General features: G+C 58.3%; 44 protein-coding genes, 2 tRNA genes, 1 rRNA gene, 1 riboswitch and 1 other annotated feature (1 of these 49 running past the window's edge). Of the genes, 6 read left to right on the top strand and 41 right to left on the bottom strand.

Features of this window, described 5'->3' with window-relative positions:
• From AC0YNU_RS31085 to AC0YNU_RS31045, 9 genes are all read right to left on the bottom strand, one after another.
• Positions 1-518 carry the 5' portion of an ABC transporter permease gene (locus AC0YNU_RS31085; RefSeq protein WP_475763597.1) on the bottom strand. It extends 259 nt beyond the left edge of the window, so the window shows 518 of its 777 coding nt (coding positions 1-518); it begins with the start codon at positions 516-518; its stop codon lies beyond the left edge, outside the window.
• Complete coding sequence (locus AC0YNU_RS31080) at positions 515-1486, bottom strand: ABC transporter ATP-binding protein (protein ID WP_475763595.1); 972 nt, start codon at positions 1484-1486, stop codon at positions 515-517. The genes AC0YNU_RS31085 and AC0YNU_RS31080 overlap by 4 nt, the downstream gene beginning before the upstream one ends.
• Positions 1483-2154: a thiaminase II gene (tenA, locus tag AC0YNU_RS31075; protein ID WP_475763593.1), complete on the bottom strand. Its 672-nt coding sequence runs from the start codon at positions 2152-2154 to the stop codon at positions 1483-1485. Before tenA ends, AC0YNU_RS31080 begins: the two co-directional genes overlap by 4 nt.
• Positions 2151-3569 carry an acetylornithine deacetylase gene (locus tag AC0YNU_RS31070; RefSeq protein WP_475763591.1) on the bottom strand — a complete coding sequence of 473 codons (1419 nt, stop codon included), beginning with the start codon at positions 3567-3569 and terminating at the stop codon, positions 2151-2153. The genes tenA and AC0YNU_RS31070 overlap by 4 nt, the downstream gene beginning before the upstream one ends.
• Before the next feature lie 68 nt (positions 3570-3637).
• Positions 3638-3748: riboswitch (TPP riboswitch) on the bottom strand.
• Positions 3749-4238: 490 nt separating this feature from the next.
• Positions 4239-4484 (bottom strand): hypothetical protein, encoded by a 246-nt coding sequence (locus AC0YNU_RS31065; protein ID WP_475763589.1) that lies wholly within the window; start codon positions 4482-4484, stop codon positions 4239-4241.
• Positions 4484-5911 carry a dihydropyrimidinase gene (gene hydA / locus AC0YNU_RS31060; protein ID WP_475763587.1) on the bottom strand — a complete coding sequence of 476 codons (1428 nt, stop codon included), beginning with the start codon at positions 5909-5911 and terminating at the stop codon, positions 4484-4486. The genes AC0YNU_RS31065 and hydA overlap by 1 nt, the downstream gene beginning before the upstream one ends.
• Before the next feature lie 3 nt (positions 5912-5914).
• A complete protein-coding gene (gene preA / locus AC0YNU_RS31055; protein WP_475763585.1) occupies positions 5915-7219 on the bottom strand; it encodes an NAD-dependent dihydropyrimidine dehydrogenase subunit PreA in 1305 nt (434 codons plus the stop codon).
• A gap of 36 nt (positions 7220-7255) precedes the next feature.
• Positions 7256-8638, bottom strand: a complete 1383-nt coding sequence (locus AC0YNU_RS31050; RefSeq protein WP_475763583.1) for an NAD(P)-dependent oxidoreductase — start codon at positions 8636-8638, stop codon at positions 7256-7258.
• A complete protein-coding gene (locus tag AC0YNU_RS31045; protein WP_475763581.1) occupies positions 8628-9923 on the bottom strand; it encodes a hydantoinase/carbamoylase family amidase in 1296 nt (431 codons plus the stop codon). Before AC0YNU_RS31045 ends, AC0YNU_RS31050 begins: the two co-directional genes overlap by 11 nt.
• 152 nt (positions 9924-10075) lie before the next feature.
• On the opposite strand from AC0YNU_RS31045, the gene AC0YNU_RS31040 reads away from it, so the two are divergent.
• Complete coding sequence (locus AC0YNU_RS31040) at positions 10076-11749, top strand: PucR family transcriptional regulator (RefSeq protein WP_475763579.1); 1674 nt, start codon at positions 10076-10078, stop codon at positions 11747-11749.
• A 139-nt stretch (positions 11750-11888) separates the two neighbouring features.
• On the opposite strand, the gene AC0YNU_RS31035 is transcribed toward AC0YNU_RS31040, so the two are convergent.
• The 8 genes from AC0YNU_RS31035 to AC0YNU_RS31000 form a co-directional block, all read right to left on the bottom strand.
• Entirely contained in the window at positions 11889-13265 is a 1377-nt protein-coding gene (locus AC0YNU_RS31035) for an aminotransferase (RefSeq protein ID WP_475763577.1), read from the bottom strand.
• 67 nt (positions 13266-13332) lie between these two features.
• Positions 13333-14751: a CoA-acylating methylmalonate-semialdehyde dehydrogenase gene (locus tag AC0YNU_RS31030; RefSeq protein ID WP_475763630.1), complete on the bottom strand. Its 1419-nt coding sequence runs from the start codon at positions 14749-14751 to the stop codon at positions 13333-13335.
• Between the two features lie 69 nt (positions 14752-14820).
• Positions 14821-15702, bottom strand: coding sequence for a nitrilase-related carbon-nitrogen hydrolase (locus tag AC0YNU_RS31025; protein WP_475763575.1), 882 nt, complete (start codon positions 15700-15702; stop codon positions 14821-14823).
• 93 nt (positions 15703-15795) lie between these two features.
• Entirely contained in the window at positions 15796-16866 is a 1071-nt protein-coding gene (locus AC0YNU_RS31020; RefSeq protein WP_475763573.1) for an ABC transporter substrate-binding protein, read from the bottom strand.
• A gap of 125 nt (positions 16867-16991) precedes the next feature.
• Positions 16992-17933, bottom strand: coding sequence for an ABC transporter permease (locus AC0YNU_RS31015; protein ID WP_475763571.1), 942 nt, complete (start codon positions 17931-17933; stop codon positions 16992-16994).
• Positions 17930-18739 (bottom strand): ABC transporter permease, encoded by an 810-nt coding sequence (locus AC0YNU_RS31010; RefSeq protein ID WP_475763569.1) that lies wholly within the window; start codon positions 18737-18739, stop codon positions 17930-17932. Before AC0YNU_RS31010 ends, AC0YNU_RS31015 begins: the two co-directional genes overlap by 4 nt.
• Before the next feature lies 1 nt (position 18740).
• Positions 18741-19520 (bottom strand): ABC transporter ATP-binding protein, encoded by a 780-nt coding sequence (locus tag AC0YNU_RS31005; protein WP_475763567.1) that lies wholly within the window; start codon positions 19518-19520, stop codon positions 18741-18743.
• A 398-nt stretch (positions 19521-19918) separates the two neighbouring features.
• A complete protein-coding gene (locus AC0YNU_RS31000; RefSeq protein WP_161702151.1) occupies positions 19919-20998 on the bottom strand; it encodes a Gfo/Idh/MocA family protein in 1080 nt (359 codons plus the stop codon).
• Positions 20999-21210: 212 nt separating this feature from the next.
• On the opposite strand from AC0YNU_RS31000, the gene AC0YNU_RS30995 reads away from it, so the two are divergent.
• Positions 21211-22080, top strand: a complete 870-nt coding sequence (locus AC0YNU_RS30995) for an AraC family transcriptional regulator (protein WP_475763565.1) — start codon at positions 21211-21213, stop codon at positions 22078-22080.
• Between the two features lie 61 nt (positions 22081-22141).
• Here AC0YNU_RS30995 and AC0YNU_RS30990 read toward each other — a convergent pair whose 3' ends face one another.
• The 5 genes from AC0YNU_RS30990 to AC0YNU_RS30970 all read right to left on the bottom strand — a co-directional run bounded on the left by AC0YNU_RS30990 (position 22142) and on the right by AC0YNU_RS30970 (position 28256).
• Complete coding sequence (locus tag AC0YNU_RS30990; protein ID WP_475763563.1) at positions 22142-22906, bottom strand: sugar phosphate isomerase/epimerase family protein; 765 nt, start codon at positions 22904-22906, stop codon at positions 22142-22144.
• A gap of 81 nt (positions 22907-22987) precedes the next feature.
• The gene (locus AC0YNU_RS30985) at positions 22988-23710 is read right to left on the bottom strand and encodes a response regulator transcription factor (RefSeq protein ID WP_475763561.1); all 723 of its coding nucleotides are present in this window, start codon (positions 23708-23710) and stop codon (positions 22988-22990) included.
• 141 nt (positions 23711-23851) lie between these two features.
• Positions 23852-25663 carry a two-component system histidine kinase PnpS gene (gene pnpS, locus AC0YNU_RS30980; RefSeq protein WP_475763559.1) on the bottom strand — a complete coding sequence of 604 codons (1812 nt, stop codon included), beginning with the start codon at positions 25661-25663 and terminating at the stop codon, positions 23852-23854.
• 52 nt (positions 25664-25715) lie between these two features.
• Positions 25716-26678 carry a bile acid:sodium symporter family protein gene (locus AC0YNU_RS30975; protein ID WP_475763557.1) on the bottom strand — a complete coding sequence of 321 codons (963 nt, stop codon included), beginning with the start codon at positions 26676-26678 and terminating at the stop codon, positions 25716-25718.
• Between the two features lie 33 nt (positions 26679-26711).
• Positions 26712-28256 carry a fumarate hydratase gene (locus AC0YNU_RS30970; RefSeq protein ID WP_475763555.1) on the bottom strand — a complete coding sequence of 515 codons (1545 nt, stop codon included), beginning with the start codon at positions 28254-28256 and terminating at the stop codon, positions 26712-26714.
• A gap of 164 nt (positions 28257-28420) precedes the next feature.
• Here AC0YNU_RS30970 and yfbR point away from each other — a divergent pair, with 164 nt between their 5' ends.
• A complete protein-coding gene (yfbR, locus tag AC0YNU_RS30965; protein ID WP_475763553.1) occupies positions 28421-29014 on the top strand; it encodes a 5'-deoxynucleotidase in 594 nt (197 codons plus the stop codon).
• A gap of 294 nt (positions 29015-29308) precedes the next feature.
• Here the strand turns inward: yfbR and AC0YNU_RS30960 are convergent, their stop codons facing one another.
• Entirely contained in the window at positions 29309-29848 is a 540-nt protein-coding gene (locus AC0YNU_RS30960; protein ID WP_475763551.1) for a YfiT family bacillithiol transferase, read from the bottom strand.
• A gap of 170 nt (positions 29849-30018) precedes the next feature.
• On the opposite strand from AC0YNU_RS30960, the gene AC0YNU_RS30955 reads away from it, so the two are divergent.
• Positions 30019-30750: an alpha/beta hydrolase gene (locus tag AC0YNU_RS30955; RefSeq protein ID WP_475763549.1), complete on the top strand. Its 732-nt coding sequence runs from the start codon at positions 30019-30021 to the stop codon at positions 30748-30750.
• Here AC0YNU_RS30955 and AC0YNU_RS30950 read toward each other — a convergent pair.
• Positions 30747-32573: an ABC transporter substrate-binding protein gene (locus AC0YNU_RS30950; protein ID WP_475763547.1), complete on the bottom strand. Its 1827-nt coding sequence runs from the start codon at positions 32571-32573 to the stop codon at positions 30747-30749. The genes AC0YNU_RS30955 and AC0YNU_RS30950 overlap by 4 nt on opposite strands.
• Positions 32574-32699: 126 nt before the next feature.
• Between AC0YNU_RS30950 and AC0YNU_RS30945 the strand changes: the two genes are divergently transcribed.
• Positions 32700-32909 carry a hypothetical protein gene (locus tag AC0YNU_RS30945; protein ID WP_475763545.1) on the top strand — a complete coding sequence of 70 codons (210 nt, stop codon included), beginning with the start codon at positions 32700-32702 and terminating at the stop codon, positions 32907-32909.
• A 151-nt stretch (positions 32910-33060) separates the two neighbouring features.
• Here AC0YNU_RS30945 and AC0YNU_RS30940 read toward each other — a convergent pair whose 3' ends face one another.
• Together AC0YNU_RS30940 and AC0YNU_RS30935 are read right to left on the bottom strand one after the other, a co-directional pair.
• On the bottom strand, positions 33061-34107 hold the full coding sequence (locus AC0YNU_RS30940) for a Leu/Phe/Val dehydrogenase (RefSeq protein WP_475763543.1): 1047 nt from the start codon (positions 34105-34107) through the stop codon (positions 33061-33063).
• Positions 34108-34208: 101 nt separating this feature from the next.
• The gene (locus tag AC0YNU_RS30935) at positions 34209-35438 is read right to left on the bottom strand and encodes an MFS transporter (RefSeq protein WP_475763541.1); all 1230 of its coding nucleotides are present in this window, start codon (positions 35436-35438) and stop codon (positions 34209-34211) included.
• A 319-nt stretch (positions 35439-35757) separates the two neighbouring features.
• On the opposite strand from AC0YNU_RS30935, the gene AC0YNU_RS30930 reads away from it, so the two are divergent.
• Positions 35758-38673 carry a family 78 glycoside hydrolase catalytic domain gene (locus AC0YNU_RS30930; RefSeq protein WP_475763539.1) on the top strand — a complete coding sequence of 972 codons (2916 nt, stop codon included), beginning with the start codon at positions 35758-35760 and terminating at the stop codon, positions 38671-38673.
• Between the two features lie 107 nt (positions 38674-38780).
• Here the strand turns inward: AC0YNU_RS30930 and asd are convergent, their stop codons facing one another.
• The 15 genes from asd to AC0YNU_RS30855 all read right to left on the bottom strand — a co-directional run.
• Positions 38781-39866, bottom strand: coding sequence for an aspartate-semialdehyde dehydrogenase (gene asd, locus AC0YNU_RS30925; protein WP_475763537.1), 1086 nt, complete (start codon positions 39864-39866; stop codon positions 38781-38783).
• Between the two features lie 137 nt (positions 39867-40003).
• Positions 40004-40262: a binding site (T-box leader), on the bottom strand.
• A gap of 88 nt (positions 40263-40350) precedes the next feature.
• On the bottom strand, positions 40351-43338 hold the full coding sequence (locus AC0YNU_RS30920) for an alpha-mannosidase (RefSeq protein WP_475763535.1): 2988 nt from the start codon (positions 43336-43338) through the stop codon (positions 40351-40353).
• A gap of 311 nt (positions 43339-43649) precedes the next feature.
• Positions 43650-44486, bottom strand: coding sequence for a carbohydrate ABC transporter permease (locus tag AC0YNU_RS30915; protein ID WP_475763533.1), 837 nt, complete (start codon positions 44484-44486; stop codon positions 43650-43652).
• A gap of 12 nt (positions 44487-44498) precedes the next feature.
• Entirely contained in the window at positions 44499-45383 is an 885-nt protein-coding gene (locus AC0YNU_RS30910; protein WP_475763531.1) for a carbohydrate ABC transporter permease, read from the bottom strand.
• A gap of 59 nt (positions 45384-45442) precedes the next feature.
• Positions 45443-46789, bottom strand: a complete 1347-nt coding sequence (locus AC0YNU_RS30905) for an ABC transporter substrate-binding protein (protein WP_475763529.1) — start codon at positions 46787-46789, stop codon at positions 45443-45445.
• A 290-nt stretch (positions 46790-47079) separates the two neighbouring features.
• Positions 47080-49566 (bottom strand): alpha-mannosidase, encoded by a 2487-nt coding sequence (locus AC0YNU_RS30900; RefSeq protein ID WP_475763527.1) that lies wholly within the window; start codon positions 49564-49566, stop codon positions 47080-47082.
• Positions 49563-50558 carry an ROK family protein gene (locus AC0YNU_RS30895; protein ID WP_475763525.1) on the bottom strand — a complete coding sequence of 332 codons (996 nt, stop codon included), beginning with the start codon at positions 50556-50558 and terminating at the stop codon, positions 49563-49565. Before AC0YNU_RS30895 ends, AC0YNU_RS30900 begins: the two co-directional genes overlap by 4 nt.
• Positions 50555-51190 (bottom strand): D-sedoheptulose-7-phosphate isomerase, encoded by a 636-nt coding sequence (locus AC0YNU_RS30890; RefSeq protein ID WP_475763523.1) that lies wholly within the window; start codon positions 51188-51190, stop codon positions 50555-50557. The genes AC0YNU_RS30895 and AC0YNU_RS30890 overlap by 4 nt, the downstream gene beginning before the upstream one ends.
• Before the next feature lie 34 nt (positions 51191-51224).
• Complete coding sequence (locus AC0YNU_RS30885) at positions 51225-52115, bottom strand: helix-turn-helix transcriptional regulator (RefSeq protein ID WP_475763521.1); 891 nt, start codon at positions 52113-52115, stop codon at positions 51225-51227.
• Positions 52116-52222: 107 nt separating this feature from the next.
• A complete protein-coding gene (locus tag AC0YNU_RS30880) occupies positions 52223-53557 on the bottom strand; it encodes an ABC transporter substrate-binding protein (protein WP_475763519.1) in 1335 nt (444 codons plus the stop codon).
• A gap of 26 nt (positions 53558-53583) precedes the next feature.
• The gene (locus AC0YNU_RS30875) at positions 53584-55374 is read right to left on the bottom strand and encodes a cache domain-containing sensor histidine kinase (protein WP_475763517.1); all 1791 of its coding nucleotides are present in this window, start codon (positions 55372-55374) and stop codon (positions 53584-53586) included.
• 59 nt (positions 55375-55433) lie between these two features.
• Positions 55434-57056, bottom strand: coding sequence for a response regulator transcription factor (locus AC0YNU_RS30870; protein WP_475763515.1), 1623 nt, complete (start codon positions 57054-57056; stop codon positions 55434-55436).
• A 166-nt stretch (positions 57057-57222) separates the two neighbouring features.
• Positions 57223-57297, bottom strand: a tRNA-Gly gene (locus AC0YNU_RS30865).
• Between the two features lie 23 nt (positions 57298-57320).
• Positions 57321-57396 (bottom strand) — tRNA-His (locus tag AC0YNU_RS30860).
• A gap of 170 nt (positions 57397-57566) precedes the next feature.
• Positions 57567-57671 (bottom strand): 23S ribosomal RNA (locus AC0YNU_RS30855); the annotation flags it as partial.

The raw sequence follows: 57671 nt of genomic DNA, 5'->3' as shown, positions 1-57671 counted from the left end.
TTCCACTTGCGGAAACGATCGAATCGTCCGGCGCCCATCGTCTGCATCAGTTCTCCGATATCGGGATCCGCTGAACGGAACCCGTCTGCCGTGTTCACGGCAATCGGGAAGAACGTGAACAAGATGACGACGGCAACCTTGCTCCATATCTCATAGCCGAACCACATGACCATGATGGGCGATAACGCGATGATCGGAATCGTCTGAGACGTGACAATAAGCGGATAAATCGTCTTCTTCGCCAAGCCCGAGCTTTCGATCCATACGGCGGCCAATACGCCGAATACGGCGGAAATCCCGAGGCCGAGCACAGCCTCACCCAAGGTGATGGCAAAATGCTTGCCGAGCAGCCGCCAGTTGTCCCGCATCGAGACCAGCACATCCGACAGCTTCGGAATGATGTAATGCGGAATATTGAATAGGCTTGTGCCCGCTTCCCACGCGGCGGCGAGCAGCAGGACGAATAGAAGCACGGGCACATACGCCGTAAGTTTGACGCGTCGTTTGCGTTTGCTCATGACACTCTCCCCGCTTCTTCCGATGAGCCGCGGGCACCGCGTCCGATCAGACCGAGCAGCTGCCGCTTCAGATCAATGAACGCTTGATCCATCGCGTGTTCATAGCTGCGGGGACGAGGCAGATTGACGACCAATTTGCTAAGCGTCGTAATCGGCGATTGCGCTGCCACCAGCACGCGATCGGACAAGAACAGCGCTTCGTCGACGTCGTGGGTGATGAACAGCACGGTTTTGCGATGCCGCTCCCATACCTGCAGCAGCCATTCCTGCATGCCGACGCGGGTCATCGCGTCCAAGGCGCTGAACGGCTCGTCGAGCAGGAAGATCTCCCCGCCTCCCAAGAGGGAGCGCAGGAACGATACGCGTTGGCGCATGCCGCCGGACAGCTCGTGCGGGTACTTGTGCGCCGTTCCGTCAAGCCCTAGGCTAGGCAGCAGCTCCAGCACCTGGCGGCGCGCTTCCCGCTTCGTCGTTCCTCCCAGCTCCAGCCCCAGCGCAGCATTGTCCAGCACGGTTCGCCATGGCATGAGGCAATCCTTTTGGGGCATGTAGCCAATCTTGCCGAGCTTGCTTGCCGTCGCCGGCGCGTCTCCCGCTGCTCCGACGGCAATCGTTCCGGCCTGGGGAATCAGCAGTCCGGATAACAGGCGAAACAGCGTGGTCTTGCCGATTCCGCTGGCCGCCAGAACGCTGACGAACTCGCCTTGCCTTAGGCTGAAGTCCAACTCTTGGAACAAGGGAGGCTCGTCGGCAAAAGCGAAACCGAGTCCGTGAACCGCTAGCACGACCGGCTGTTCTTGAATCTGCGGAGTCGTGGGCTGTGGATGTTCGGTCGTTGGCGATTCGGTTTTAGGAGATTCGGTTCTAGCAGATTCGGTCGTTAGCGATTCGGTTTTAGGAGACTCGGCTCTAGCAGATTCGGTCGTTAGCGATTCGGATTTCAATGCATCGACCCTAGGTATGCTCATACCGGCCACTCCTCTAGCCGATATGCCATATCCCAGAACATATATTCAAGCCGGGATGCGACGAGGAAGCGTTCCTCCAGCTGCGCAAGCTCCTGCTCCGGCAGCCCTTCCGCCAGCCGATCCATCAGTCCGATACACCAGTCGGTCAGCGCCCCGAATTCCTCCGAACCGTACATCAGGATCCATTCCCTGTAGAGCGGATGGTCCAGCGCGCCCGGAACCTTCATGTACGCGGCCCCGATATCCCTGTAACTCCACATGCATGGGAGCAGTGCGGCAACCGTTTCAGACAGCGGGCCTTGCGACGCGGTATCCAGCACGTACTTGGTGTACGCCACCGTGGTCGGAGCAGGACGCGTCTGCTCCAGCTCCTCGCGCGAGATGCCGAAGCGAGCCGTATACTGCCGATGAAGCTCCATCTCCACATTCAGCGTCGAATGAAGCAGCTCGGCGAATTTGCCCATCGTATCCAGGTCCCTCGCCTTCATGCTGCCGATGGCGAACATCTTGGCGTAATCGATCAGATAGACATAATCCTGTTTGAGATAGTAGATGAAACGTTCGGGATCCAGCGTCCCTTCCCTTAGCTCCGTCAAGAACGGATGGTTATGGCTCTTGGTCCATATCTCTTGCGAGGAACGGTATAATCTATCGCTAAAACGACTCACGGCGTTTCACCCACTTTCACGCTAGGATTCTCTGCTGGGGCAGCGGTTGCTGCTGCTGCTGCTGCTACCGCGGCAGTGGCTGCGTCTGCGGCTGTTGTTGCTGGTACGGCTGTGGCTGAGGATTCGCCATGCTCCGCCTCCGGCTTTATTCGGTTGCACCAATCCGCGATGAAGGCCAGCATGATTTTGGCGTAGTCTACCAGCTCTCTCAAATCCGCGCTCTCATCCACGGAATGGGCATTGGCGAGCTCGCCAGGACCATAGATCAGCGTCGGAATGCCTGCCCGTCCGATCCAGCCCGCATCCGTAACGGACGGACTCATGTTTACGGCAGGGGCAGCGCCCCGCACTTGCCTGTGAATGTCGGCCAATGCCTGCAGCCCTTCGCCCTCTGGATCCAGCTCCAGAGACGGGAAGATTTCCCCCCGCTCCTCGATCATCGAACGGCCTCCCCAGCGGAAGGTCGGGGGATGGTTCCTCAGCCACGGATCGCCCTGGGCAACCCCGAGCAGATGCGCCTCGATCTCGGCGGCCACCGTCTCATAATCCTCGTCCGGATAGAAGTGCACCGTGATCCACAAGGCGCATCGGTCCGCTACGAACGCCGCATGACGGCCGCCTTCGATGACCGCGGGATTGATCGTATTCGAGCCTGCCGGGAAGCCCGGATACGATTTGGTCACCGCCCAATGACGCTCCAGCTCTTGAAGCCCGTTGATCAACTTGGTCATCTTCTCGATCGCGCTTGCGCCGTGAACGCCGCCGCCCGCGTGAATCATCCGCGAACGCATGCCGTCATGATAAGTTACCGGGCTTTGCACCGTTACCCAGCCGGTGATCACGCCGCCTTGCCCCTGAATGGCCAGCCCGCTCGTATCCGCGACCACGGCGAGGTCCGCCTTGTGCCCCCGCTCCATGCAAGCCCGAGTTCCAGCTTCGCCGGCTTCTTCGCCGATGACCGAGTGGAAGAGCAGATCCCCCTTCAGCGCGACGCCAGCTTCTTCGAGCAGCTTCACCGCGAAGAGCATAGCGGCAAGCCCGCCTTTCATATCCGCCGTACCTCTGCCATAAGCCCGGCCATCCTTCAAAGCAAGCTTGAACGGATCGCTGATCCACTCGCTCGTATCCCCGACTTCGGCGACGTCCATATGGCCGTTCAGCAGCAGGCTTCGATACTTATCGCCTTGCGTTCCGCGCTTCACCGCCGTCACGTTCGGATCGCCGGGGTACACCTCCCACAGCTCCGTTTCAAATCCGCTCGCTTGGAGCTGTTTCTCTAGAAATCGCTGGGCGTCCAGCGTATTTCGCGCCGGCGGGCTGACGGTCGGGTACGCGATCAGCTCCGCCAGAAGAGCGAACAATTCCTCCTGTCTCTCCTCCGCTTGATGCTGCAAACTCGCCATGAAATCGTCCATCCTTTGTTCTCCTTCGCTAAGGCAGCGGGCATGAACAATAGAAAAAAACCATTCGAGAATATACGAATGGTTTGAATTCGATACGTTCTCTACGCCAGCATTACCTGGTTCAGATTAACGGTCAGGGAAATGCGTTCCCTATCTCAGCCGGACTCGATCCAGCACCCGTAGTCTATTAAATTAGTTTCACTATAGCTTATGGGGTTGGAATTTACAAGGAGCGTTGGCTCCGCTGGACAAGAAACTCAACCAATTTCCAGAACAACGATCAGCCAACGAATAATGGAACTTACGGGAGATAGCTGCATAAATGCAACTATTTTCAGCAGTGGCAGCGGTTTGACTAGAAATAGGTGCAAAAATGCAGTTAATTCAAGATCAATTGATGTAAGCAGCCGTTTCTGGCCGAAATAAATGTAGATTTACACTTATTTGTTCATCTCAGGGCCCATTGAGGCGAATTAGCTGCATATTTGCATTTATTCACATTCGGTACCTTAGAAAAGCCTTTATCGTTCCCACGAAACACATAACGAAACCCGCGAATTTGAAGTAACGCGGGTTGCTCTGTAATCTGACACGATGACCCTCGTCATCGTTACTCTTCCCTACCATCTTAACTCAGCGCTGCAACCTTACCAACCTTACCTCTACCAATTTTCGCTCGCATCAGGCGTTCCCGGCTCCGTACGTCTCCTTCTGCCCCGCAAACAACAACGCCCCCACATACTTCCGCGCATCCGCGTTCCGTATCCGCACGACCTCCGAACCGCCGGACTCCTCGCCGGAAGGCGGCTTCTTGAACCGAACCGCCATGCCGTCCAAGCCCTCCGTCACGCCGGCAATGACGTACCCGTCCCCCAACAGCCGCTCGACCGCCTGCTTCTCGCTCACGAACTCCGCATAAGCCGACATCAGAACGAGCCTCCGATCGGCAGCTTCTTGACGGCCGGCTTGTCGGTTTCTCCAAACCTCTTGCGGTGCATGTATTGGCCCGAGCCCGGCTTGCCTACGAAAGCACGGTCGCGAATGACGAATTCGCCGCGGACGAGCACCGATACCGGTTCGCCGAACACCTGCATGCCTTCGAACGCGTTGTAATCCACCTTCATATGATGCGTCTCCGCTGACAGCGTCCGTTCGATCGTCGGATCGAAGATGACGATATCCGCGTCGCTCCCGATAGCGATCGTTCCTTTCTGCGGGAACAGGCCGAACAGCTTCGCGCTCGCCGTCGCGATAATATCGACGAATTTGTTGATGGACAGCCTTCCTTTATGAACGCCCTCCGAGTAGAGCAGGCTGAATCGGTCCTCGATCGTCGGACCGCCGTTCGGGATCTTCGAGAAATCCGCGATGCCGAGCTCCTTCTGCCCTTTGAAATTAAACGAGCATTGATCCGAGCCGATCGCCTGCAGCTGGCCGTTCCACAGCGCGTCCCACAGCACCGCCTGGTTCCGCTTATCGCGCAGCGGCGGCGACCAGACATACTTCGCCCCTTCAAAATCCGGCTTCTCCAGATAGGTCTGATCCAGCACGAGGTACTGTGGGCACGTCTCGCCATAGACGCGCAGTCCTCGCCTGCGGGCTTCGGCGATCTTTTCCACCGCATCGGCGCAGGTGACGTGCACCACGTACAGCTGCGAATCAGCCAGCTCCGTAAGCCCCGCCGCGCGTCCCGTCGCCTCGCCCTCCAATTGCGGCGGCCGCGTCAGCGCATGATAGATCGGCTCGGTATTGCCCGCCTCCAGCGCTTCGCGGACGAGGTAATCGATCACGTCGCCGTTCTCGGCATGCACCATGACGAGCGCGCCCTGTTCCTTCGCGACCTGCAGCGTCCGATACAGCGTGCCGTCATCCGCTTGCAGCACGTTTTTGTACGCCATGAACACCTTCAAGGACGTAATGCCTTCCTCCTCGATGATGCGGGGAAGCTCGAACAATACCTCGTCCGTCACCTCGGATACCATCAGGTGAAAACCGTAATCGATGACCGCTTTGTCCGTCGACTTGGCATGCCATGTCTGCACCGCTTCGGCAAGCGGCTTCCCCTTGGTGGTCAGGCAGAAGTCGATGATCGTCGTCGTTCCGCCGAACGCTGCCGCGATCGTGCCGGACTCAAAATCGTCGACGGTTACCGTGCCGCCGAAAGGCATATCCAAATGCGTATGCGGATCGACGCCGCCCGGGAACACGAAGCAGCCCGAAGCATCCACGATCTCCGCTCCCTCCGCATCCAGATCCACGCCGATCATCGCAATAATGCCGTCATCGATCAAAATATCGCCGAAATACGTGTCCGCCGCCGTAACGATCGTTCCGTTCTTGATCAATTTGCGCATCGGTTACACTGCCTCCTTCTCGGTAGTCGCTGCCGCGTCGTCGTCCGCGTTCGTCCGAACGATGGCCTGCTGCATGTCGTTCCACGACATCGCCGCTTGCCCGCTGCCGACTTCGACCATATCGATCGCGCCGTCGACCGGGCAGACGATGGAGCACAGGTTGCAGCCGACGCAATCCTCCTCGCGAACCTTCAGATACCGCCTGCCGCCCTCGTCCGTGAGCATGTCGATGCATTGATGGGACGTATCCTCGCAGGCAATATGGCATTTGTTGCACTTGATGCATGTCTCGTCGTTAATGCGGGCGACGACCTGATAGTTCAGATCCAGCTCGCCCCAGGTCGAATACCGGCTGACCGCCTGGCCTGTCAATTCCATGACGGACGCGATGCCCTTATCATCGAGGTAATGATTCAGACCGTCGATCATCTCTTCCACGATGCGAAATCCGTGATGCATCGCCGCCGTGCAGATCTGCACGCCTGACGCACCCATTAGCATAAACTCAACCGCATCCTGCCAGGAGGATATGCCGCCGATACCGGAGATCGGAACGCCGACCGCCCGGTCCTTCGCGCATTCCGCGACCATGCTAAGCGCGATCGGCTTGACGGCCGGCCCGCAATAGCCGCCGTGGGCGCCTTTGCCGCCGACATGGGGAATCGTGTTCCACGAATGGATATCCACGCCGGCCAGGCTGTTGATCGTATTGATGAGGCTGATCGCGTCCGCTCCGCCCATGACGGCATGGCGCGCAACGACCGTGATATCCGTGATATTCGGCGTCAGCTTCACGATGACGGGCGTCTGCGCGGCTTCCTTCGCCCACATCGTCTGCTTCTCGACCAGATCGGGCTGCTGGCCCGAAGCCGAGCCCATCCCCCGCTCCGCCATGCCGTGCGGGCAGCCGAAATTCAGCTCCAGCCCGTCGACGCCGACCGCCTCGACCCGCTTCACGATCTCATGCCATTTCTCCCGCTTCGGCTCCACCATCAGGGAGACGACGAGCGCATGATTCGGGAACCGCTTCTTCGTCTCGTAAATTTCCTTCAAATTCACTTCGAGCGGCCGGTCTGTGATGAGCTCGATGTTATTGAAACCCGCGACCCGCTGCCCATTGAAGTGCACGGCGGCGAACCGGGACGATGTATTGATGATGGGATCGCCCAGCGTCTTCCACACCGCGCCGCCCCAGCCGGCCTCGAATGCGCGCTGCACCTGGTAGCCGGTATTCGTCGGCGGCGCGGATGCCAGCCAGAACGGATTCGGCGCCGAGATTCCCGCGAGATTGATGCGCAAATCTGCCATATCGTACAGCCTCCTCTCGACTTTAGAATGTTCCCGTCAGATCGCCGCCGAACGCTCCATCGAGGCAAAATGCCGTTCGATCGCATACGCCGCCCGTTTCCCCTGCTCCGCCGCCGATACGACCATCGCTTCGCCCTGGCCGGCTCCGAACGCCACGTCGCCCGCCGCATAGATCAACGGATGCGACGTCTGCCGCGTCTCCTCGTCAACGATGACGACGCCGCGCTCGTGCCGGATGCCGAGCTGCTCGATCAGCTCGAGGCGGCGGGACTGCCCGATCGCGAGAATGACGGCGTCGACAGGCAGCAGGAACTCCGAGCCCTCGACAGGCATCGTCAACGCCCGGCCGTCCTTTCCAATATCGCCGGTCAGCGCCATGCGGACGCATTCCAGGTGCGTGACCTTGCCGGCGGCGTCGCCCACGATTCGCACCGGAGCGGTCAGCCAGCTGAACTCCACGCCATCCTGCTTGGCGAACTCGTATTCGAACGCGTACGCCGTCATTTCCTCCTTCGTTCGCCGGTACACCATCTTCACGTTGTCGGCACCGAGCCGCACCGAGCATGTCGCCGCATCGATTGCCGTATTGCCGGCTCCGATCACCGCCACCCGAGCGCCCTTCAGCGGCAGCGGCAGTACTTCCGACTTCGTCGCCTCCACGAATCGAATCGCATCGTATACGCCGTCGAGCGCTTCTCCCTCGATGCCGAGGTTCGGGACTTGGCCCATGCCAACGGCCAGCACGACGGCATCATACTGCTCGATCAGCTCCGAGGCGGTGATATCGGTGCCGACCCTGACACCTGTGCGGATGTCGACGCCGAGCTTCCTCACCTGCTCGACCTCCCAGAGCGATACGTTCTGCGGCAGCCGGAACGAGACGATGCCGTACGTATCGAGCCCGCCGGCGAGCGGCTTCGCTTCGAAGACCGTCACCGCGAAGCCCGCCCTTGCCAGCTCCCGGGCCGCCGACAGACCGGCAGGACCGCCGCCGATGACGGCCGCCCTCCTGCCGTTCGGAGCACCGGCCTTGAACAGCGAAGCACCGCTGTTGATCGCCCAATCCGTCGCATAGCGCTGCAGCAGCCCGATCCGGATCGGCTCGGAAGCATCGTTCAATACGCAGGCGCCTTCGCACAATTCCTCCGTCGGACAGACGCGCGAGCAGCTGGCGCCCATGGGATTCGCGTCCATGATCGCCGTTGCCGCCCCTTTCAAGTTGTCCGTCGCGATCCGTTTGATAAAGGACGGCACGTTAATGCCGGTCGGACACGCCTTGATGCACGGGGCATCGTAACAATACAGGCAGCGGTTGGACTCTTCCATGGCAGCCCGCCGGGTTAAGCCTTGCTCCGTCTCGGCGAAGTTCGCCGCAAAAGCCTCGCGCGTCAGCCTGGTCAACGTTCGTTCATGGTCCATCCTGCAATCCTCCTCCCGCCTTGAGCGATAATGATGATGCGCCGCACAGCTTGAGAGCCGTCCGGTACAGCAGCTCCGTCCCGAGCGCAATATCTTCCGGGCTCGAGTACTCCTTCGGATTGTGGCTGATACCTTCCTTGCAGCGAACGAAAATCATCCCGTAATCGCAATAATAGGACATCGCGAGCGCATCGTGGAACGGCCCGCTCATTAGCTCGGGCACTTCCAAGGACATTTCCTTCGCCGCTCCGCGGATCGTCTCGACAATCGAATCGGCGCAATAGCGGGGCTCACTGTTCGTATCCTCCCGTATTTCCGTCGTGAGTCCGTTCGCCTCCGCCGCCGAGGCAATAAGCCCACGGAGCTTCGCTTCGAGCGCATCCCTGCGCGCCAGATCGATATCGCGGAGGTCGACCGTGAACTGCACGTGCTCCGGAATGATGTTCCGCGAATCGGGAAAGACGCGCAGCGAACCGACCGTCCCCACCGTCGGCGCACCGGGATCGCCGGACGCCAGTTCCTGCAGGCCGACGATGATGCGCGCCGCCCCTGCCAAGGCATCCCTGCGCATCGGCATCGGCACGGAGCCGGCATGTCCGGCGAACCCGTGCAGGTCGACCGTCCACCATAACGGGCCGGAGATCCCCGTTACGATGCCGACCGGTCGCCCCAGCGATTCCAGCACCGGCCCCTGCTCGATGTGCAGCTCCAGGAAAGCCCCGATTCGCCCCGGCGGATATTGCGATTCCGCGAACCGCTCCGGATCGCCCCCGAACGCCAACAATGCCTCTCTTCGCGTCACGCCGTTCTTGTCGGCCCGCTCCAGTTCGCCTTCCTCCAGCCGGCCGATCAAGCCTCGGGAGCCGAACAAGCCTTTATTAAACCTGCAGCCCTCCTCGTCGCAGAACGCGGCCACCTCCATGGGCACAGCCGGCACGATACCTCGCTCGGCGAAGGTTTGAACCACCTCGATGGCGCCGAGCACGCCGATGATGCCGTCGAAGCGGCCGGCGTACGGCTGCGTATCGATGTGGGAACCGATCATTAACGCCGGCGCGCCGTGATCCTCGCCCTCGATTCGGCCGATCAGGTTGCCGAAAGCGTCGATGCGCGCCGTCATGCCCGCTTGCTCCATCCAGCCTTTAACAAGCAAGACCGCTTCCTGATCCTCCGGCGACAACGCCAGCCGGCAAACGCCCGTCTCGCTGATTTTACCGATTGCGGCAAGCTGCGCGATCCGCTGCGCCAGCCGCTGCGGGTTTATCGTCAACTCATGCTGCTGCATAGCTCTCGCCTCCCGTGTGTATTTCCCGCGCTTGCTTGTACTTCCAAGCCGTTGCCGTCATAATGAAGTTAGGTTATCTGACATGAGATTCTTCCGCCCATTCTTCACGCTGCGTCTTATCTGCCGATATTCGCTTAGAACGGAGGAAAGCCATGGACACGGAGCTTACGCTTACGGTCCGGGAAGCGCTGCAGCGTCCGCTCTTCCGGGATGCCAGGCTGCTTGCCGGCCACAACGGGATTGCCCGGCCGATCCGCTGGGTGCATATTCTCGAGAGCCCCAGCCTGGAGAACCTGATCCACGGCGACGAAATGATTCTCACGACGGGCATCAGCTTCGCAATGCCCGATTTCTCTCCGATGGCGTTCATGGACAATTTGATCGCCCAGCATGCGTCCTGCCTCTGCATCGAGATGGGCGCTTACTTCGAAGACGTGCCGCAGACGCTTCTCGAGTTGGCCGATCGGTCCGATTTTCCGCTCATCATCTTCCCCCGCACCGTTCGGTTCGTCGACATCACGCAAGACCTTCACTCCTTGATCATTAACCGCCACCATCAAGCGCTTCGAGAGCTCGAAAGTCTCTCGCGCGAATTTTACCGGCTTGCGCTTCACGCCCAGGGAACCCCAAACGTCCTAAAGCTCCTGCAGCGCAGCACGCACAATCCGATCATCTATCGTTCCGGGCAGGGAAAGCTCGCCTACTATCCGGCCATGCCGTCGGAGCTTCACGATACGCCTTTTCCGTTGGACGAACCGTTCTGGGACGCGCTTGCGGCCGTCAAGCCGAGCGACGCCCCTGCATTCCGAAGCCTGGACGGCGTTCCGCTGCTCGTCAAGCCGATCGGCGCATCGGACCAAACCTGGGCGCATCTGCTCATGATTTGCCGGCGCAAGCCGCAGGAATTCGATCATTTGCTGCTGGAATCCGCTGCCCTGGCTATCGCGCAGGAGCTGCTTCGAACGCGGTACATCGAAGAGCGCAAGCTGTTCTCCGAGAATCGCTGGGTCGAAGAGCTGATGAACGGCCGGCTGGAGGAGGAACGGATTCAAGCGCTCGTCGGCCCTGATTTCAAGCTGTTCAACGAGCTTCCCTTCCGCGTCTGTCTCGTGGAAATCTCCGATCCCGCTGGCGCGCTCTCCGAGCGCAACGAATACAGCTGGGAATCCGTCTGGCTGCATCTGTCGACCGTACTGCGTTTTGCCTTCGAGAAGCACAGCTTCCGCCCGCTGCTGACGTGGAAGAACAACCGGCTTGCGGCGATCCTGCTCGATCTCAAGTCCAAGCTTCCCATGAAAACGAGGCTGCAGCAGGCGCTGCTGTCGTTGGACGACATCCGCACCGATGAGCGTCTCGAAGATCTGCAGCTGACGATCGGCGTCAGCCAGTCGCATTCGCGGCTGAAGGATGCTTTTGCCGGTTTTCAAGAAGCGCGCCACGCCTTATCGCTCCAAGCTTGCTTTCGGAAGCCGATTCTCTTCTACGACGAGCTCGGGGTGTTCCAACTGCTGCTCGGCCTGAACGACGGAAGCACGCTGCAAACCTTCATCCGCAATTATCTCGGTCCGTTGATCGACCATGACAAGTCCAAGGGCAGCGAGCTGCTGCGCACGCTGAAGGTTTATCTGGATCACGACGGCTCCAAACAGATCGCCGCTCAGAAGCTGTTCATCGTACGGCAGTCCCTCTACTACCGGCTGGAAAAAATGGCGGAGCTGCTCGGCCCCGACTTCATGTCGCCCGAGAATCGCATCGCCGCGCAGGTCGCGCTTCGCGCCTATCAGCTGCTCCATCCCGAGCAGTTCGATCCGCAGGAGGCGGAATGAACTTGGCCGCTTGGCCGGGCGTGTACGCTTACGGACTGAACTCATGCTATACCGTCAGCGAATGCCTGATTGGCGCAATTACAGGAAGTCCGAACCAGCAGCTTTCCATCCGATCAACGGCCCCGCCGTTCTCGCGCAGTTACGCCACGGGCGTTCCTTTCAGCTGATTGTTCATCACTTCCTTGAACGTGTCGCAGATGAACATGAGATCCTCGTCCGTCGAAGACAACGGCGGGCAGAAGGTAAGCACATTGTTGAAGCCTGCGACGGTGTCGCCGTTGCGCCCGATAATCAAGCCGCGGCTTTTGCACTGCCCGATAATGCCTTTCACCGTCTCCGCCGATGCCGGCTGCTTCGTCGCCTTATCCGCGACCAACTCGATGCCGAGCAGGAAGCCGAAGCTGCGGATATCGCCGACGAGGGGATGCGCGAGCAGGCTGCGCATCTCGGTATGCAGCCATTCGCCGAGGATGCGGGCTCGCTCCACCAGCCCTTCGCGCTCGATAATCTCCAGGTTCTTCAGTGCCAGCGCGCATGCCGCCGGATTGCCGCCGAACGTGTTCACATGGCGGAAATGCCCGTAATCGCCCTGACTTCCGAACCGCTCGTAGATCGACTTGCGCACGGCTGTTGCCGACAGCGGAAGATAGCCGCTGGTCAGCCCTTTGGCCATCGTGACGATGTCCGGCTTCAGCCCGAAGTTGTGATGGCCGAATTTGCGTCCCGATCGTCCGAAGCCGCAGATCACTTCGTCGATAATCAAGAGCACGCCGTGACGGGCGCAGATTTCCTGCACGCGATCCAAGTAACGCTGCTGCGGCACGAGAATCCCGCCGCCCGTAATGACGGGCTCCATGATGACGGCAGCAACCGATTCCGCAGCCTCCCATATGATCGCATCTTCGATATCCTGGGCGCACAGCAGATTGAACTGCTCCTCCGTCATGCCGTCCGGGCGGCGGTAGCTGTCCGGCGGCCGCACATGCAGGAATCCGCCGCCGAGCGGCTCGTACTTGAGCTTCCGCTGCGCTTGCCCCGTCGCCGACAGCGCGCCCGCGGAACCGCCGTGGTACGCGCGGTACCTCGAGACGACCTTGTGCCTGCCCGGTTCGCCGTTCTGCTGATGATACTGCCGCGCGATCTTGAAGGCGGCCTCATTCGCTTCGGAGCCGCTGTTCGAGAAGAAGACGACATATTCGTCTTCCAGCCATTCGCTCAGCTTCTCCGCCAGCCGAATGCCCGGCACGTGGCTTTGGGAGAGCGGATAATAGGGCAGCGCGAGCAGCTGTTCATAGGCCGCCTCCGCCAGTTCCTTCCGGCCGTAGCCGGCATTGACGCACCACAGCCCAGACATCGCGTCCATATAACGGTTGCCGTCGATATCCGAAATCCACGATCCGACGCCTTCCGTGACGATCATCGGCGGACTGGCCGCGTTATAAGGCATCATGCTGTGCCATAGATACTGCCTGTCTTTATCCAGCAGGTCGCTGCGTTCCGGCGTGAAGTCTAGCAAACGATCAGCTCCTTTACGAGTCGTTCAGCCTTGCGGTCTCTCTGATTCTCCTACTCCGACAGGCCCGTCAATAGCGGGCCGTCACCATTTTCTTCCGCGTGTAGAACTCCACGCCGTCCCGCCCGTTCGCATGCAGATCGCCGTAGAACGACTTCTTATACCCGGAGAAAGGGAAGAACGCCATCGGCGCCGGAACCCCGAGATTAACGCCGAGCATCCCCGCATCGATTTCCTCGCGGAATTGTCGAATCGCCTTGGCGCTGTCCGTATAAATGCACGCCCCGTTCGCGAACTCCGACCGGTTGGCAATCTCGATCGCTTCCGTCAGATCCTTCGCCCGCACGACCGACAGCACCGGCGCGAAAATCTCGTCCTGCCATATTCGCATGCCAGGCTTCACGCCGTCGAACAGCGTCGGGCCGAGGAAGAAGCCATCGCCCTCCGACAGCGGATGCGAGCGGCCATCCCGTACGAGCGCCGCATCCTCCAACAGGCCGATATCGATATAATGCAGCGCCTTGTCCTTGTTGCTCTGCCGAATCATCGGCCCGAGAAAATGCTGCTCCATCCCGTTGCCGACCGTCATCCCGTCCAGCGCTTCCGCAAGCTGCTCCACCAGCCGGTCGCCGACGTCGCCGACCGCGACCACGACCGCGCATGCCATGCAGCGCTCCCCGGCGGAGCCGAAAGCGGCGGACACGATATTCCGCACCGCGTTCTCCATATCCGCATCCGGCATGACGATGGAATGATTTTTCGCGCCCGCAAGCGCTTGGACTCGTTTACCGGCTGCAGTTCCCGACTTGTAGACATGCTCCGCCACCGGCTGCGAGCCGACGAAAGAAATCGCCTTCACGTCTCGATGCTCGATCATGGCTCCTACGACATCCCGGCCGCCGTGAACGACGTTCAGGACGCCCGGCGGAAACCCTGCTTCGCCGAACAGCTCCGCCAGCCGATTCGCGAGCAGCGGCGTCCGCTCCGACGGCTTCAGCACGAACGTATTGCCGCAGGCGACCGCCAGCGGAAACATCCAGCACGGCACCATCATCGGAAAGTTAAACGGCGTAATGCCCGCGATGACGCCTAGCGGATACCGATACATACCAGACTCGACGCCAGTCGCGATGTCCGGCAGCTGCGTCCCCATCATCAGCGTCGGGGCGCCTGCGGCGAACTCCACGCATTCGATTCCGCGCTGCACCTCGCCGTACGCTTCCTCGTAGTTTTTGCCGTTCTCCCTCGTAATCAAGGCGGCAAGCGATTCCCAATTCTCCGTCAGCAGCTGCTGGTAGCGAAACAGATAGCGCGCCCGCCGGGGGACCGCCACCTGCCTCCATGCCTGAAACGCCCGGTTCGCTGCTTGGACAGCCAGCTCCACCTGCTCCCTGCCCGACAAGGGCACGTAAGCCAGCACTTCTCCCGTCGCCGGGTTCAACACTTCTTCGTAGCTGTCCGTGCTCGCATCGACCCATTGCCCATCCATATAGTTCTTCAGCCTGGCCGCGGTATCCGATGCTTCCGATACTGCCACTCGCACCACCTCCATGAAGAGTTAAGGCCGAATCAATCCGTCATAGGTCTCCGGACGCCGGTCGCGGTAGAACTGCCAGCTCTCGCGAACCTCGCGGATGAGCGATTTGCTCATGTCGCCAACGACGATTTCCTCGCGGTCCCGGCTTCCGATCGCCGCGATGCTGCCGCGCGGATCAGCCAGATACGACTGCCCATAGAACTCTCCCATATTCCAGGGCGCTTCATAACCGACGCGATTGATCGCCGCGACATAGTAGCCGTTGGCGACGGCATGGGCCGGCTGCTCCAACCGCCACAAATATTCGCTCGTTCCCGATACGGTCGCCGAAGGATTAAAAACAATCTCCGCCCCGTTCAGCCCAAGCGCCCTCGCTCCCTCGGGAAAATGCCGGTCATAACAGATGTATACGCCTACTTTGGCATAAGCAGTATCGAATACGGGATAACCGAGATTGCCCGGCTTAAAATAATATTTTTCCCAGAAGCCGCAGCCTCCGCCTCCCGCGGCGACATGCGGAATGTGGTGCTTCCGGTATTTGCCGAGATAGGCTCCGTCAGCATCGATGACGGCCGCCGTGTTGTAATACGTCGCGATGCCTTCCCGCTCGTAGACGGGAAGAATAATGACGATGCCGAGCTCTCTCGCAGCTTCCTGAAACAGCCGGGTCGTCGGGCCGTTCGGCACCTCTTCGGCGGCGTCGTACCACTTCGGCGTCTGTTCCGCGCAGAAGTACGGACCGAAGAACACCTCCTGCAGCGATACGATCTGCGCTCCCTTCGCCTTTGCCTCGCGAAGCAGCCGCAAGTGCTTCTCGATCGCCTCCGACTTGTGGCGCTCCACCGGCTCGCCGCCGTCCACCTCATGCTTCGATTGAATAAGACCGATCCTCACGCTGTCCATGCGCCATCTCCTTTCCCGATACGGATGGACGGGCGCCGCTGTTCGCGTCCGCCCGTCGTACCGCCTCCGATCCTGACTTCATGCCGGTCATCCCTATTTCATCGCCATCTCCACGATTTCGTTCGTGTAGGCCTGCTTCAGATCGGCTGCCTTCTTGATGACGCCGAATTTCAAGGCGATATCCGCCGTTTGCTTGAACATCGCATCGTCGATGTAACCCAACTTCGCCTCGTCGAAGCCTTCGGGGAGGATCAGCTTCGCGACTTCCTCCATCATTTTCAGCTGATGGTCCTTGGAGGTGCTGCCGTCCTCGACCTGCTTCATGACGCTGTCGACGGCTGCGGCCGGGTCGGCGATCGCGTCCTTCCAGCCTTTCAGCGAAGCCCGGACGAACTTGGCCGCCGTCTCCTTGTTCTTCGCCAGCCAGTCTTTATTGGCGAACAAATTGTCCTCCAGCATCGCGACGCCTTCCGCGTTCATGTCGATGACATTCAGATCCGTTGCGGGAATGCCCTGCTCCAGCACGACCTGATATTCGTTGTACGTCATGGCCGATGCCGCATCGATCTCGCCGGTCAGAAATTGATCCATCGTGAAGCCCTGCTTCGTGAACGCGATATCCTTGTTCGGATCGAGCTTCAGCTTATCGAACAGCGCGAGCAGCTCGAACTCGTTGCCGCCCATCCAGTTGCCGATCTTCTTGCCCTTCATGTCGGCCGGCCCGGTGATGCCCGCGGTTTTCTTGGAGACGAGCACAAGCCCGCTTCGCTGGAACACCTGCGAGATCTCGACCAGCGGCAGCCCCTGCTCCTGATGCGCCAGCAGACTGGCTACCCAATCGACGCCGATATCGGCTGCGCCGTTCGCCACCTGCTGTTCCGGCACGATATCCGGTCCGCCGGGCAGTATCTCCACGTCCAGCCCTTCATCCTTGTAATAGCCTTTGTCCATCGCCATGAAATACCCGGCAAACTGCGCTTGCGGCACCCACTTGAGCTGCAGCTTGACCTTGACCGGATCGGCGCTCGCATTCGAGCTGCCAGCCGGCCCGGCAGTCGGCTCATTGTTGCCGCTGCCGCATGCGGAGACGACCAGCGCAAGCGCTGCCGCCATCACGACGGCCATCGACTTTGTCCTGCGATTAACCCGTTTCTTCTCTCTCATCCATCATCTCTCCCTTGGCTAAGTAACAAGCGGCCGTGCACAGTATGGCTTGGATCCGTGCGGGTTTATGCGATCGGCGTGGCGGCGGGCGGCGACGCGCTCCGTTTCGGCCGGTTGTCACAACTTCAGCTTCGCTGGGAAGGATGCCACTTCATGAATACTCGCTCTAGTCCTTCTATGACGGCATAAAAGAGAATTCCGGCGACGGCCGCAACGACGATGCAGGACCAGCCGAGCGGCATTTTGGCAACCTTGATGGAATTGGACAGCAAGTAGCCGATGCCGCGGGAGGAAAAGAAAAACTCGCCCACGATGGCGCCGATCATGCTGGCGGTCGCGTTGATTTTGAGCGCGGAGAACACGTAAGGCAGCGCATTCGGAATGCGCAGCTTGAGGAACTGCTGCCTTTTGCTTGCTGCCATGGCGTGCATGAGGTCAACCGAGAGCGGATCGACCATGCGCATGCCTTTGTGCGCATTGATGGCCATCGCCGCCATCGTGACCGCGGCGACGATGGCGGCCCGCGAGCCCATGCCGCCGCCGAACCATAGATTCATGATCGGCGCCAGCGCGACGATCGGGACGGCGTTGAGCGAGGAGACGAGCATGAGCGCGCCGGCGCCCCAGCGCGGTGCGGCTGCCGCGGCGACGGCGACCAGAAACCCCGCGGCCGAGCCCATCAGCATGCCCCATACGGCTTCCGTTAACGTATATCGGGTGTACGACAACAGCAGGCTCGCATTCTCGCGGATCGCTTCGCCGATCGCCGACGGAATCGGGAGCTGGTACAGCTTGAGACCGAACAGCTGGTGGAAGAGCTGCAGCTGCCAAGCCGCCAGGAAGAGCAGGCCGCCAAGCAATGGAAATCCGATCTGCAAAAGCGTGTTTCTGCTGTCGCGGTGATGGCGCTTTGGCCGGACATGCCGACCCGATACAGGCGCCGGATGAATGCCCGATACGCCTTCCGGGCTGACGGCGAGCGGAAGGTCATTCTGTTTTGCCGCAATAGCAGGCGTCTTATTGGGATTTCTTTTAGCCGCGGCAGCAGGCGTCTCATTCTCCATCATTCGCCGCCTCCTCCTTGCCGGAACTCCGGCTGCCACGGCGCAGCCAGCCGTTCGGCCAATTGGATGAGGCCGTAGCTGGCGATGCCCAGCAATACGCCGACGAGCACCGTCGCCCAGAACATGTAGGCATGCGACGGTCCGTAATATAAATTGCGGAGCATGAGTACGCCGATGCCGCGGCGCGCACCCATCAGCTCGACGAGAATCGCCCCTGTCACGGCGAGCGGGGCGGCGATTTTCAAGCCGCTGAACAGGCCCGGCAGCGAAGCCGGAAGCCGCAGCTTCCAATAGATCTGCCATGTCGGCGCGGCGTAGGAATACAGCAGCTCGAGCGCCGAACGCTCCACGCTTCGCAGCCCGCGGAGCATATTAATGGCCACGGGGAAGAACGTAATGTAGCCCGCGATCAGAATGCGCGCCCATTCCTCGTCCCGGACGATGCCGTACAGGATAGGAGCCAGCCCGAGGATCGGTATCATTTGGGAGGCGACCGCATACGGGAATGCCAGCCGCTCGATCCATTTTGACATGCTCATCAGGATGGCGAGCAATGCGCCGGCCAAGGCGCCCAGCGCGAAGCCGAGCCCCGCATCGGCGAAGGTGGCGCTCCCTTCTTTCATCAGCGTCCCGCCGTAATCGCCGAAAGTCCCGGCAAGCTTGTGCACGTACGGAAGCTTAGATTGCGCCAGCGAAACCTCCATGTGAAGAAGCAGCCAGGATAGCGCCTCCCACAGTACGAGCAGTCCGATCAGCCATGTGGCGGCAGGCAGCCATCTTCCCCTCCGAATCCATTTCGCGGCTCCCATGTTAAAGCCCCTCGAAGCTGTCGCGGATTTTGGCGACGAGCTCGAAGAAAGCCGGACTGTTCCGCATCGCCTTCGTTCGGGGACGGGGCAGCGGAATTTCGATGACGGCGGACAGCCTACCGGGATGCGGGGACAGGACGAATACCCGGTCGGAGAGGAAGATCGATTCCGATATGCTGTGCGTGACGAACACGATCGTATTGCCGACCTTGCTCCAAATCGACAGCAGCTCTTCGTTCAGCCGTTCGCGCGAAAATTCATCCAGCGCCGAGAAGGGCTCATCCATCAGCAAAATCTCAGGCTCCACCGCCAGCGCTCTGGCGATGGCGACTCGCTGCTGCATGCCGCCGCTCAGCTGCCACGGATACTTGTCGGCGAACGCCTGCAGACCGACAAGCTCCAGCAGTTCCCCGGCCCGCTTTCTCCGTTCGGACTTCGGGGTCCCTGTCAGCTCGAGAGGAAGCGTTATGTTGCGCTCCACCTTGCGCCAGTCGTACAACGCCGGATGCTGGAATACGATGCCGTATTTCCGAGCTAACCGTGCCTCCTTGGCTGTCTTGCCCGCAACCTTGAGCGAGCCGGCTGTCGGCTGAATCAGATCGGCCATTAAGCGGAGCAGCGTCGTCTTGCCGCAGCCCGATGGACCGAGCAAGGAGACGAACTCTCCTTTTGCGATAGCCAGGCTGACGCTTTGAAGCGCGACCACTTCGGACGCGTCCGACAGATATCGCATGCCGATATTGTCCAGTTCGATTTCCGGGGTTCCAGCCGCCTGGATCATCCGCATCTCTCCTTTGACTATGTAATTCCCATTATGCGCTTCGCGAGTCAGGCTTCCTGACATGAATAGATTGAATATAGTTAATTTTCCGACTATTTAACGTGATGCTTCCATGTTACCGCGCGTCCTTGGGCGATTCATTAGACATATCGTCAAATCATATCGCCTCGAATCGGTCATCCTGTCTAAGTAAGCGCTATCCGATGTTAGGAAACCTGCGCTTAGATGCCTCTGCTGATAGCTGCGGTATGCAGTGTTGATCCTCTGACTCCATCCAGCATTAAATACGAGTGGCTGGTAGATAGATGCATGATTCGCTACGCTTCTTCCTTCCAAACGACAAAAAAAGCCCAAGGCGTCAAACGCCTTGGGCTTTCGAGCGGCAATGCCGCGATTTCCTATTCGAAGTAAACCGCTTTGCCAGTGCTGGACGATTCGTAGATCGCTTCAAGAATTTCGGAAACGACGAGCGCTTGCTCCGGTTTCACGAACGTTTCTTTGTCGTTCAATACGGCATCGATCCACCAAGCTGCTTCCAGTACTTCAGCAGTTTCGCTAGCACCTTCGTAGAAGGCAACGCCGCCGCTGTTCAGCTCAACGTTTTTCACGTACAGACGGCTGTTTTGCTCGCCGTTGATGCGAAGTCCGTCTTTCATGTCGGCGCCGGCTTTCGTACCGCTCAGGGATACTTTAGCTTCGTCGACTTCAAGGGAGTTCAGCGCCCAGCTGGATTCGAGGATAACGGTTGCGCCGTTTTTCATCGTGATCATGGCAAACGCGGAATCTTCAACCGTGAATTTCGCTGGATCCCAAGGACCCCAAGCGTTTGCTGCATTCTCGGTTTGGGACAGTTTGTGGTACGCGCGGCCAAGTACGACAGCCGGCTCGTAGTTGTCCATCATCCACAGGACAAGGTCAAGCGCATGCGTGCCGATATCGATAAGCGGGCCGCCGCCTTGTTTTTCTTCGTCCAGGAATACGCCCCAAGTCGGAACGGCACGACGACGAATAGCATGTGCTTTTGCGAAGTAGATTTCGCCAAGTTCGCCGGATTGGCAAACTTCTTTCAGGTAACGGCTGTCAGCACGGTAACGGTTGTTGTAGCCGATGCTGAGTTTTTTGCCCGTACGTTTCGCAACTTCAAGCATTTTGCGAGCGTCTGCGGCCGTTTTAGCCATTGGCTTCTCGCAAAGTACGTGTTTGCCGGCTTCCAGGGCGTCGATGGAAATAACCGCGTGAGAATCGTTTGGCGTACAAACGTGGATCACGTCGATCGTTTTGTCTTGGAGAAGTTCTTTATAGTCAGCGTATACTTTCGCTTCTTCAGTGCCGTATTTCGCTTTCGCTTGCTCTGCTTTCTCGACGATGATATCGCAGAATGCTACGATTTCAGCTTCTTTTACTTGGGACAAGCTTGGAAGATGTTTGCCGTTCGCGATACCGCCGCAGCCGATAATACCTACGCGTGCCTTTGCCATTAAATTTCTACCTCCATAAGTCGGGAAATGATATAATTTGTAGTATGCGCATTCATGTCAGTTCGACGAGGCAATCAAAGAATCTTTGAAAGCCGCATGCCAAGCTGTCCGTGAGACACACACTAGAACTAGTATAGTGCAAGCCCCACCGAAAAATATAGGCCTTTTCATGGCCTGCTTTTATGTGATTTTGCTGTCGAAGGGATGGTCCCGTGGAATTTTACAATGAGAAGGTCGTTTATGAAAACCCTCTATTGTCAATCAAAGTGAATCAGTCCCTGCGTAACAACGACTTGTTCATTAATTGGCATTATCATCGGGAGATCGAATTGCTGCTCGTCCTGCACGGCGAGCTTGACGTGAATATTGAGGATGAAGTCGTCCGGCTCCAAAGCGGCGACATCGCCCTTATCGGCTCCAGGCAGCTGCATCGCGACCGCAGTCTGAGCAGTCCGCTCAATTACATCGTGCTGCAATTCGACCTGGAGCATTTTATCGACCAAAGCTCCATGCCGTACATGCGGTTCTTCTCGGAAACCAAGAACCCGCTTAGCCGCGCGAACTATATTTTCCAAGAAAACGAGACGGCTCGCGCCGATGCGGCGGCTTGCATCCAGTCCGTCCTGGAAGAGGTCACGGTCAAGCAGAACGGCTACGAGCTCGCCGTCAGCATGTTGATCAAGAAGCTGCTCCTGATCCTCATCCGCAACGACGAGAAGCGCGTCCTGGCCGATCACGAGGACTTCGATCGCGCCCGACTGCGAGGCGTCATCGATTACGTGGAAGAGCATTTGACCGACCGCATTCAGGTCGAGGAAGTGTCCAAGCTCGCCAATATGAGCTACTACTACTTCGTCAAATTTTTCAAAAAGGCGATCGGCCTGTCCTTCACCGAATACGTCAATTACCGCAAAATCAAATGGGCGGAACGGATTCTGCTCACGAAGGATCTCAGCATCTCGGAGGTCGGCGACCGGATCGGCATGCCGAACATGGCGCATTTCTACAAAATGTTCAAGAAATACAACGATTGCTCGCCGAAGCAATTCCAGAAGAAAATGCTGGAGTGGAACCGGGCTTAGGATCAGGCCCACAGCGGGGGGTTCTAGTCCCTGCCGGCTCGCACCTTATTGGCTGCAAGTTCTAGCCGAACGTCCGCTTCATGAAAGCAAGACTCGCCTCCAGCTCCTGCTCGGGCTCGCTGACCGAGCATTCCGCCGACATCATTCCCTCGTAACCTGCCGCCTTCAATTGGGCGGCAAACTCCGCGTAAGGATATGCCCCCGTACCCGGCGACAATCTTCCCGTGTCCGCAAGATGGATGTGCGCAAGCCAGTCCTTATTTCTCGTCAAGGTGTCCAGCGCTTCGCCTTCTTCGTCCATGTGATAGAAATCCGCCAGCACGCGGATAGCGGGATGATTAATCTGCTTCGCGATCGCTACGGCGTCGTCGACGCTGTTGATGAAGTTGCATTCCTTCTTGTTCAACGGCTCGATGGCAAGCGTCAGGCCCGTGCCTTTGAAATCCTCCGCAATCCACTCCAGCGTATGCAGCATCTGTTCCTCGCCTCTTGCAAGCTCCCAGCCATCCGGCACGTTCCGCGAACGTCCGCTTCCAAGCACGACGGTCCGGGCTCCGATCCGGTGCATCGCCTCCGCCGCGGCGTGAATGTACCTTCTCGTGCGCTCTGCATCCCTGTCGGGTCCGATCAGCCTCAGGTCTCCGGGGAACATTACGCTGAATGCGCTTACAGGCAGCGGACTCTCCAAATAGGCTGACAGCGCTTCACGATGCGCATCGGCGTTCTCCACTTGCAGCGAGACCACCGTGCATTCGATATAGTCGTAACCCAGCCGTTTCAGTAAATCCGCGTCCTCGATGCCTCTGCACCATCCATAGGTAATCATGTCCAAAACACCTCCATAATTATGTACATAGAAAAATGTACCACTTCCAGCCGATGCGTCAAGCAAAACAAAAAGCTCGAATCATCCGTTCGATGATCCGAGCTTCTTGGGCATGACGAGCTTGTAGCCGACGCCGCGTATCGATTCGATCTCGACGGACTGCTGTCCGAGCTCCAGCTTCTTACGCAGCGAGCTGACATGCACGTCGACCGTCCGTTGTCCGCCGATGTAATCGAAGCCCCACACGACGTTCATGAGATCGTCGCGGGTGATAACCATGCCCGGACGCTGCACGAGATACAGCAGCACTTCGAATTCCTTCGGCCGCAAGGGCACCGTCTCGCCGTTCAGAACAACCTCGTAGCGCTCCGGATAGATTGAGAGATCGCCGGCCGTAATGACCTTGTCCGTCGTTTCCGTCAGCTTGCCGTCGTCTTGGCCGGTCCGGCGCAGCACGGCCGATACGCGAGCGAGCAGCTCGGCAACGCCGAACGGCTTCGTCATGTAATCGTCGGCGCCGCGTTTCAACCCCTGCACGACTTCTTCTTCGGCATTGCGGGCCGTCAGTACGATGACGGGCGTCCGGTTGCCGTTCTGCCGCAGACGGGACAAAATTTCAAACCCATTCATACCGGGCAGCATAATATCGAGAATGATAAGGTCAAACGAGCGCTGCAGCGCTACCTGCAGACCCTCCGCACCGTGATCGATCACGGTGGTGTCGTACCCTTCCTGCGACAAGTTGTACGAAAGCAGTCTTGCCAATGTCGGCTCGTCCTCAATGACCAACACTTTTTGCGTCATGTTGACCCCCCGGCTGCCACGCCGCTTTCATGCAGCATGGTCTTCATGTTTCTTTACACTATCATAGCACTGTTTCCGGCAAAGAGTAAGCCCCCGCCGGATCAGCTTGGACGAGGGCAGCCCCCGCTGGTTCGGCCTCCGCTACTGAAGAACGGGAAGCTCGATCATGAAGGTTGACCCGACGCCCAATTTGCTTTCAACGGTAATCGTTCCTTTGTGCAATTCCACCAAATGCTTGACGATGGAGAGACCGAGTCCTGTCCCGCCGGAGCTTCGCGATCTCGCCTTGTCGACTCGGTAGAAGCGTTCGAAGATACGCGGCAGATCCTTCTTAGGAATGCCCATACCCGTATCGGAAATATAAATGCGAATATGCTCGTAATTCTCCAAGCCTTCCTCGTCCAACCCCCCGTTCGGATCGTGCACGGGCTCCACGACGATCGAGACGCTGCCGCCTTCCGACGTATAGGCGATGCCGTTCCCCAGCAGATTCATGACGATCTGTCGCAAACGGTCTTCGTCCGCTTCCACGTAGAGTCCCGGTTCCACCTTCGCCGATACGCGGATCTGCTTGCGAACCGCTTCCGCGCTCATAAGCTCCATCGTCTTGCCGACGAACGAGGAAAGCTCGATCGGCGAGAACTGCAGCGGCACTCTGCGCGACTCGATCTTGGACAGTTCCAGGATATCGCCGATAAGGCGGTTCAAGCGGTCGCTTTCATCGTAAATGATTTGCAGGAACGAACGGGCCGTCTCCGGATCGTCGACCGCGCCGCCGAGCAGCGTCTCGGCGAAGCCCTTGACCGCCGTAATCGGCGTCTTCAATTCATGCGAGACGTTCGCGACGAACTCGCTGCGCATCCGTTCCAGCCTGCGGATCGCCGTCACGTCCTGCAGCACGAGCAGCACGCCGCCGAATTCGTCATTATCCTCGATAATCGGCACCAGATTGAGATCCAGCAGCCGCTCCTCCGGAAAATAGAACGTCACCTCGTCGCGCAGATGCTCCCTGCGTTCCATGGCTTCCTGAATGATTTGCGACAGCTCGTACTGCTGCTTCGCCGAGGCGTAATGATGGCCGACCAGCTCGCGCGCGGAGAACCCGAGCACTTCCTCGGCCCTCCGGTTGAGCAGCACGATCGTTCCTTTGGCATCGATCATGACGACGCCGTTGATCATATTGTCGAGCACGGAAGCCAGCTGGCTTTCGTTCTGATGTATGCGCGTCATCTGTTCCTGCAGGCTGTCCGCCATCGCATTGATCGCCAATCCGAGCTCGCCGATCTCGTCGTTGCTCTTCACGGTGACGCGGGCACGATAATCGAGATTCTTGATCCGTTTGGATACCCGCGTGATCTGCTCCAGCGGCCGCGTCAAACCGAGCGCAACCCGATAACTGATCAGCGCCGCGACCGCGAACAGAACGACCAGTCCCATCAGAAGCGCCGCCCAGATCCGCTGCACGCTCTCGTCCGCCTTCTTCAGGCTGAGCGCCAGCCGAATGATGTCCGAATTCGGATCGGACGGCTTGACGAGCATGGCGACGTACAGCAGATTTTGCTTGATCGTATCGCTGTAGCGGGTCGTTCGGCCGATGCCGTCCTTCTTCGCCTGAATGATTTCCTTCCGGGTCAAATGATTATCCATCGTCTCCGGATCGTGATCGGAATCGCCAAGCACGACCCCGTCGCCGCGGACGAACGTAACCCGGGTATCCGTGATGGATTTTAGATGCTTCGCTTCCTCCGTGTAGTACGCGAACAGCTCATCCGGATTTCCCTGCTTCCATTCCATGCCGTCCAGGATGACTTTCATCTCCCGAACCATGTTGTCCTGAAGAGCTTCCAGATGGTTGTCCCTGTAGGTCTTGCCCATGAATAATCCGGCGGCCAGCACCGCGAGTCCGATCATCACGATCAGAATCAGCGTGAGCCGCACGCGAAAGCTGCTCATCGTTCTTCTCAACCTCCAGGCCCTTTTCCTTCACTGACCATCGTACTTCCACTTAGCTTTCTGCGCCAGCTGTCGAATTATGAAGCTTTTGTAAAACATAATGATGCACCGTAGCCAGCGGTTGTTGGATCAGAATGGACAGCACGACCGGAACGGCCGTCAACGGGCTGAAGTAGGCCATGGCGATCACGATGCCGAGCGAAATGTTCCGCATCCCCGTCGCATAGGACACCGTCACCTGCAGCTCCCGGTCACGATAGCGCATCGTCCCGAAATAACCGACAGCGTAGCAAATGCCCACCATAACGAGCGAAAGCGGGATGAGCCGCAGCAGATCGCCCTGCAGCTGCTCCGTGTAAGGCGCAATCGCCGCCGCGTTCAGCATGACGACGCCGACGAAGCAGAGCTTCGAGAGCGGCGCCGCAATCGGCTTAACCGCCGCCTGAATGCGGCCTTTGGACAGCTCGTACAACGCAACGCCGATGATCGTCGGGACCACGATAATGAGCAGCAAATCGTTGATCATTTGACTCGTGTCCGTCTGTATCTCCTGATGAAACAGCAGATGGACCCCTCCGGGTACGACGATCGGGCTGAGCGCGGAATCGATGACGACCATCGCCAGCATGAGCGGAATGCTGCCGCCCGACATGCCTACCCACAGTACCGTGGAGACGCCGAGCGGAATAATCGTGAACAGGACGAGACCGACGACATAAGGCGAATCCGCGCCGAAGAACAGCGTACCGATACCGTAAGCAATGATCGGCGACAGCACATGCGCGATCAGAAAGGTCAGTATCAGGACGCCTGGCCGGCGCATGACCTCGCGCAACTGCGCCAGTCCGCAGCCGATCGCCATGGTCAGCGTCACGTACGCGAACAGATAAGGCACGGCAGGCACAAGGCGCTGCAGATGCGAAGAAAAAAAGAATCCCAGGACGAGTGATCCGGGGATAATAAGAAACATCCATTGTTCAAATCTGGCATTAAAGGCGAGTCCGAGGCTGCGCATAAGACATCCCTTCTGCATCTGTATCGATTGGAATTACTTGAATACCGGCGCTTTGAATTGCTCCAGCTTCGCGAAGGAATCCTTGTCGACGTCCGCATGGAGGCTGTTGCCGTGCGAATCCATCGTGACGACCGCGGCGAAGCCTTCCGTCTTCAGATGCCACATCGCTTCCGGAATGCCGAATTCCATGAAGTCGACGCCGTTGACGTTCTTGAAGCATTCCGCGTAATACTGCGCGGCGCCGCCGATCGCGTTCAGGTAGACCGCTCCATGATCCTGCAGCGCGGCGAGCGTCTTCGCTCCCATGCCGCCCTTGCCGATGACGGCGCGGATGCCGAATTTCTTGATGATGTCGCCTTGGTATGGCTCCTCCCGCGCGCTCGTCGTCGGTCCGGCCGCTTTGACGTGCCAGCCCGCTTCGTCCTTCATCATGACCGGTCCGCAGTGGTAGATGACGGAACCGTTCAAGTCGATCGGCGCATCGTGATCCATCAGATGATGGTGGATCGCGTCGCGGCCCGTATGCATTTCGCCGTTGATGATGACGATGTCGCCAACCTTCAGGCTGCGTACGTCCGCTTCCGACAGCGGCGTGTTCAGCACGACCTCGCGGCGCTCGGCGCGCTCCGTCACCGCATCCGCGGCTTCGTCCGCCGCCTTGTTCTTCATTGGCGTATCGGAGCCGCTCGGATAAATCCACGATTGGATCTCGCCGCTCTCCGCATTCAACAGCACGCCTTGACGGCGGTACGCCCAGCAGTTGTACGCGACCGAGACGAAGTAGCTCGCGGGCAGGCGGTTCATGACGCCGACTTTGCAGCCGAGCAGCGTAACCGCGCCGCCGAAGCCCATCGTGCCGATGCCGAGCTTGTTGGCGTTCTCCATGACGTATTCTTCAAGCTGCTGCAGTTCAGGAATGGCGTTCGTGTCCTCCGTGTGGCGGAACAGCTGCTGCTTCGCCAGCTCGTAGCCCGTCGTCCGGTCGCCGCCGATGCCGACGCCGATGAAGCCCGCGCTGCAGCCTTGGCCTTGCGCCTGGTAAACGGCATGCATGATGCATTTGCGGATGCCGTCCAGGTCGCGGCCCGCCTTGCCGAGTCCCGGAATTTCCATCGGCAGGCTGTATTGAATGTTCTTGTTCTCGCAGCCGCCGCCTTTGAGGATCAGACGGACGTCGATCTCGTCCTTCTCCCACTGTTCGAAATGGATGACCGGCGTGCCGGGTCCGAGGTTATCGCCCGTATTGGCGCCCGTCAACGAATCGACGGAGTTCGTGCGAAGCTTGCCGTCCTTGGTCGCGCGCGCGATTGCCGTGCGGATCTGCTGCTTCATGATGATTTGGTTCGCGCCTACGGGCGTATGCACGACGAATGTCGGCATGCCCGTATCCTGACAGATCGGAGACACGTTGTTCTCCGCCATTTCGATATTCGTGGCGATCGTCGAGAGCGACATGCCCGCGCGCGTCGCGCGGTCCTCGGCCTCCTGCGCCGCTTGAATAACCTTCCGGACATCACCTGGAAGGTTGGTTGAAGTTTCAACAATGAGGTCGTATACGCTTTGTTCAAAATGTAGCATGAGTCCGATATGGCTCCTCTCTCTAGTAGATCTTCGGCTTTCCTTATATAATCTTATATAATAATCACTATAATCTATCATACCACAACGGAACTTGGCGGGCACACTGCTTTTGCGGTCCGCGGCCGCCTCCTAATTCCTGCAGGAAAGGAACATCACGCCATATGGACAGTCATTTCACGGCTTACATGTACCGCCTGCGCTACATCGAGCGCTGGAGTCTCATGCGCAATACGACGCGCGAGACGGTCGCCGAGCATTCCTATCACGTTGCGCTGCTGGCGCATATGTTGTGCGAGATCGGCAACCGGCTATTCGGAAAATCGCTCAATGCCGACCGCGCGGCGTCGATGGCCTTGTTCCATGACGCCACCGAGGTGTTTACCGGCGACATTCCGACGCCAGTCAAGCATCACAATCCGAAGATGCTCGCGAATTTCCGCGAGATCGAGGCGATGGCCGCGGAGCGGCTGCTCGGCATGGTGCCGGAGCCGCTTCGGGACGCCTACGAGCCGCTCATCATCGGCTCCCCGGCGGACGACGAGCAGGCCGAGCTGGTCAAGATGGTGAAGGCAGCCGACCTGCTCGATGCGTATATGAAATGCTTATCCGAGCTGTCATCCGGCAATCGCGAGTTCGCCGTGGCGAAAGGACAGACCGAGATCAAGCTCTCCGCCCTCGGCATGCAGGAGGTCGATTGGTTTCTGTCCGAAATGGCGCCAAGCTTCAGCAAAACGCTCGACGAGCTGTCGGAATAGTCGGCAGCTCCGCAGGCAGGCTGAGGGAACGTGCGCTTTTGGGTTCGCGAATGGCATCTCTATGAATTTCATGAACAAACAGGCAGTCCCGCCGCGGGACTGCCTGTTTCAAGTTCAGAGCTCGTATGGGTTTAGCTTGCGAACAAGCACAGTAAAACTCATGCACTGATTAGCTACGGGTGAACTAGCTTAGCTGCAAATCTGCACTTATTTTCAATGATTTCTTTCTGAAATCCGAACTAGATGCAAATCTGCAACTAACTGGCCGAATGCGAACCGTTTTAGCTTCCGAACCTACCAGCCCATCCGCTTCTTAAGCTCCGTAATATGCGCCAGGTGATGCTTGCCATGCCAAGCGTAGATGCCAAGATTGCGGTCGAGCGGTGTCTCTCTGCCGGATTCCGGATGCACGAAGGCACGCTTGTATTCCGTCTCGCTCAGACTTGCCAGCAGCTTGACCCAGCGCGCATGCAGACTGTCCATCAGCGTCAGCGACAGCTCGACCGGCGTGCCGACCGAATCCGGAAGCTCCGCCCAGCGTTCTTCATTATAAGGCTTAATGGTCGGTTTCTCTTCCGTCAACGCCAGCTTGAACCGCATATAGCTGTTGATATGGCTGTCCGCAAGATGATGCACGACCTGGCGAACCGTCCAGCCGCCGTCTCTGTATGGCGTGTCCAGCTGCGCTTCGGACAAGCCGTCGACAGCTTCTCTCAGCAAAGCGGGCAGCGCCGCGACTTCTTCAATCCACTGCGCACGGACCGCATCGGTAATTTCAGCCGGAGCCGCAAACTTTCCGATTGGGTATTTCAACACTTCAACGTCCACCGTCATCGTACAAACACCTCATTCTCCATGGTTATCGTCTCTTTTAGTATAACAGGCTTATGGATGCCAGGAGAAGCGCCGCCATTCGAAACCGAAGGCCAAATCGAGTATACTGCTAGACAAGACAAGCCTTGCATCCTGTCAGACCATCAGCACTACTTAGGAGATGAGATCATTTGAATATACATGAACAGCGCGGCGAAATTTGCGGCGTGCTTTGCCTTACTTGTTCATCCACGACCGCGCCTGTCGGCCAAATCGTGCTGCTGCACGGCTGGGGCTCCACAATGGACAGCTACGCTTTCTTCGCGGCTCAAATCGCAGGCTGGGGCTACAACGTCATCGTACCCGAACTGCCTTGGCACGGTGAACGGGGTAGCCTTGATTATTGGAAAGTCGAAACCTTACAGAATCACTTCTGGGAAGTCGTCCTTCGAAGCGTTCAGGAGGTGGACGCCATCGCCGGGGAGCTCGCGCGCGAATCGCATCTTCCCGTCACGGTCATCGGACATTCCGCAGGCGGCATAATTACCGCCGGAGCCTACGCGGGCGCGCCGCATATCCGATCGGCGGTCGTCATTAACGGTTCATGCGCTTGGGTGCGATTCGAAGAGATCTTCCGGCAGTCGGCCGGCTTGCCGCCAATGGAACCGGAAGATCATGCAGCTTTGTCGCAGCATGACCCCATCGAACGCATTCTCTCCGGTCCCGCAAAGCCGCTGCTGCTGCTTCATGGCCTGGAAGATGCGACCGTGCCGATCGGCAGCCAGCAATACTTCGCCGATGAGCTCGCGAAGCGACCCGGCTCGGCGGACTTCGTTCGGTTCCATACGTTCGAGCGGGTCAATCATGTGATTACGCTCGGCATGCTGCAGCGGATCCACGAGTTTCTCGGCGGCATGTCCTAAGCGCCTTCCAGGGACGCTTCTCCCTCGCCGGATTGTACCCATACGTCCTTGAAATCGATCCAGCCGAGCGGCGACAGCGCGATTCCGCGCAGGCTCGGCTTATACGCTTTGTGGCTCTTCTTGTGCAGCAGGAAGAGTACTTGCGTCTCCTCCCGCACCCGTTCCTCGATTTCGTCCAGCAGAAACCGCCGTTGTTCCACAGTCGGCGACGCCACCGCCAAATCGATCCGTTCCTTGGCCCAATCCAACAGTTGGGGATCCATATGCTCGTTCAGGAAGCTGCCCCGCTGCTCGTACGTCTCGATCTCGCACACCTCGTCCTCAGCGAACACGAGGCTGTACAGAATGGCATCCGCTTCTTGCAGGACGGCTTCGTTGCGACAGGCATGCCCGTCCAGCAGCCGTATCTCCGCCGGTACGCCGAATTCCGCGCAGCGCGCCTGAATCCATTCCGCGTCTTGCAAATGCACGGGCCTCGTGAGGATCGTGAGGGGCTCGCCGCCATAAGCCGCATCGCGCAGAAGCGCCCGTGCCTGCGCTGCGTCGCAGCGCACATGGCGGAGCGGCGTATGCGCGCCAGGGCGAAAACCGCGCGCGGCGTACATGCGCTCCTCGCCCAGCTCCTCGACCATGCGTGACCGATCGAGCAGCAGGTCGATCGCCTTGCGGAAGAGCGGCGACCGCTGCGGTCCGTCCTTCCGGCGGTTCCAGGTCAGCAGCATGCATCCCTGCAGCAGCGATTCCACCTCTGCCCAGCTGCCGCTATCCCCGTTCTTCTCCTTGTCGTCATGGTCGAAAGCCAGACGTTCCCAGCAGTGCGCCGATTGCGTCCCCTGATCCGCCGGCACGAAAGCGATGACCACACCGTCCAAATGCGCGCGTCCAAGGTAATAATCCGCGTTCGCTTTCAGCGTGAACCGATCCTCGTTCCACTCCGCGAATCGAAAGGGTCCCGTGCCGGAAGGCTGCCGCCAGAACGACGCCTCATCCAGCATGACAATGTCTTTGGGCAGAATAGAGGCGGCCGTCGAGCACATGAAACGATGGAAGATCCGGTTTGGCTTGGCCAGCTCGATCGTGACGGATCGCCCCTCCGTCTCCACGGCGACGACATTGCGCAGCAGCCAGCTGTTCGAACGATCTTCCCGCAGCCGCTCCAGCGTGAAGCGCACGTCTTCGGCGCCCAGCTCCTGCCCGTGATGAAAGAATACGCCCCGGCGCAAATGAAACCGCCACCGCTTCGCGTCCGGCGAGCACTCCCAGGCATGCGCCAGCGCCGGGCTTACCCGATCCGTCTCCGGATCGAATCGCACGAGCCGGTCGAACAGCTGCCGGATGAGATGCGCGTCGAACGAATAATACACCTCGGCGGGGTCCAACGTCACGAGCGGCACGTGAACGGGCAGCCGGAGCGTGTCCACCTGTCGCTCGCCGCCGGCTCCTTCCGAGCGGTAGCCGAAGTGCCGCGTCAGCCATTCGTTAAAGCGCTCCTTGGCCAGCGTCCCTTCGCCGTGGCCCAGGATGAGCTCGAACGCCTGCTTGTAGCTCTCCTTGCCTGCCAGCGCCTTGGCGGCGTCCAGAAGCACGGTCTCCCGCTCCGCCCGGAAAACGATCTGCGACCGGTTGCCCCGTCCTAGACCGGGCTGCCAATGAATCCAGCCCTCTTCCTCCATCCGGCGAAGAATCAGCTTCGCGTTGCGCGTCGTGCAGAAGAGCGACTGCGCCAGCTCGTCGAGCGTTGCTTCGACCGGCTCCCCGAATGTCTCGCGATCCGCGAAGCGCCGATACAGCTCCAAATACCGTTCCGCATGCATGCCCTGCATGGTCCATGCCTCCTTCTCCATCCCGAATTTGTTAAAAGGGGAAATCCATATCTTGTATTCTACACTTTTTATCCTCTTTTCGCGCCCCCATAATAAAGTCATAACGAACGCAGGGAGGAAGCAGCGATGAATGGATACTTAGTACCTTACACGGAAGCGAAATTGCGGCAGTACCGGCAGGTCGAGAAGGAGCTGGAGACGCTCATGTCGGGCAGCGGGACGGAAGAAAGGGGAAAAAGGCGGAAGTCGGCAATCGGCTTCGTGGCAGCTTCGTGGTTTCCCCATGCCGCGCGCAAACGGCAAACCGAAAGACGGCTCGACTCTTCCGAAGAGTGACGAGCCGTCTTTTTCTGTTTGCATTGACTGTTCCATTTACTGTTCCATTCAGTGTTCCTTTCATTGTTCCTTTCATTGTTCCTTTCATTGTTCCTTTTATTGTTCCATTTACTGTTACATTACTGCCGCCCCTGCTCATACCATTCGGCCCTCAAGGCGCAGCCAGCTTCTCCTCTGCCAGCAGCTTAGCTGCCAAGCCCGTCGGTACGATCTCCACTCTCGCGCGGCGATATACCGCCAACAGCATGCCGTAGATGCGCTCCACGCCGCGTTTTAACTCCGGTATGGACTGCCCTTGCAGCTCCCCGGCCGTGATGATGAGGCCGCCTGCATTAATGACGAAATCCGGCGCGTACAGAATACCGCGCTGCTCCAGTTCCTCGCCGTGGCGCGCTTCCTCGAGCAGCTGATTGTTGGCCGAGCCCGCGATAATCGCGCACCGGAGCTTCGGAATCGTATCGTCGTTCAGGATGCCGCCGAGCGCGCACGGCGCGAAAATATCGCAGCTCTCGCCGTAGATCGCGTCTGGCGCAACCGCACGCGCGTGGTACGCCTTCACCGCCCGATCCACAAGCAGCTGATCGATGTCCGCGACGATCAGGCTCGCCCCCGCGTCGCGGAGCATGCCGCATAAGAGAAACCCGACCTTGCCGAGCCCTTGCACCGCGACGGTCCGTCCGTTCAGATCGCCGTTCCCGAGCAAGAAATCGGCCGATGCCTTCATGCCGAGGAAAACGCCGTAGGCCGTCATTTCCGCCGTAAAATCGCCCGTCGCCATGATCGTGCCCGTCGTATCGGTTACATGCGCCGTTTCTAGCCGAATCCAATCCATATCCCGTACCGTCGTTCCGAGATCGACGCCCGTTAGGTAACGTCCCTGCAGCCGTTCGATGAACCGGCCCAGGGCGCGGAATTTCGCTTCGCTTTTGTCCGTGGACGGATTGCCCACGATAACGGCCTTGCCACCCCCGTAGGGAAGTCCGAAGAAGGCAGCCTTATACGTCATGCCGCGCGCCAGCCGGACCGCGTCCGCGACGGCGTCGTTCTCCGAGGCATATACCCACATCCGGCAGCCGCCCAGCGCCGGCCCCAGCTTCGTGCTGTGAATGGCGATGACCGCCTGCAGCCCGGACTGCTCCTCCTGGCAGAACACGACCTGTTCCACCTGCAGACGCTTCATTTCCTTCCAGACGTCCATGCCGCACACCCCCTTCGTACGAGACTACATCGTATGAGGCGAACGGATGAAATATGTATGGCAAGTGCTGGAAAGACATGCAGGAAGCAGGTCCGCCGCCGTTACTCCCGGATCAGCCAGAACAGCGCAAACTGCATGACGGCCATGAAGACGAGCACGACCGGGAGCCAATAGGACGTCAGATCGCCGGACAAGACGAGCAGCAAGAGAATCGAGACGACCCGCCCCGTGTTGAGGAACGCCTCGCGCATGACGACCGATTCGACCCGGAGCTGACCTTTGAGCGGCAGCTTGCCGATCAGACCGTAATAATAGGAAGTAAGCGTATTGACCGCGAGCGGGTTGCAAATCGAGAAAGCGATCATGAATAGGATCACGGTCCATGTCGTTACGTCGTACAGCAGAAAGACGGACCCGAGCACGATGCCGCCGGAGGAGTACAGCACGAATTTGCGCACCGGCTCTTTGCCGACCCGCCTGGATATCGTATAGCCCATAGCGACGGTGAGCGCCGAGAAGAACACGCCCAAATAACCGACGAGGTCCTCGCGGCCGACGGTTTGGAACAGCAGAATATTGGGCAGGAAGAGCATGATGCCCTGAAACAAGCCGAGCACGAGGAAGGCCGCCAGCCCTCTGACCCACAGCGAGTTGCGCCGCATGACCAGCCCCATCAGCTTCAAGTAATACGCCTTGTGGTGCGAGACGAGCATCGGAATCCGGAAGCTGATGACCGACGCCGCGACGAACATGAGAAACGCGATCAGGAACACGAAAATATAACCGCTGAGCCCGCCGCTCAGATGAATAATAAATCCGGCCAGCGCCGGTCCGATCAATCCGGCCGAGTTGAACACGACCATGTTGACCGCCAGAAAACGAACCCGGTTCTGCTCCGTCGATACGTCGTACATCAGCACCAGGTAGCCGGTCCAGTACAAGCCCCCCGCAATGCCGTTGAAGACGGCGAACGGGATAAACCATGACGCGACGTGCTCCTGCGCCAGAACCACGAGCAGATAGAAGACCGCGATCGCCATGATGCCGAGACGATAAGTGACCATCCGGTCCTTGCGCTTCGTAAGCTTGCCTCCGATCGCGAACGCGGCTGGCGTAACCAAAAATACGATGATGTTGTAAACGCCGTTGACATACAGATCCTGCGTAAGCCGCCATAAGTACAAATTCAGAAACAATCCCGACATGGAGGCTCCGAACTGAAAGCAGCCATGAATCAGAAGCGCGGTCACCGCCTCTTTTCCGAGCCGTCTTTCCGGCGCTGCAGCAGCCGTTCTTCTTGCTTGCCATCGAAGCCCGATTCCTGCCTTCATTCACCCATGTCCCCTTAGACCGCATAGCCGTTGTCGGCTTGGTGTCATTGTAAGACACAGGCAGCGCCCGAGGAAAGCGTTCTCAACCGAATGGCAGGCCGAATTCAGCGGTCTCCTGCCCTGCTCATTCATTATGGCGGCAAAACAGCCCTTTCTGACACGTATTGTCCGCATGGGTGTTGCAGTTGCCGCTTGACTGAAATTGCAGTCGTTTGCAAGTCAGTATCGGCCGTCATTCACGTCTGAATCGCACCCTATTCAAACGTCTCTTCTCCCTTACAATGGAGCTATGAACACGATTTCAAGGAGGAACTATACAATGTGGCAAGCATCTTGGATTTGGGCGCAAGGCGAAGCCAGCCCGCGCAACGAATGGCGTTGTTTCCGTAAAACGTTTCATTACGAGGACGAAGGAAAGGCCGGCGCCGAAACGAAGCTCAAGCTCACCGCGGATTCCCGCTATGTCCTATACGTGAATGGAACGCAGGTCGGGCGAGGACCGGTACGAGCCTTCCCTACGAACCTGCCTTATGACGAATATGAGATCGGCCATCTTTTGAACAGCTGCGCAGCCAACACGATCGCGGTCATCGTCCTGCACTACGGATTGGCAACCTTTCAATATTTGCGCGGACGCGGCGGCTTGCTGCTCCAAGTGGATCGCTGCGATGCCGGCGGCACGGAGACACTGCTTACGACGGATGCTTCTTGGCAGACCGCGCCGCATAGCGCGTACGACGCAACCTCGCAGCGCATTTCCTGCCAGCTCGCATTCACGGAACGCTTCGACGGCCGCGGCTGGGACGAAGGCTGGAAGACGGCCGGTTTTGACGCATCTGCCTGGGCAAATGCCGAAGTGATCGGCACGGCAGGCATGGCGCCATGGACGACGATTTCGCGGCGGCCGATTCCGTACTTGACCGAAGAACCGATCTACCCCGCGCGCGTGGAGGAAATGAACTTCGTGAAGCCGGTCACTTGGAGCGCGGCGTTCGATGTGCGCACCTTGTTGGTTCCGGAGAGCGTCAACCACGCGAATCCCATCTCGTTCGTCGGCTTGCTCGCCGCAGTCGTTACGATGGCGAAAGAAGGCGTGCTCACGATCGGCAGCGTCGACAACGGCCGCATTCCGCTTCGCGTCAGCCTTGGCGGCAAGTGGAGCGCGGAATCGGACTACTACGGCGAAGCGCCGCAGCAGTTCGTTCAAGTACGTCTCGCAGCCGGCGAGCATTTGATGCTGCTCGATCTCAACAGAGGCTCCCATGGACATGCCTACCATTTGGGCTTGCATAGCGACGTGCCGTTCGAAGTCCGTTCGCCGCTCGAGACAGACAACAGTACAGCCTCGCATGCGAAGACAGAAGCAACGGTTCCTTTCGCCGTTATCGGTCCTTTCGGCTCGGCAGAGCATATCGACCATCAGCCGGAGCAAACGATCAACCGGGAACCTGCCGCGTACATGGCGTTGAAGCAAGTCGCCACGCAGCAGCAGCTCTTGGACGAGTACCGGGACTTGGTAAGGGAGATCGATCCGCAGCTGTATCACACTTCAGATGTTTACAGCCAAACCGCATGGCGCGTCATCGATCAGCCTCAGCCGATGCCGGCTTCCTTGCAGCGCGCCGTTCTGGCGAGCGCCGACCCAGGCATCATCCCGCTTCACCCGGAGCTGGATACGGAGATTCTAATCGATTTCGGCCGTGAATTGACGGGTTATATCGCCTTTGAGCTCGATGCCGGCGAAGGCACGGTCGTCGACTTCTACGGCTTTGAATTTATGCGCGACGGCTGGCGTCAATATACCTATGAGCTGGACAACACGCTGCGCTATACCTGCCGGGAAGGCAGACAGTCGTATACGTCGCTCGTCCGCCGCGGCCTGCGCTACATGGCGGTGACCGTCCGCGGGGCATCCAGGCCGGTGAAGCTGTTCGACGTCAAGCTGCTGCAGAGCAATTTCCCGGTATCCAACGCGGGTACCTTCCAATCCAGCGATGCGATGCTGAACGAAATTTGGCGCATCAGCCGGGACACGACGCGGATGTGCATGGAAGATACGTTCGTAGACTGCCCTGCCTACGAGCAGACCTTCTGGGTCGGGGACGCGCGCAACGCATCGCTTATCAACTATTACGCGTTCGGCTCGACCGAGATCGTCGAGCGCATACTGCGTCTCGTACCGGAGTCGGCCTTCCAAACGCCGCTCTACGGCGATCAGGTTCCGAGCGGCTGGAGCAGCGCCATTCCGAACTGGACGTTCTTCTGGGTGACGGCCTGCCTGGAGCATTACGAGTATACCGGCAACGCCGCGTTCGCTCGCGAGTTATGGCCGCATGTCCGCTTCACGCTGGAGCATTACCTCGAGAAGATCGACGAGCGCGGCCTGTTGAAAATCAAAGGCTGGAACCTGCTCGATTGGGCGGCGTTCGAGCAGCCGGAAGACGGCGTCGTCTCGCCACAGAACATGTTCCTCGTGAAGGCGCTGCGCGACGCGGCACTGCTTGCGGCAGCAGCCGAGGACGCGGCTGAACAAGCCCGGTTCGAGGATGCGGCGGACCGCCTTCGCGTGGCAATCAACGCCCATCTATGGGATCAGCAGCGTCAAGCTTATATCGACTGCATTCATGTAGACGGAAGTCCTTCGTCCACGCTCAGCATGCAGACCCAGGTCGTCGCAAGCCTCTGCGGCATTCCAGACGCCGAACGTGCCGAGACGCTGAAACGCTATATCGTGAAACCGCCGGCATCGTTCGTCCAAATCGGCAGCCCGTTCATGTCGTTCTTCTATCATGAAGCGCTGGCGAAGCTTGGCTTGCACGAAGTCATGACGCAAGACATGCTGACAGGATATGGCGCGATGGTGGATAAGGGCGCCACGACAGTATGGGAAGTGTACCCGACAAGCAATATCTCGCACAACGAGAACATGCTGACGCGCAGTCACTGCCATGCTTGGTCGGCCGGCCCTGCCTTCTTCCTCGGTTCCGAGGTGCTCGGAATCCGCGGCGTTACGCCAGGTTGGACGAAGGTCGCCATTACGCCGCAGCCGGCAGGCCTGACATGGGCGCGCGGCTCCGTTCCTCTTCCGGGCAGCGGCCGCATCGATGTCTCCTGGCAGCTCGATGAAGCCTCGAAGAGCATGAAGATGCGCATCGTAGCTCCGGCATCGGTCGAATTGGACATTGCCGGACCCGAAGGCTATGAACTGGCAGCCGAAGTCATTACGGTCGGATAATCGCAGCTTTCATTTCGCAGTATGGATCGACAGCAAAGAGCCCCGCGGCTGCCGCGGGGCTCTTTGCTTTTGACTTCTAGAAGTAGGAACGTTTTTGCTTGAAGCCTCTATTTCGCTTGAATGTAGCCTTCCGCTTTCAGCAGCTCGGCGATCAGAACGGCGCCGCCCGCCGCTCCGCGCAGCGTATTATGCGACAGTCCGACGAATTTATAATCGAACAGGGAGTCCTCGCGCAAGCGGCCTGCCGATACGCCCATGCCGCCTTCAATGTCGCGGTCCAGCTTCGTTTGCGGCCGATTCTCTTCTTCGAAGTACGTGATGAACTGTTTCGGCGCGCTCGGCAGCTCAAGCTCCTGCGGACGACCTTTGAATTGCTGCCAGCGCGCGAGAATTTCTTCCTTCGAAGGCTTATTCTCGAACGAGACGAACACGGTAGCCAAGTGGCCATCCAATACAGGCACCCGAATGCACTGCGTCGTAATGAGCGGCGCGCTCGCTTTCACGATTTGGTCGTTCTCGACGCTGCCCCAGATGCGGAGCGGCTCCTGCTCGCTTTTTTCTTCCTCGCCACCGATATACGGAATCACGTTGTCCAGCATTTCCGGCCAGTCGCCGAAGTTTTTGCCTGCTCCGGAGATCGCCTGATACGTCGATGCCACCACTTGAGTAGGCTTGAAGTCCAGCAATGCGTGCAATGCCGGCACATAGCTCTGAATGGAACAGTTCGGCTTCACGGCGATAAAGCCGGTCTCCGTACCTAGCCGTTTCCGTTGAGCGGCAATGACTTCCAAGTGCCCGTCATTGATTTCCGGAATGACCATCGGGACGTCCGGCGTCCAGCGATGAGCCGAGTTGTTGGACACGACGGGCGTGCCCGTCTTGGCGTAAGCCTCTTCCAGCGCTTGAATCTCGGCTTTCTTCATATCGACCGCGCAGAAAATAAAATCGACCGGTCCCGCGACTTCTTCCACCTTCGAAGCATCCTGCACGATAATACCTTTGACCCCTTCCGGAATAGGGCCGGACAGCTTCCATCTGTTTCGCACGGATTCCTCGTATGTCTTGCCGGCCGAACCGGCGCTTGCCGCAATGGCCGTTACTTCGAACCACGGATGATTCTCCAACAGTTGAACGAACCGTTGACCTACCATGCCCGTTCCGCCTACGATACCAACCTTCAATTTTGCCGTCATCGATTATTCCATTCCCTTCACGGTTTCATCATCTTCTAAATTACTATGCAATTCATTTGAATTGGTGATCCATTTGTCCACTTTATATCGGCTTTCCCGCGTACAAAAAAAATCCCACCCCCAAGACTATTGTCAGTCTTGAGGACGAGATTATTATACTCGTGGTACCACCCCAAATTCGCTCATATGTCGCCATATCAGCCTCTTCGAGTACGGCATTACGCTGTAATGCTTATACTCTAGCTCTGTAACAGGAGCTCCTGACACTCCATCCCCCGACCGGGTTCCGATGTGTGGCTCTGAGTCTTTGTTCAATAAACTACGCTTGCTCCTTCGCAGCTGACGGAGCTCTCTGTGAAGCGTTCATTTATTTACTCGTCTCATCATCGCATTTGAAATATTGCGATAATAGTAACAAAAATCTTTCGTCAGGTAAACAAAAATTTTGAGAATGGGAAGACACTGCGCGAACGTTCCTCATTCGTTACCCCAAATCCACGCTTACGGTCGTCAAGCCGAACGGGGCGACGTCGAAGGCCAGCACTTCTCCCTCTACGGCGATGACGGCGCAGCCGTCAAGCTCGCGCTCGTTGGCGTCGGCATATCGGGCCGAGACGGCCGCTTTCGGCAGTCGGCAGCGAACGCGGTCTGCCCGGCCCTCCGTCTCGTAGACGCGGATGATCAGCCGCCGTCCGTCCTCCGACCATTTCACCGCTGACACTGCCGCACTGCCTGCCAGCCATTCCATGAAGCTGCCCGATGCAGGACGCTCACCAGCATGCACCGTGCCCGGAAGCACGCTAAACGGATGGTTATAGTCGTAGGCTCGCTCGATCAGCGCCCGATTGGAGTCGGCGGCGTCTACGACGGCAACCGCGAAACTGCATTTGATCCTTCCCGCCTCCGGAAGAGGATCGGGATCGAATGAACCCCGGATAAGCGAAAGCGAGAGCGAGTCGTCCGTACCGCGGAAGCCGTATTTGTTTCGCGTCATGATCATGACCGCCCTGCTGCCGCTGCCGGAATGTGATCCTTCACGCTCGTCCAGCTGTCTGCGCACGGCAAGCGCCCAGCTGTTTGCCGGAACGTCCATATCCATGTCCCTGCGCACGAGCGTGCCTGCGGGAACGTCGTATTTGTAAGCCTGGCAGCCATAGCCGAGCGGCATGCTGAAGTTCAGCTGCGGCACCCGTCGTTCGGAGGAGGAGCCGGTCTCGCGCCAATCGCATTCGATTTCGTACTGCAGTGCATCGCATCCCCTGTCGAGCGAAATGACGGCCTTCAGGCGCGAAGAGCCGAATGCCGCTTCGATGACAAGCGACTGCCGGACGGGGCTCGCGCCGCGTTCAATGCCCGTTACTACGATTCGGTTATGCATCTTGTCAAGCGGCCTGCCTGGCGCAGCATGCGGCATGGCGATGCGTACTTTGCCATCGACGTTCCGAACCGAGCTGTAACGTCCGACGTCCCATGCGCTGCCGCCTCCGATCTCCTCCTCGATGAAACGGAAGATCCCTGCCGGGCGGCGCGGATCGACCATCTCCTCGCCCGTCGCTTTATCCAACAACGAGACGATGCTTCCGTTCACGGTATCGAAGACGACCTTCAGCCGTTCGTTCTCGAGCGCGAAGCCGTACTCATGCTCCGATGTCCGCGGCAGGTTGGAGACGACGGGCTCGGCCGCGAAGTCCTTGCTTTCCGAGAGAACGACAGTCTGGTAGCCGCATGCGGGGACGGAGACGCGGACGAGGACACGGGTATAATAATGCCACCAATATTTTACCTGCTCGAAATCCAGCACCTGGTGCGGGATGACGTCCCCCGCGGCATCCTTGACGATCAGCCTCCGCAGATCGCCCGTCCAGTCCCACAGCGTCAGCTCGACGACTTCCTCCCGCGCATGCAGTGACGGATTGAAGAGATGCATGATTCGCTCATAACCCTTGCCCGTCTCGTTCTGCGTGACGCGGAAGGACTCCGATCCCCAGCCGGCTCCTGCTCCCTCCGAGATGGATTCCGCATCCGCATCCGCTTGTTCTGAGTTCGATACTATGTCCGTGCTCTCCTCGCCGGATGGGATTGCGAGCGTAGATGTATCGATCGTCGCCGCCAGCGCCTGCAGCGCCATTTTCCGCCTCGTGTTCGTCATCGCCATTACTTCTTGGAATTTGCCGAGCGCATGCTCCCTCGTCTCCGTAACGCCGGAGCCTGGCAAGATATCGTGGAATTGGGCGAAGAGCACCTCGCGCCACGCCTGCTCGAAATCCTCGCCCGGGTACGGCCGGCCGGTGATGCTGCCGGCCAAACCGCCGAACAGCTCCGCTTCGTTCAGCGCGTTCTCCGCGACGCGATTGGCCGTCTTGATCCGGGTCTGCGACGTATTGCAGCCGGGCGCAACGAAATTCAACTCGCCGCGGACCTCGGGCAGCCTGTCCGCAACCCGCTCCATTTCGGCATAGAACTCCGCATAGGTGCCGAACGACAGCTGCGGATAGATCGGCCAGCCGCTCATATCGCGAATACGCTCGATATCCCTCCGGGTCGGCCCGCCGCCGTGGTCGCCGACGCCGTATACCTTCAGGAATGTATCCGTCCCGTGATCCCGGCAAAATTCCGGCAGAAACGCCGCGAAGAACGGCTCGATGTTGTCGTTGTACCACATCGGCTCCCGATAGACGATTACGGACCGACCCGAAGGCGCTGCCCACCGGAATAGCGACCGCTCGTTGTAGCCTCGGCAATGATAGTAATATTTCACGCCCGCAGCCGCGAGAATCTCGGGTACATGCACGCTATGGCCGAACGTATCCGGCTCGAAGTCCAAGCTAAGCAGGTCCGGATCGAGCCCAAATAAACCGGACAAATACTTCTTCGCATACAAAACCTGACGAACATGGCTTTCGCCGCTTGGCATGTTCTTATCCGCCTCGACCCACGTGGAGGCCGTGACTTCCCAGCGTCCTTCCCGGACGCGCTGCTTGATCTCCTCCAGCATGCCGCGGTCATACTGCTCGACGATGCGATAAATCGCTGCCTGCGACTGCGAGAACGTGAAGGCAGGGTACTCGTTCATAAGGGTCAACATGGTTCGAAACGTATCTAGCGTGACCGCCACTGTCTCGTCCCAGCCCCATTCCCAGTTCATGTCGATGTGGGCGTGGGCGACGCAGATCGCTTTATACCGTTTGGCTGCCGCCGCGAGCGGCGCCAGCATCCGCTCGGCTTCGAGCACGGTGCTCTTCGTAACGGCCCCCTCCTCCCGCAGGACACCTGTCAAATAAACAAGCGCGGCCTCAATGACGGCGTCATATTGACCTCCATCCACCTTGGATAACTGCGCGGCATATTCGGCTTGAGCGGTGATACGCGCCAGCCAGTAGGTCTTCGCCGCTTCCCCAGGAAGCTGGCCGAGCCCGTATTCACGGGGCAGGTGGCGTTTCAGCTTCTCCAGCAGGACAAGAATCGTGTTCATGCAGGGTCACCTCGATTGTAGGTTTTCGCTCTAAAATAAGCATGACTTCAACCTGGCCCATCAGGTTGAAGTCGGCTGATCATCACTTCATCTTGTAAACGCCAAGGAAGGCGAATGATAAGTTGCCTTCCTAAACCTGTCCCCCTAAAAAGTGAGCGAGAGCAAAGTGGTCGGAGGGCGGTATGGAGTTGAAGCAGCGCCAGCGGTCGCCTTTGTGGACGGATTTTCCCTCATAAAATAAATTCAAAGAAATCAGGCCACAACAGCGAGCGGAAACCCATACCGACCGGAGACCATGCTTCTTCCCACTTTCACCCTTTGATCCCGGTAAACGTAATCCCCTCCATAAACCGCTTCTGCGCAAAAAAGAACAGCACGATGATCGGCATCGAGATCAGCACCGAAGCCGCCATGAGCGACGGCCAGTCGGTTCCGTGCGAGAACTTGAACTGCTGCAGACCGATCTGCAGCGTGTACTTGCTGGATTCCTGCAAGTAGATCAGCGGGCCCATGAAGTCGTTCCACGAATTGATCAGTTGGAAGATCATGATCGTCAACAAGGCCGGCTTCGTCAGCGGAAGGAAGATCCTCGCATAGATGTCCAGCTCATTGCAGCCGTCCACCCGGGCCGCATCCTCGAGATCCCTCGGCATGCCCTTGAAAAACTGCCGCAGCAGGAAGATGAAGAACGGCGACCCCAGGAAAGCGGGAAGGATCAGCGGCCAGTAAGAGCCGATCATATGCAATTTGGTGAAAATCATGTAAACCGGCACCATCGTCGAGGCATATGGAATCATCATGACGCCAAGCGTGACGTAGAAGATGAATTCCCTGCCCCGCCACTGCAGCCGGGCAAGCGCATACGCGGCCAGCGGGCAGCTGAACAGGACGCCGATAATGTTCATTGCGGAGATGTACGTCGTATTGAAAAAGTACCGTCCGAACGGTATCAAGGTAAACACGTCGGCGTAATTGCCGATCTTCCAATGCTCCGGCAGCAGCGTAATCGGGAAGATCATGGTCTCCGCCTGGGTCTTGAGCGACGTGGACACGAGAATGAAGATCGGGATAAGGAAGAACAAGCTGAACAAGAGCAATATGAGATGGACGCCGGAATTCGTCACGCGCTGTTGTTGGATTCGATTCATTGCCGCACCTTCCTATTCGCCCATGTAGTGGACCCAGCGTTTCGAGGTCCAGTTCAAGAAAATCGTCAACGCCATGACGGCCGCGAACATCATCCAAGCCATCGCGTTGGCCTGACCCATCTGGAACAAGGCGAATGCGTTTTTGTAGAGCTGCATGTTATAAAACAGCGTCGAGTTGGCGGGACCTCCGGTGCCGCCGGAGACGATGAACGGCAGGACGAATTGCTGCAGCGCTCCGATCATCGCCATGATTACGGAATACAGAATGACCGGCGACATGAGCGGCAGCGTGATGTAACGGAATTTGCGGTACGGCCCGCTCCCGTCGATCGTCGCCGCTTCGTAATAATCATTCGGAATGTCCTGCAGGCCTGCGAGAAAGACGAGGATACCGGAGCCGACGCACCACTGCGCGATGAACACGATCGAGGGCTTCGCCCATAATTCGCTGCCGAACCAAGGCGGCTGCGGAAGATGCAGCTCGTAGAGCACGTAATTGACGAGCCCGAACTGCGAATTCAGCAGCCACTGCCAGAGCACGCCGCTCGCCACGATCGGAAACAAGGTCGGAATGAAGAAAATGACGCGGTAGATGCCCTGTCCCTTGATTTTCATATTCAGCATCACGGACAAGAACAGGCCGAGCACGAGACCGATCGGCACGGCCATTGCCGCATAAATGAACGTGTTTTTGACGGACACCCAGAACAGCTCGTCATGCAGCAGCTCCTGGTAATTGGCGAAGCCGACGAACTTGCTGACGTTGAAGCCGTTGAACTCGGTGAAGCTATAATAGAACGACGACAACAGCGGGTAGAAATAAAAGATCGCGATGCCCAGCAGCCAGGGCATGGCGAACAGCCAGCCGTATTTTTCCCGGCGTATCGTTTTGATCATGTCCTCTCCAACTCCTTAATTGTAGAAGGGCGGGGATTTTCATCTCCGCCCGGCACGTGCTATTTTTTCTCCAGCTCGGCGTTGGTCTTGTTCGTCACTTCGTCAAGGAGCGCCTGGGCTTCCCCTTTGCCGTGGAGCGCCTTGTCCTGCGCCGCGTTCAGCTGATCGAAGAAGAATTGTCCCTTCGTGATGATCGGACGCGCGTAAGCCGTCGGGAACATGTCGATGAACGTTTTATACTTCGGTTCGCTTTGAACCCATGACAGCTGCTCGTTCAAGTCCATTTTGCAGACGAACCAGCCGCTCATATCCGCGTAATTCTTCGCGCCATCCTCCATCGTCATGAATTTGGCGAATTCGAAAGCCGCATCCTTGTTCTTCGCGCCCTTCGGCACGATGAACGACCAGCCGCCCGCCCACGTCGTCGGATCCGTGCCCGATAGGGACGGCAGCGGAGCTACGCCGTAGTCGAAGTCCTTCAGATCCTTGTATTGGCCGATTTCCCAAGATCCGCCGACGATCATGCCGATTTTGCCCGCCGCGAACGGATTAATATCGCCGCCGACTGCCGTTGCGAAATCATTGACCGCCTGCGCGTCGTATTTCTTCGCATAGCCTGCTTCCCACTCCAGCGCCTTGACGTTGGCCGGATCGTTCGCCGTGATTTTGCCCGTCGCGGGATCCTGGTATTTGCCTCCGAACGCCCAGCCCCACGTCAGCACGCCGCCTTGGCCCATCCATGGAATAAAGCCGAGCGTATCGTAGCGGCTGCCGTTCTTCTTGGTCAGCTTCTCCGCATATTGGTCAAGCTCTTCGATCGTGGTCGGCGGCTTCTCCGGATCGAGGCCCGCTTCCTTGAACAGCTTCTTGTTGTAGAAGAGCGCCCGGTCGTCGGTCGTAAACGGCAGCGCGTACAGCTTGTCGCCCATCGATGCTTCCTGCCAGGAGAAATCGTAGAATTGATCCTTCGTGACTCCGCTTGCCTGCGCGTTCTCGGTCAGCTCCTCGAACAGCCCTTGGCTCGCCCATTGCTGGACCATGAACCTGTCGAACACGACGACGTCCGGCGGATTGCCGCCGTTGATCGCCACGGTCAGCTTGTCGGTAATGCCGTTGCCGGAGCCGCTGCCGCCGATGAATTCAGCCTTGACCTGGATGTCCTTGTGCGTGTCGTTGAACATCTGGACGCTTTTGTCCATGGCCGCTTTCTCTGTCGCGCCGCCGAATGGATGCCAGAATGTAATCTTGGTGATCTTGCCGGAAGAATCCCCCGAGTTCGATGCGCCTGCATTGCTGGACGTACCCGCTGCTCCGTCGTTGGACGAACCGCAGCCAGTAAGGACCAATGAAGCCGCGCATGTCAGCGCGACCGCGGATGCCATGAGATGGCGTTTCTTACGTGCCATGAATGCTTCCCCTGCCTTTTTCGTTATAGTTGCTTACAAGGTTAATTGTACGTGTACTTGGAAACGCTTCCCACGAGGGGAGTTTTGTTTTTTGTGTGCTAATTTTGTTTGTTCGCTTGCAGTTCAAGGAAGGGTCCGAACATGCAAAAATCCCCTCATCCGGCATTCAGCCGAATAAGGGGATCGCGTGATATCATGAAATTGTTTGTGCGATTGCATAGCGTTCCGCGCAGCCGCCTGCCAAAGCGGCGCTTCCGATCCGCGGCTCTGCGTCTGCCCTTCTGGCAGTCTTACTCGGCCGTTTCGAATTCGACCAGATTGACTTCGCGAACCGGAAGATCGGCGTCGCTCGGAATGTGGAACGTTTTGATTTCGCATTTGCCGAATGAGCTGGACCATCGACGGTTCAGCATCGGTACTTCGATTGCCGATTCCGCCGGCCGTCCCGCTGTCTCGTAACAGCGCAATATCCAACCATCGCCGTCCTCGGCCCGTTTGAAGACGGTGGATACGATGTGCGCCGAAGCAATCCGAATGCCTGCTAACTGCTGTGGAAGCGGTCCTTCGTGATACGTCTCCCACACACCGACAGGAGGCACGTTCAGTTCATAGGCTTTACGGACGATGCCGGCATCCTGCCAGCCGCCTTCATGCGGCACAAGCGCATAAGCGAACTCTTGAAGCCCCTGATCCATATACTCCACCTGATCGTCGCGCTCGCCGTAATGATCGGCATAGATTGGGCTGCGCACGACTGTCATCCTTGCTTCGCTGCCCATTACGTCGTAAGCGTACTTGCCGTTGTTCAGAATCGCCAAGCCCCTTCGGCCTTCCATGCCCGGCGCCTTGCCGGCCACGTCGATCCATTGCTGGCCAGGCACTTCCTTGCCGTTCACCTCGCGCTGAATGAAGCCGTATGGAATTTCCGAGAACGACTCCGGCTGCTCCACCGCGACCGGGAACGACAGCTTCAGCATCTTGTGCTTCTCCCGCCAATCCAGCTGCGCCTTCACCTGCACGTCCCCGGAATTCGAAAGAAGCGTGAAGTCCTGGCGCAGCGTTGAGCCGTTATAGCGGCTCGTGACGCGAATCGTCGCGCGCAGCGGGCCGTTCTCGAGCACCTTTACCTCGGCATCCGCGAAGTAACCGATCAAGTCGCGGTAGCTGTGCAGTCCGTGACCCCACGTATCGCTGTGATGCTCGTCGATAACGACCGGCACCGCCCCCGGTCCGCCAAGCACTTCCGTGTTCGTCCGCTTATCGAGCAGACGCGCTATGGCTCCGGTATGCCGCTCGAATTCCACCCGGACGAACGCATTTTCCAGCACGTTTCCTTCTGCCGTTGCCGGCGACTCGATCGTCGCTACCGGAGCAGGCTCCGTGCTCAAGTAGCACCAGTACACGCGGTAGCCCATTGCCGGCACCTTGGCCAGGAACAGCGTATCCCAATTGTCCTGTCCGTTCGTGCGCGACGCGCGGACGGTTTGGAACGGCACTGCGCTTCCCCGGTCGTCTTCGACGCCCGTCATCTTGCGGTTCGCATGGACCGGCACCTCGACTTCCCAAGACAGCGGATTGAACACGACGAACGGCGTGCCGAGGTCGCCCTGCTCCCAGGACAGCCAGTTCTTGTCCTTGCTGAGCGTCTTGACTTCCGGCTTCATCGTATCGATCGACCACGAGATTCGCTGGGTCGCCGCGTTAAGCGCCTTGGCCCCGAGATGGAGCGCTTCGCCGTACGACTCGCGCGCGTCCTGGAACGCTTCCCGAATGCTGCAGCCGCCCATGATATCGTGGAATTGATTGAACATTACATTCTCCCATGCCGTCTTCAGCTGCTCCTGCGGATAGGAGAGGCCAAGAAGCACATTCGCTGCCGACGAGAATTTCTCAGCCGCGAGCAGACGGTGCTCCGCCCGGCGGTTGTTCTCCTTGGACTCCGAGTGCGTGGAGTAGCAGCCGACCGCATGCATTTGCAGCTCGTCCTTCAGGACCGGCAGCTCCGGCTTAGCAGCCTCGATTTCGGCAAAATAGCGATTCGGGGTGCTGATCACGATGCGTTCCTTCCCGAACTCAGCCTGCATCTCCGCGATCGCCTCCAAATTACCGATCGTCGGACCGCCGCCGTGGTTGCCGACCCCGTAGAAGGACATATGCGAATGGCCGTCCGCGTCTGCCATTTCTCCGTGCTTGCGTACTTTCTCCGCGAACGGCGTTCCCCAGCTGCTCGAGTAATTATCCGACAAGCGGAAGGCTAGAACGCGGCTGCCGTCTTCGGATTCCCACCAGAATAAATTGCGATCAAGCTCTTTCTCATGCTTCTCGGGCCGCATGAACACGTAATAATCCATGCCGCTCTTCTTCAGAAGTTGAGGAAGCATGCCGTTATGACCGAAAGAATCGACATTATAGCCGACCTTCGCCATGACGCCGAACCTCTCCTGAAAATACCGCTGTCCGTACAGGCTGTGCCGGGCAAAGGATTCGCCCGAGGGCAGATTGCAGTCCGGCTGAATCCACCAGCCGCCGACGATGACCCAGCGGCCTTCGGCTATACGCGCCTTAATCTCCTCGAACATGTCCGGCGCGTTCTCTTCGATCCAGGCATAGTACGCCGCGCAGGAACGAGTAAATACGAAATCCGGGTATTCCTTCAAGCGGTCCAGCGCGGAACGGAACGTAGCCTTGATCTCCGCATAACCCTCCTGCCATTGCCACAACCATACAGGGTCCAAATGCGCATTGCCAATAAGATGAATGCTTGCTTGCTTCGTCATATGCTGACATCCCCTCTCTCGATCAGATAATTCAAGGCGACCGACAAGCTGGCATAATCGCCGATTCCCTCGCCCAGTCCCGCTTGCATGACTTCGCATACCGATACGGATAACGGCAGCGCCTCCCGGCGAAGCTCCTCCAGCACGACCGGCTCCATGATCGGCTTCTGCCTGCCGTAGATGCTGCCGATGACGATGCGCTCGGGATTCAATACGTCCACGAGCACAGCTAATGCGCGTCCGAGCTTCCGTGCCGAGAGCCGATAGATCTCCTGCGCGAGCGCGTCTCCCTGCTCCGCGGCCCGGCCGACGGTCTCGGCGCTCAGCGCGGACAGCTCCTCGGCCGTGCCGCAGAAGTCCGGCGCCTCGCCCATTTCGATCCGCTGCGCGACGATGCCCCGCGCGAGCTGCGCGATGCCGCCCCCGCTGCAGAAGCCCTCGAAGGAGCCGGCCTTGCCGTAGCCGACCGGACCGTCAGGCTCCAGTCTCATATGACCAACCTCGCCGGCCATGTCATTTGTCCCGGCATAAAGTGCGCCATTCAAAATGAGGCCGGCTCCCATGCCCGTGCCGAAGGTCAGGAAAATCATGTTGCGGCAGCCCCGCCCGGCGCCCCATTTCCATTCCGCCAGCGCGCAAGCGTTGGCATCGTTCTGCAGCGCCGCCGGGACGCCGTACCGCTCCTCGAATGGCGTAATAATATCGACCGCGTCCCAGCCCGGCAGGTTCGGCGGCGACAGGATGAGCCCTCGCCGGCTGTCCAGCGGACCGCCGCAGCTGATGCCGATGGCGGCAAGCTCACCCTCCGGATGCCTCTCCAGTTCTACGTTAAGCGCTTCCATTACTTGCGCAATCGCGGCTTCGGGGCTGGCCGGCGTGGCGATGCGTGTTTTGCCGATGATGCGAATGCCGCCCACGCCGTCCAGCACGCCCAGGCTTGCGGCGCATTTCGTTCCTCCGATATCGATACCCGCCAGCAGCTTCATGCTCATGTCCCGAAGAACGCCTCCTCCACGACCATGCAGCATGCATGGTAGATCGGCAGATGCCGCTCCTGGATGTCCGGAGTGCTGTCATGCGGCACGCGGATCGTCACGTCGCACAGCTCTTTCATGCGGCCGCCGTCACGTCCTGTCAGTCCGATCGTCCTGACGCCCAGCGCCTTCGCCACCTGTATGGCTCGGACGACGTTCATTGAATTGCCGGAGGTGCTGAGACCAATCAATACATCGCCTTCCCGGCCGTAGCCGTACACCTGCTGGGCGAACACCGTTTCCGCGGAGACGTCATTCATGAACGCGGTCATCAGCGCAGCATGGCTGACGAGCGAAATCGCGGGCAGCGCTCCCTGCAGCCGATCGGCGATCGAGCCGCCGTCCGCCGGGAACAGTTCCCCAAGCTTCGCCCTGAATGCGTCCGGTACCGGCCGCTTCGACATAAAGCCCTTCATCAGCTCGCCTACGATATGCTCGCTGTCCGCTGCGCTTCCGCCGTTGCCGCAGACAAGCGCCTTGCCGCCGTTCCGGTAAGCGTCAATGAGCAGCCCGCAGGCAAGCTCCGTGTCCTGTGCGCATGCGTCCAGCTCCGGGTACTTATTGATCATGGCTTGCACGATTCGATGCATCTCGAAAGCTCCTCTCCATAGACTGCCTGCTTGCCTACACCTGCGGCACCTTATGCAGGCCGCGAAAATCCGACGGCGTCGTCATTGCAACCCGACTGAATAAATTCGAAAAATAAAACTCGTTCTTCAAGCCCACCGCAAGCGCGATCTGCTTCATCGGCAGGTCGGTCTCGATCAACAGCTTCTTTGCCTGCTGGATCCGAATGTCGTTCAGCTTCTCCACGACCGTCAGCCCCGTCTGCTGCCGGAACAGCCTCGCAAGCGTGCGATAGCTGACATGCAGCGCGTTCGCGATATCCTGCACGCGGAGCTCGGCCGCATAGTAAGCCTGCAGGAAAAGCAGCGTCTGCCGGACGATCACGTCCGCATGGTCCTGCGCCTGCGCCGGAAGCACCGCTGCCCGGACTCGCCAATCCTCGAACAATCCCGTCATCCAGCCCGCGAAGGCCGTCTCCAGCGACAGCAGGCTCATATCCGTCCGAAACGCTAACAGCGGCGCGGCCGTCTCCGCTTTCAACGCGTAGGAACGTACCTGGGAGAAGCAGCGGATAAACTCCGCTTCCTCGCTCATTCCGTCCGCCGGCTGGCCGTCCTCCCGCATGATCTGCCAACGGAGGCAGAAGCCGTCATCCGACTCTCCGGGCCGATGCCGATGCGCATGGACGGCTCCAGGAGGGATCAAGTATGACTGGCCCGCCTCGATCCGGAATTCCTCGCCGGCCGATGTCGTGTACAATCCGCCTCGCGACACGTAATTGAATTCATACCAGGGATGCCGGTGAGGCGGATGCACCCAATCTTGTTCGTGCTCCGCCGACACCGCGTCCAGCAGGACGATGCTCAGCGCTCCGATGCGGATCGGATGCAGCATCAGCCGCTGCAGCAGACGCAGCGGAATCGCATACGCAACAGCGTTTTCCCGCATGCCGTCTTCCTCCCGACGCTCCGGTTCATGATTGTAATTATAGTGCAATGTTCATCGCCCCCGTCTGCCAAAAAGAAAGAATCCTTTATAAAATTATGCCAACCTTCCTACTCCTCAAGCTTCTTGATTTCCTCATCCACGTTCTTCTTCAGCTCGTCCAGCAGCCGCTTCGGTTCTCCCTTGCCGTGAATGACCAGCTCCTGGATGCGCTGCGTTTCGTTCCAGAGCAGGGAGCCGACCGGCGTGACCGGCCGCGTATACGCATTCGGCATCATGTCGAGAAAGATTTTCAGCCGCGGATTATCTGCCAGCTTCAGCTCGTCATTAACGGCAGGCATCGCCGTGATATCGTTCCCGGCATTTTGCCGCCGAGCCCACAGCAGCGTGCCTTCCTTATGCGCCACGAAGCGGATGAATTCCCACGCTTCCTTCGCATGCTGCGCGCCTTTAGGCATGACATACGACCAGCCTCCCGCCCATGTTATCTGCGGTTTGCCTTCGGCTGACGGCATCGGTGCAACGCCCCATTCGAAGTTCGGCTTGACGGCAGCGAGATCATCGAGAATCCAATTGCCGTCATAGACAAAACCGACCTTGTTGGTCCAAAACAAATTGATGCCCGTTTGTCCCAGCCCTTCCGCGAAGCTGGTCAATTTGGCGACGTCGTACTTCTTGGCGTAGCTGGCCATCCATTCCAACGCCGTGACGTTGATCGGCTCGTTCGGCGTCAGCTCGCCTCCGGCGTCCTGCAGGCTGCCGCCCATATTCCATGCGTTGACATAGAAGAACGCCTGGTTCATCCAAGGAACGAAGCCGACCTGCTCGTATTGCCCGGCATCGTTCTGGCGGAACATTTTTTCGGCCATACGGTCAAGCTCGTCCAGCGTCTTTGGCGGACGGTCAGGATCGAGTCCGGCTGCTTTCATTAAGGTCTTGTTGTAATACATGGCACGGTCATCTACCCGCCACGGCAGGCCGTAAACCTTGCCATCGTAGACGACCTCCTTCCACGCCGGCGCGTAATAATCGGAAGGAAGGATGCCTGACGTTCCGACGTACGAGGATAAATCCTCCAGATAGCCTCGGGCCGCCCAAGAGCCGACCAGAAAACGGTCGAACAACGCCACGTCCGGCGGAGTACCTCCGGCGATGGCCGTCAACAGCTTGTCCGATGCTTGCGTACTGCCCGTATTCTCCACGAACGTCATGTTGACCTTAATATTCGGGTGCTCCCGTTCGAAGACGTCAACGACGTTCTTCTTGAACTCGCTCGGATACGCATCTCCCCATGGATACCAAAAATCGATCGTCACCTGCTTATCCGCTGACGATCCCGAATCCGTCACCGCGTTCGCCGCATTCGGCTGTGCTGAATCGCAGCCGGACAACAACAGAATCGCAGCGAAGCCGGCCGCTGCAGTTAAAACCTTGCGTTCATTCATTGCCGCATCTCCTATTCCAGCTGGCTTCATCGCAATGGGATGGTCAATTTCACTGTCGTGCCTGCGCCTACTTCGCTTTCGATGTGCAGCCCGTATTCTTTGCCGTACGTCAGCTTGATCTGACTGTTTATATTCTTAAGCGCGAAATTGCGTTCGACCTGCAGCTCCTCGCTGCCGAGCATGTCATGCAGTTCCGCCAGCTTGTCCGCCGGAATGCCGACGCCGTCGTCCTTCACCTCGAAGATCAGCAAGCCTTCTCTGCTGTGCCACTTAATATCGAGGCGTCCTTCGCCCAGCTTACTCTCGAGTCCATGATAAATCGCGTTCTCGACGAGCGGCTGAAAGACGAATTTGAGCGCCCGCCGCTCCAACAACCCGGGGTCCGTCGACATCTGAACCGTGAACTTGTCCTCGTAGCGAATCTGTTGAATGGACAAATAGCTCTCGAGCAAATCGACGCATTCCTGAATGGTTACGAATTCCTTGCCCTCGTTCAAGCTAAGCCGCAGGTAGCGCGACAGGCCGAAGATCATCGTGCTGATCTCGTCGACCTTATAAATGCGCGAAATCCAATGGATGGAATCGAGCGTGTTGTACAGAAAATGCGCGTTGATCTGAGAGCCCATCATCTTCAGCTGCATTTCGGTCTTGATCAGCTTCTGAATGTACAGCTCGTCGATCAGCTGCTTGATTCGCGCGACCATGACATTGAACGTGGAGAAAAGCGCCCCGAATTCATCCCGGCGGGCCGTCGTGATTCGCACGTCGAAGTCCCCGTCGCTGGCTTTGCGCATCGAACGAAGCAGCGTAATGACCGGACGATGCATCTGCCTAGCGGCGACGAGCGCCAGCACGATCGAGATCAGCGTGAACCCCGCGACCAGCAGGAGCGTATAGACGCCGATCTGGCTGGAATCGCCCTCCAGCTTCTTGAGCGGCGCCATTCCAACCAGCTTCCAGTCGTTAACGGCGCTCTCGTCGAAGACGGTAATCATCTTCTCGCCTTGAAGCTCATTATAGAGCGTTCCGCTCTGGGAGTCCGGAAGTTGAATGCCGGAAGGCGCCATAATACGGCTTCCATCCGAATCCGCTACGACCCGGTTCCCGCTGTCCACGATCATCATGCTGCCCCCCGCATGAAAATCCACTTCCGACAGCAGCTGCCGGATGCCCGCCGGATCGAATTCCATGACCAGTACGCCGATAATGGAGCCTTTGCCGTCCAAGTCCTTAATCGCTCGTCCTATGCAGAAGACAGGTTCGTCCAAGCTTTGCCCCGCATAAGAGGCCGGAAGCAAGGAAGGGCGAATGCCATACCAGACGATTTTGCCGTCCGCCGCCTTGATAGCCTTGTACCATTCCTGCTCCTGCTGCTCTTGACTGGCCGGCGGCAGCTCAGCGAACGGATTGATCGTATTGCGGTACCGATAAGACGCGTGCTTCTCTCCCAGAATGAAAATATTGAGCGTATCGTTCTTCGCGTTCACCATATTGGACAGGAAGCTCCAGATCTGCTGCATCGTCGACGTTTGGTCGTAGCTGTCCTGAAATTCGCCGAGCATGCCTTTCTGAATCTTTTTGTCCCCGAAAATCAAATCGGACCGACTCGCATATTCGTTCAGCATAAGCTCCAGCCGCTTGTTCGTTTGTGTAACCGTTTGCAAAGCAATCTGCGATACGTTGTCGCGGATAATGCCGTTCGCCTTCGTGTAGGACAGATAGCCAACAGCCGTAATTGATACGGACATGCTGACAAAAAACAGAATAAATAGCTTGAAGCCGATGGACCGCCAATGAAAATACGTATGAAGGTTCAATGCCCCTTCTCCCCCCGAATGCGGTAATAGCAGCATTTGCCGTGCAGTGGTTGCGGTAATTAAGAAATGCCCACGTCTCGATACTGCCCGGGCGTTATTCCCTCCTGCTCCTTGAACACCTTGGTGAAATGGCGGAAATCCTGGTAGCCGACTTTCTCCGCGACTTCATAGATCTTCAGCTTCGTATCCTTCAATAAGACCTTGGCTCTATCGATTCGAAGCCGTGCCAGACACTTGCTGAACGTTTCGCCGGTCTCCTCATGGAAGAGCTTGCTGAAATACGAAGGGTTCAAATAAAAATGCTCGGCGACCCCGTTCATCGTAATGGCATCCGCGGCATGCGTTTCCAAATAATCCAGCGCCAGTTCGATCACTCTTTTGCGGTTCCCCAGCGTACCCGTCACCTGGAGCAGCTGCTGGAACAACGCCGGAAGCTCGGTCTGCAGCTCATCGACGCTGCACCAAGGAAGCCGGAGACGAATTTGAATGCCAGGATTGTCGTTATCGGCAGCCTTCCCGGACTGATAACCGGCTTCCAGCTTTTGCTCGACTTCCAGCAGCAGACTCTCCAGCCCTTTTCGAAGCGCAAGCGGAGCGTACTTGGCAGCCGACGACCGAACGTGGTGGAACAGCTCTTCCGCCAAATCGTTGACCATCGATTCTTTGTTCAACTTGATGGCATGAACGAGCCTGCTGTCCCAGCCCGGAGGCCCTGTCTGACCTGAATGCAGGCTGGGCAGCCCTGCCACTGACCGGCGGGATGCCTCATACACCTTCCCATACCCTTCATAGAAGGCATAGGCACATGCACCGACCGCCTCCCGGAAGGAGGCTGGCAGGTCGCTCATCATCCTTTCCCGGCTTACGCCAATCGTAATGCTCATATTCAAATAGTGATACGCCGACTTCATGAGCGCATTCATCGCATCCGCAATGGCATGACCAGGATTCGCTGCAGGAGACAACAGGATAGCTAGATCGGCTTCCTCGCGCTCATCAAGCGGGCAAGCCATGATTTCCCCGGCGAGCGCCCCGATTTCTTCTGCCATATTGCCTAATGCATAACGAAGCAGCGAGCGGCTGCCGAGATCATCCGCATTCGCTCCCCATCCGTAGACTTGAACGGCCAACACCTGAAGGCGATCCGGATTCAGCCGAATGTCCAAGGCTTCCCGCGTAGTATCCCGACTGCGCGCGAAGCCGTTCTCTCCAAGCAGCAGCTCCTCAAGAAAGCGCTGTCTTGCGAGCGGAAGGCTTTCCCTTATACAGCCTGTTATTTGCTCCAAATGCCGGTGATTGTCCTGCTCTTGCTTAAGCTCATCCACGCATTTACGAACGACGCCTAATATTTGCGTCTCTTCGATCGGCTTCAGCACATAGTCGACAGCCCCGCATTTCAACGCTTTCTGAGCGTAGCTGAAGTCGCTATAGCCGCTGATCATGATCATTTTCGTCGGCAGCCTGCGTTCCTTCACCGCTTCCAGGAGGGCAAGTCCGTCCATGCGCGGCATCTTGATATCGGAAATAATGAAATCCGGCGTTCGTTCTTCGATCATCCGCAGCGCTTCCTCGCCGTCCCGCGCTTCGCCCAGCACCTCGATGCCTTCCGCTTCCCAATCGATCGTTAAACGCAATCCCCGCCGGACCCATTTCTCGTCGTCCACGATTAATAATGAGTACATGTTGATTCCCCCAACTCAGTCACGTGACTCCTTGATGTTGCCAATCTTGATGTAATCATACATGATGCCATTTAAAAAATCTTCAGCCGTAACGCGTTTTTCTGACAGAATAACACAAAAAAACGCCTTTATCTGCGCATGACGCAAATAAAGACGTGATTGTTAGTGGAGCGGAAGACGGGAATCGAACCCGCGACCCTCGCCTTGGCAAGGCGATGCTCTACCGCTGAGCCACTTCCGCATAATAATGCGCATAGGAATCAATGGGGCGACCGATGGGACTTGAACCCACGAATGCCGGATCCACAAACCGGTGCGTTAACCCCTTCGCCACGACCGCCACAATCCTATGTAGAGATGCAATATCGACAGTTGGAAAAGTATTTTTACAAGGGTACCCGCCAACCTGCATGAAACATTACACTCTGAAAACTGGATACGAACCTTTGCGAAAGGTTTTACTTAGCTGACATTACCGATGCTTTAGAAGTTTTCACTCCGTAAAGCGGTTAGGATAAGCCCTCGACCGATTAGTATTCGTCAGCTCCACACGTTGCCGCGCTTCCACCTCGAACCTATCAACCTCGTCGTCTTCAAGGGGTCTTACATACTGGG

Source organism: Paenibacillus sp. J31P316 (genome assembly GCF_056269105.1).
The sequence above is the reverse complement of the archived record's forward strand: the minus strand, read 5'-3'. Positions and strand labels throughout refer to the sequence as shown.

What these genes read in the sequence shown, in the direction of transcription:
- AC0YNU_RS30870 (WP_475763515.1), bottom strand. Translation starts at nt 57,056, where the DNA reads ATGTACTCATTATTAATCGTGGACGACGAGAAATGGGTCCGGCGGGGA.
- yfbR (WP_475763553.1), top strand. Translation starts at nt 28,421, where the DNA reads ATGGACAGTCATTTCACGGCTTACATGTACCGCCTGCGCTACATCGAG.
- AC0YNU_RS30985 (WP_475763561.1), bottom strand. Translation starts at nt 23,710, where the DNA reads ATGACGCAAAAAGTGTTGGTCATTGAGGACGAGCCGACATTGGCAAGA.
- AC0YNU_RS31030 (WP_475763630.1), bottom strand. Translation starts at nt 14,751, where the DNA reads ATGGATGGGCAATGGGTCGATGCGAGCACGGACAGCTACGAAGAAGTG.
- AC0YNU_RS31050 (WP_475763583.1), bottom strand. Translation starts at nt 8,638, where the DNA reads ATGGACCATGAACGAACGTTGACCAGGCTGACGCGCGAGGCTTTTGCG.
- hydA (WP_475763587.1), bottom strand. Translation starts at nt 5,911, where the DNA reads ATGCGCAAATTGATCAAGAACGGAACGATCGTTACGGCGGCGGACACG.
- AC0YNU_RS31070 (WP_475763591.1), bottom strand. Translation starts at nt 3,569, where the DNA reads ATGGACGATTTCATGGCGAGTTTGCAGCATCAAGCGGAGGAGAGACAG.
- AC0YNU_RS31040 (WP_475763579.1), top strand. Translation starts at nt 10,076, where the DNA reads ATGGACACGGAGCTTACGCTTACGGTCCGGGAAGCGCTGCAGCGTCCG.
- AC0YNU_RS30905 (WP_475763529.1), bottom strand. Translation starts at nt 46,789, where the DNA reads ATGGCACGTAAGAAACGCCATCTCATGGCATCCGCGGTCGCGCTGACA.
- AC0YNU_RS30920 (WP_475763535.1), bottom strand. Translation starts at nt 43,338, where the DNA reads ATGAACACGATTCTTGTCCTGCTGGAGAAGCTGAAACGCCACCTGCCC.
- AC0YNU_RS30930 (WP_475763539.1), top strand. Translation starts at nt 35,758, where the DNA reads ATGTGGCAAGCATCTTGGATTTGGGCGCAAGGCGAAGCCAGCCCGCGC.
- AC0YNU_RS30890 (WP_475763523.1), bottom strand. Translation starts at nt 51,190, where the DNA reads ATGCATCGAATCGTGCAAGCCATGATCAATAAGTACCCGGAGCTGGAC.
- AC0YNU_RS31025 (WP_475763575.1), bottom strand. Translation starts at nt 15,702, where the DNA reads ATGGACAGCGTGAGGATCGGTCTTATTCAATCGAAGCATGAGGTGGAC.
- AC0YNU_RS30880 (WP_475763519.1), bottom strand. Translation starts at nt 53,557, where the DNA reads ATGAATGAACGCAAGGTTTTAACTGCAGCGGCCGGCTTCGCTGCGATT.
- AC0YNU_RS31000 (WP_161702151.1), bottom strand. Translation starts at nt 20,998, where the DNA reads ATGGCAAAGGCACGCGTAGGTATTATCGGCTGCGGCGGTATCGCGAAC.
- AC0YNU_RS31010 (WP_475763569.1), bottom strand. Translation starts at nt 18,739, where the DNA reads ATGGGAGCCGCGAAATGGATTCGGAGGGGAAGATGGCTGCCTGCCGCC.
- AC0YNU_RS30915 (WP_475763533.1), bottom strand. Translation starts at nt 44,486, where the DNA reads ATGAATCGAATCCAACAACAGCGCGTGACGAATTCCGGCGTCCATCTC.
- AC0YNU_RS30950 (WP_475763547.1), bottom strand. Translation starts at nt 32,573, where the DNA reads ATGCAGGGCATGCATGCGGAACGGTATTTGGAGCTGTATCGGCGCTTC.
- AC0YNU_RS31080 (WP_475763595.1), bottom strand. Translation starts at nt 1,486, where the DNA reads ATGAGCATACCTAGGGTCGATGCATTGAAATCCGAATCGCTAACGACC.
- AC0YNU_RS30990 (WP_475763563.1), bottom strand. Translation starts at nt 22,906, where the DNA reads ATGATTACCTATGGATGGTGCAGAGGCATCGAGGACGCGGATTTACTG.
- AC0YNU_RS30945 (WP_475763545.1), top strand. Translation starts at nt 32,700, where the DNA reads ATGAATGGATACTTAGTACCTTACACGGAAGCGAAATTGCGGCAGTAC.
- AC0YNU_RS30885 (WP_475763521.1), bottom strand. Translation starts at nt 52,115, where the DNA reads ATGCGGGAAAACGCTGTTGCGTATGCGATTCCGCTGCGTCTGCTGCAG.
- AC0YNU_RS31005 (WP_475763567.1), bottom strand. Translation starts at nt 19,520, where the DNA reads ATGATCCAGGCGGCTGGAACCCCGGAAATCGAACTGGACAATATCGGC.
- AC0YNU_RS30895 (WP_475763525.1), bottom strand. Translation starts at nt 50,558, where the DNA reads ATGAGCATGAAGCTGCTGGCGGGTATCGATATCGGAGGAACGAAATGC.
- AC0YNU_RS30935 (WP_475763541.1), bottom strand. Translation starts at nt 35,438, where the DNA reads ATGAAGGCAGGAATCGGGCTTCGATGGCAAGCAAGAAGAACGGCTGCT.
- AC0YNU_RS30975 (WP_475763557.1), bottom strand. Translation starts at nt 26,678, where the DNA reads ATGCGCAGCCTCGGACTCGCCTTTAATGCCAGATTTGAACAATGGATG.
- AC0YNU_RS31020 (WP_475763573.1), bottom strand. Translation starts at nt 16,866, where the DNA reads ATGAGAGAGAAGAAACGGGTTAATCGCAGGACAAAGTCGATGGCCGTC.
- asd (WP_475763537.1), bottom strand. Translation starts at nt 39,866, where the DNA reads ATGACGGCAAAATTGAAGGTTGGTATCGTAGGCGGAACGGGCATGGTA.
- preA (WP_475763585.1), bottom strand. Translation starts at nt 7,219, where the DNA reads ATGGCAGATTTGCGCATCAATCTCGCGGGAATCTCGGCGCCGAATCCG.
- AC0YNU_RS31045 (WP_475763581.1), bottom strand. Translation starts at nt 9,923, where the DNA reads ATGCAGCAGCATGAGTTGACGATAAACCCGCAGCGGCTGGCGCAGCGG.
- AC0YNU_RS31065 (WP_475763589.1), bottom strand. Translation starts at nt 4,484, where the DNA reads ATGTCGGCTTATGCGGAGTTCGTGAGCGAGAAGCAGGCGGTCGAGCGG.
- AC0YNU_RS30960 (WP_475763551.1), bottom strand. Translation starts at nt 29,848, where the DNA reads ATGACGGTGGACGTTGAAGTGTTGAAATACCCAATCGGAAAGTTTGCG.
- AC0YNU_RS30910 (WP_475763531.1), bottom strand. Translation starts at nt 45,383, where the DNA reads ATGATCAAAACGATACGCCGGGAAAAATACGGCTGGCTGTTCGCCATG.
- AC0YNU_RS30970 (WP_475763555.1), bottom strand. Translation starts at nt 28,256, where the DNA reads ATGCTACATTTTGAACAAAGCGTATACGACCTCATTGTTGAAACTTCA.
- AC0YNU_RS30940 (WP_475763543.1), bottom strand. Translation starts at nt 34,107, where the DNA reads ATGGACGTCTGGAAGGAAATGAAGCGTCTGCAGGTGGAACAGGTCGTG.
- pnpS (WP_475763559.1), bottom strand. Translation starts at nt 25,663, where the DNA reads ATGAGCAGCTTTCGCGTGCGGCTCACGCTGATTCTGATCGTGATGATC.
- AC0YNU_RS31015 (WP_475763571.1), bottom strand. Translation starts at nt 17,933, where the DNA reads ATGATGGAGAATGAGACGCCTGCTGCCGCGGCTAAAAGAAATCCCAAT.
- AC0YNU_RS30900 (WP_475763527.1), bottom strand. Translation starts at nt 49,566, where the DNA reads ATGACGAAGCAAGCAAGCATTCATCTTATTGGCAATGCGCATTTGGAC.